The following is a 56,033-nucleotide window of genomic DNA, read 5'->3' on the forward strand; positions in this document are numbered from 1 at the left end:
GGAGAAGCGTCCGTCTGTGATCAGACCGACTTTGGCTCCAAGCCCCATACCTGCGATCTGGGAGGTCGGCGCCAGCATTTCCGGCATGCCCGGTCCGCCCTTAGGCCCTTCATAACGAATGACAACCACGTGACCTTCTTTGACCTTCCCGTTGGCAATACCGCTAAGCGCTTCATCCTGCGAGTTAAAGCAGATGGCAGGCCCTTTATGGTATCCGCCAACCGATGGATCAACGGCACCGACTTTGATGATCGAACCTTCAGGAGCCAGATTGCCGTACAGTACTGCGAGTCCGCCGCGCTCGGAATACGGGGAATCGATCGGATGGATGACGTTCTGATCCTGGATTTCACAGCCCGCTACGTTCTCGGCCAGCGTCTTGCCTGTTACGGTGATGCAATCCCCGTGCAGTGCGCCCGGCTTCTTGAGAAGCTCATGCAGAACCGCGCTCACACCGCCTGCTAAGTGTACGTCTTCAATAAAGTAATCCGAAGCTGGAGCCAGCTTGGAGATGTGAGGAACGCGGTCAGCAACTTCATTGATCCGCTCCAGCGGGTATTCGAGACCGGCTTCTTGAGCGAGAGCCAGCGTATGAAGCACCGTGTTGGTGGAGCCGCCCATCGCCATATCCAGCGCAAACGCGTTGTCGATCGCTTCAACGGTTACGATATCACGCGGCTTGAGGTCCATTTTTACGAGCTCCATCAATTGTTTAGCGGATTGTTTGACGAATTCTTTGCGCTCTTCGGCGATGGCAAGAATGGTACCATTGCCCGGGAGAGCCAGACCGAGCGCCTCGGCGAGACAGTTCATGGAGTTGGCGGTAAACATGCCGGAGCAGGATCCGCAGGTTGGACAACCGAATTGTTCCAATTCCAGGAGCTCATCATCATTGATTTTGCCGACCTGGTGAGCGCCCACGCCTTCAAATACGGAGGTCAGGGACAATTTACGGCCTTTGCTGTCCACGCCGGCTTTCATCGGTCCGCCGCTGACAAACACCGTCGGAATATTAACGCGCAGGGCACCCATCAGCATGCCGGGCGTAATTTTGTCACAGTTCGGGATACATACCATACCGTCGAACCAGTGAGCGGATACGACGGTTTCCAGGGAGTCCGCTATGATCTCGCGGCTTGGCAGCGAGTAGCGCATGCCGATATGTCCCATGGCAATTCCGTCATCCACGCCGATGGTGTTGAATTCGAACGGAACGCCGCCGGCTTCACGGATCGCTTCCTTCACGATTTTACCGAATTCCTGTAGATGCACATGACCCGGAACGATGTCGATGTAAGAGTTACATACGGCGATAAACGGTTTGCCGAAATCCTCTTCCTTAACGCCTGCTGCACGCAGAAGGCTGCGGTGCGGCGCGCGGTCAAAGCCTTTTTTGATCATGTCTGAACGCATTTTTTTGGTTGTCATGATGTCGATTTCCCCCCAGATCTATTATAAAATTGTTACGCTTTAGCGCGGTCTTCCGGCAAAGCAGCCGGGTACCTGTAAACAGCGAATAGGTTTTAAATGAGTCTATCACAAAAAGGCAGGTTTTTCTACATGATATTAATAGGAAGCGATGGAAAGAAGCCTATTGCGATGGCATGTAAAGAGCCTGCTCTCCTAGGGCGGGAACAGGCTTCTTATTGAGTGATGATGCTATTTCTTGCCGCCTTTGCGGCCAATTTCCTGATAGAATTCACGATTATGATTCCGCGAGGTAGCTTCGCCGCCCTTTTGACCGATCTCCTGGTAAAACTCGCGGCTATGGTTCTTGGACGTCGCTTTGCCGCCTTTTTTGCCGATTTCCTGGTAGAATTCTCGGCTATGCTTTTTCGCGGTCGCTTCGCCGCCAAGACGTCCTGCTTCTTCGCGGGTCATCTTTCGATTGCTGCTGTTTGCCATCACAAATCACTCCTTTACCGTCGTATTTGCTATGCGTATATGTTACTTACCACGGCTTATTTGTCATGAATCAAAACATTCGACTAAAGATTGGTAAATTTCCATATCGGATCGAATTCAGAGTCCCAGCGTTAATTCCGTTTAAATCATAGTTTATTTCATGGTTTAATAAGAGTATGATCAAGAAAAGGATAGGGAGGTTTTTTACATTGCCGTTTGTTCAAGTGAAGGGACGAACCGTTCCCTGCAAAGGGATTTTGTTTGATAAAGACGGAACGCTGCTCCATTTCATGGCGCTGTGGGGAGGATGGGCCGATTATGTGCTCAAGTTCATGGAGGAACGGCTGGAATTAATGGGAGCCGGCTTCACGCTGCCGAAAGAACAGGTGCTGGGCACAAAACATGATGCGAGCGGGCGGGTGTCGGGTTACGATGTTCAGGGTCCGCTCGCCATGGGCACCGTGGAGGAGACAAACGGGCTGCTAGCCTGGCAGCTGTACGCTGCGGGAATGCCCTGGAACGAGGCAATTATGCAGGTCCATCAAATTACGAAAAATGCCATGTATGAAGTTCGTCAGCAGAAGCCGGCATTCCCGATGCCGGGGCTGGAAAATTTTCTGAAGAAGTGCAGCTTGGCTTCCGTGAAGATGGCCGTGGTTACTTCGGATGATACTTCAAATGCCGAGGAACAGTTGGAGTGGATGGGGCTTCGCTCTTCCTTTACGGCCATTTTGGGAAGAGATCAGGTTCGAAACGGCAAGCCGCACCCGGAAATGACGGAGACTGCATGCCGACTGCTTGGGATTATGCCCGAGGAAGCGGTGGTGATCGGTGACAGCAACGCGGATATGCAAATGGCGAAGCAAGCAGGCGCCGCTCTGGCTGTGGGTTTAATGACAGATGAAGGGGAACCTGTACATCTGACAGATGCCGATGTCGTCATATCCGATTATAATGAATTAGACGTGCACAGGTAGACGTGTTATTTTAAGGGCTGTACGGAGGTGTAAAAGAGTGGAGAACAGGGAAAAGATCGAGCAGTTGGCAACATGGATCGAAGCGAGCGACTACATTGTTTTTTTCGGGGGAGCCGGTACCTCCACGGAGAGCGGGATTCCTGACTTCCGTTCGGCAGCCGGACTATACCAGAGCGAGCACCAATCTCCGTATCCGCCGGAGGTCATGCTCAGCCACACCTTTTTCATGAAGCATCCGGAAGTGTTCTACGACTTTTATCGAAGCAAGATGCTTCACCCGCATGCACAGCCGAACGGCTGTCACCGGCTATTGTCGAGACTGGAACATGACGGTAAGCTGAAGGCGGTGATTACGCAAAATATCGACGGTTTGCATCAGACCGCAGGATGTTCCGAGGTGTTGGAGCTTCATGGCTCTGTGCATCGCAATTATTGCATGGATTGCTCCAGGCACTACAGCCTGCAGGATATTCTGGACATCAAGGAAACCGTCCCGCGCTGCAAGGATTGCGGAGGGCTGGTGAGGCCGGATGTTGTACTGTATGAAGAGGAATTGGACCAGAACATCATCATGCGCTCGGTTCAGGAAATATCGACGGCGGATTTATTGATTATTGGCGGGACTTCCCTGACGGTACACCCCGCTGCGAGTTTGATATCCTATTTTCATGGAAGCAAGGTAGCTTTGCTGAATGCAGATCCAACCCCTTACGATCACCGGGCAGGCCTCTTGATTGCGGATCGGATCGGTCAGGTCATGACGCAGGTGGATAAGCTGATCAGTACGTAACGGCGACAGCGGCGGCGTGCTGCTGCATCTATGTCTGTAATCGTTTTCTTGTCAAAGGACGTTCAAACACGTTAAGATGGAATTTAGCAATGGACCTATCACTTAGAGAGGCAGGGATTGCAAGTGACCTATGTGGCTAGCGAAGACCGCTATGAAGGAATGAAGTATAACCGCGTGGGGCGGTCCGGATTGAAACTTCCGGCGATCTCCCTTGGATTATGGCATAATTTCGGTGGTGTCGACTCGTATGAAAACGGGCGTAATATGATTACGCGCTCCTTCGATCTGGGCATTACCCACTTCGATCTGGCGAACAATTACGGACCGCCTGCAGGCTCTGCCGAAGAGACGTTCGGTAAAGTTCTCTCAAGAGATCTTAAGGCTTACCGTGATGAAATCGTCATTTCGTCCAAAGCGGGCTATTATATGTGGCCTGGACCCTACGGTGACTTCGGGTCGCGCAAATATCTGGTAGCAAGTCTCGATCAGAGCTTGAAACGAATGGGCCTGGACTACGTCGATATTTTCTATCATCATCGGATGGATCCGGAAACGCCGCTGGAGGAAACCATGGCAGCCCTGGATCATCTTGTTCGTTCAGGCAAGGCGCTTTATGTTGGAGTATCCAATTATTCGCCGGAGAAGACGCGGGAAGCGATATCGATTCTGAAAAGCCTGGGAACTCCGCTGCTTATCCATCAACCAAGCTATTCCATGCTGGATCGCTGGGTGGAGAACGGATTACTCGATTGTCTGGAAGAGAACGGGGTCGGAAGCATCGCATTCACTCCGCTTGCTCAAGGACTCCTCACCAACAAGTATTTGAACGGCGTGCCTGGCGATTCACGCGCCGCAAGCGCATCCGTATTCTTGAACGAAAGCAATATCACGCCCGAGGTGCTGCGCAAGATCAGAGCTTTGAACCAAATCGCCCAAGCGCGGAACCAGAGTCTCGCCCAATTTGCCCTCGCCTGGGTCCTCCGTGGCGGCAGGGTGACATCTGCCTTGATCGGGGCAAGCAAGGTGAGCCAGATTGAAGACAATGTGGCTGCCTTGAACAACCTGGAGTTCTCGAAGGAAGAACTGGATCGCATTGAAGCGATCCTGAAAACGGAAAACGCCTCTTCTGCAGAGGGGTAGATCATGTACCACTAATGATTGGATGCTGAACAGAACATCATAGATACCAACATACATGAATGGAGCGCCTCAGGATGATGACAGACCTGACAGGCGCTCCTTTTTCGTTTAGATCTATCGGGCATACGATATCGTTAAGTATGTGCGGATGATGAGAGGATATCCTTGCGGTACCGTGTCGGGGATCGGCCGACAAGACGCTTGAACTGACGCGAGAAATAGAGTGCATCGGTGAGTCCAACGGATGCGGAAACCTGCTCGATGGACAAATCGGGGCGTTCGCGCAGCAGCCGCTTGGATTGGTCGATTCTCAATTTAAGCAGATACGTAATCGGAGTCATGCCCGTTTCCTGCTTGAAGATGCGCGACAAGTATGCGCGGTTATAGCCTAGGCTAGCACACATTTGTTCAATCGAGACGGGATGAGCGTATTGAGAAGCCATGTAATTGATCATTTGCTTTACCGTGCGCTGAACCTGCGGTTCTGCCAATGTTAAACGGGACGGTCGGTCACTCCGATTCATGATCTCAGCCCAGATTAAATGCAGATAACCGATGGCGGCGACATGGGAGCTTTCTTCCCTGGATTGAAAATGGCTTTGAATAAGGGACACATAGCCGGGAATCGGGTTGTTCTCCATGAGATGGAGGACAGGCTTTTCGGGTGTGAGTCCCGAACGGGATACGCTTTCGCCGGCTTGCTCTCCATCAAAGGCAACCCACCGGTAACGCCAGGGCTGGCTCGCATCGGATACATAACTGACAATCTGACCGGGATGGATCAGGAAACAGTCGCCGGGGCCGAGCTGATACCTGTCGGTTTCGGTTCGAAATACACCATGTCCCGACTCGATGATATGCAATAAGTAATGATCGTATATTTTCGGCCCCAATGCATGCTCCGGCCGGGTCTGGCTCTCACCGGCGAATCGGACGTGGAGCGAACCGCTGCCTTGCTGTGCAGGATTGGAAGCAACAGAATAGGTTGGTTTCATCATTCATTTTCCTTTACAATAAGTTTGGGAAAAAGAGGAACTGCGGTGATATCTTTGATTTTATGAATTCATTGTACCTCCAGAAGTCACATAAATCCATATGTAAAGCACAAGATTTCATTATCGGTTAACGAGATTTCCATTATACTGAAGACAGTAAAACTACCATATGTACAGGATGGAGTGATGGCAGTGACGACACAACAGCTTATGGAAAGATTTATGGACAAGCACGGTGAGAACCAGCATAAGGTTCGAATATTTAACGCGCCCGGTCGTGTGAATCTAATAGGGGAGCATTTGGATTATAACGGAGGTTACGTGCTTCCGGCCGCCTTGGAGTTTGGTACCACCTTGATTATAAGGCCGCGCGACGATAACAAGGTGAGCTTTTCATCCACGAATATCCCCTATGAACTAACGATCAGCCTGGATGATGATTATGGCCACAAAAGCGATCAATGGACGGATTATCCGGTCGGCGTCATAACGGAGCTGAATAAAATCGGCTGCAACCTTAGCAGCGGTTATGACCTGCTCTACCATGGGGATATCCCGAATGGAGCAGGCCTCTCGTCCTCGGCGTCCATTGAAGTGGTCACAGCTTACGCCTTCTTGAAGATGGAAGGCAAGGAAACGGATACGGTGGAGATTGCGAAGCTTTCGCAGCGGGTGGAGAACCTGTTCGTTGGCGTCAACTCCGGCATTATGGATCAATTCGCCGTAGCCAACGGCAAGCAGGATCATGCCATTCTATTAATGTGCGATACGCTGGAGTATGAGCTGGTACCTTTCCGGACCGGAGCATATAAAATCGTGATTTCGAATACCAACAAACGGCGCGGACTCGTCGATTCCAAATACAATGAACGCCGCAGCGAGTGCGACCGCGCTTTGGAAATTTTGCAGAAGGAGCTGCCGGCATTATCGTATCTCGCTCAACTGAATCCGGATCAATTCGCAACCTTGCAGGACAGCATCCGGGATGAAACCGTCCGAAGACGTGCCCAGCATGTCGTTGAGGAAAACCAGCGTGTGCATGATTCCGTGAAGGCTTTGAAGAACGGTGATCTGGAAGCTTTCGGACAATATATGAATCAGTCCCACGACTCTTTGCGTTATCTGTACGAAGTAACGGGCGATGAGCTGGATGCGCTGGTGGAAGAAGCTCAGCGGATTCCAGGCACGCTGGGTTCCAGAATGACGGGAGCCGGCTTTGGAGGCTGTACGGTATCTCTCGTGCACGAGGATGCGGTGGAGCGTTTCATCGCGGAAGTGGGGCAGCAGTATGAAACCAGAATTGGACTGAAGCCGGATTTCTACGTATGCGGTGTAGGTCAAGGTGTGCATGAAGTGAAGGAGGGCGAATAATATGGCTATTTTAGTAACTGGTGGTGCGGGTTATATCGGTTCTCACACCGTAGCGGAGCTCTTGGAGCAGGGGGAAGAGGTTGTTGTGATCGACAGCCTGGAGACGGGGCATCGCCAAGCACTGCTGGGCGGAAAGCTGTATGTTGGCGATTTACGTGACAAGGCGCTGCTGAAGCAGCTGTTTTCGGAAAACGACATTGATGCCGTTATCCATTTTGCCGCGAATTCTCTGGTTGGCGAGAGCATGAAAGATCCGGTGAAATATTACGATAACAACGTATACGGCACGCTGTGCCTGCTGGAAGCCATGAATGAAGCGGGTGTGCGGAAGATCGTCTTCTCGTCAACGGCAGCAACCTACGGCGAGCCTGAGAAGGTGCCGATCGAGGAAACGGACCGGACGCAGCCAACGAACGTGTACGGGGAAACCAAGCTGATGATGGAACGGATGATGTCCTGGTTCGATACCGTGCTTGGCGTGAAGTATGTGTCCCTTCGTTACTTCAACGCAGCCGGATCGCATGCCAGCGGAAAAATCGGCGAGGATCACCGGCCGGAAAGCCATCTGATTCCGCTTGTCCTGCAAACGGCTTTGAAACAGCGCCCAAGCATCTCGGTGTTTGGCGATGATTATGCAACGCCTGATGGCACATGTGTCCGTGACTACATTCATGTCAGCGATCTTGCGAACGCGCATCTGCGCGCGGTTGAGTACCTCCGCCGCGGAGAGTCCAGCAATGTGTTTAACCTCGGCAACGGACTTGGGTTTTCGGTTAAGGAGGTTATCGAGACCTCGAAGCAGGTGACGGGTGCCGATATTCCGGTTGTCATGGAAGCTCGCCGTGCCGGTGACCCTGCGGTATTGGTGGCGTCATCGGACAAAGCGCGAACGGTTCTCGGATGGACACCATCCCGAACGACGCTTGAGGAGATTATCGAGAGCGCATGGAAATGGCACAGCAGCCGTCCGGACGGTTACGGTGACAATTAATCCAAGGGGGACGATGACCATGAATGCAGCAACATCAGGAACTCCCGAATCCAAGCAGGTTCTTCATGCGATTGAAATGCTGGTGCGTTTTGCACTTCATAAAGGCCTGATTCAGGTAGCCGATGCCGATTGCAGCCGCAATTTGCTGCTGGAGGATTTCGGATTCAGCGAACCGTACGACGACGAAGTGAACGACCCGATACCGGATGGGCCTCAGACTATGCTCGACATTATGATCGATTACGGCGCGGCACATGGTATGATCCCCGAGAATACCGATACGTACCGGGATTTGCTGGACGCCAAAATCATGGGCCGTCTCATGGCAAGACCTTCGGAAGTGACCGCTCGGTTCCGGACGGTTGAGCATGAGCAGGGGATCATCGAGGCTACCCGACAATTTTACAATTTGTGCATCGACTCCAACTATATTCGGATGGATCGTGTAGCCAAAAACGAATACTGGCGGCATGCCAGCGCATACGGCGATATTGAGATTACCATCAATCTATCCAAGCCGGAGAAGAGCCCGAAGGAAATCGCCATGGCCAAACTGCTGCCTCCGCCGATCTATCCGAAGTGCCAGCTCTGCCGGGAGAATGTGGGTTATGCAGGCAGGGTCAATCACCCGGCGCGGCAGAACCTGCGCATTATTCCGCTGGAGTTGAACGGTGAACCATGGTTCTTCCAATATTCGCCATATGTTTACTATAACGAGCACTGTATTGTATTCCATCACGACCATGTACCGATGAAGCTGACCAAAGCGACGCTTGCCCGTCTCTTGAGCTTCGTCCATGCCTACCCGCACTATTTTCTCGGCTCGAATGCGGATCTTCCGATTGTCGGGGGCTCGATACTCACGCACGATCATTTTCAAGGGGGACGACATACCTTCCCGATTCAGAAAGCGCCGAAGGTGGCCGGATTTGCGCATGGGGATTATCCGGGCGTATCCGTGGCCATCGTGAAGTGGCCGATGTCAGTCATTAGGCTATCCTCAAAGGACCGGGAATCCCTCCTTGAATGCGCGAACAGTATATACGAGGCATGGAAAATCTACAGTGATCCTTCAGCAGACATTGAAGCGTTCAGCGAAGTGGACGGAGAGCGGGTCCGCCATAATACGGTGACTCCGATTGCCCGCCGAAATGACGAGGGCATCTATGAGATGGACCTGGTTTTGCGGAACAATCGGACGAATGAGCAATATCCGGAAGGGATCTTCCACCCTCACCGGGAGATGTTCCACATCAAGAAAGAAAACATCGGCTTGATCGAAGTGATGGGACTGGCGATCCTGCCGGGCAGACTCAAGGAAGAGCTGGACCAAATCGCCGAGATTCTGGCGGGGGACGAGGCGCTGTATGCGGACAGCCAGGCGGCTGACCATCCGCTCGCCGTCCACGGCGACTGGATCGAGGAGCTGCGAGGACGGGGAATTACCGCATCCGATAAAGCCGGGGCCACCCAGCTGATACGCCGAGAGGTCGGCAGCAAATTCACGACCATTTTGGAGCATGCCGGGGTGTACAAACAGACGGCGGAAGGACAACAGGCATTTCAGCGATTCCTGAGCCATATGGGATACGTTCCTGACAGCAGATAGACATTCATTGATGGATATATGATGTATTGAAGTTAACGATAACTAGGATCATCATTCAAACAGCCGATCTTTCTGGAGAAGGACGGCTGTTTGTTTTGCATAATGGGAATGGTATAGAATGAAAAAGCATGCACGATAGAATATAGATGCAAACAAGATGCCATGGAGGTAATGTACATGAGACCTTTTGTCTTTCATAATCCGACTCAGTTGATTTTTGGCAAGGGCAAGCTGAGTGCTTTAAGTAGTGAAGTGGCCAAATACGGCCGGAACGTATTACTTGTATATGGTGGCGGCAGCATTAAGCGCAGCGGGCTGTACGACCAGGTTATCGCGTTACTGCAGGAAGCAAATGCGGTAGTAACGGAGCTTGCCGGTGTGGAACCGAACCCGCGCCTGTCGACGGTTCATAAGGGTGTGGCATTGTGCCGGGAGCATAACATTGATCTCATTCTGGCCGTTGGCGGCGGAAGCGTCCTTGACTGCTCCAAGGCCATTGCCGTTGGCGCCAAATATGACGGAGATATGTGGGATTTCGTAGAGCGCAAAGCCGTTCCGCAAGCGGGTCTGCCGCTTGGAACGGTTCTTACGATGGCTGCAACGGGATCGGAGATGAACGGCGGCTCCGTCATCACCAATGAAGTAACTCAAGAGAAGATGGGCTGGGGAAGTCCTCATGCGTACCCCGCATTTTCGATTCTGGACCCTGTACATACGTTCTCTCTTCCGCGGGATCAAACGGTGTACGGTATCGTAGATATCATGTCTCACGTGCTGGAGCACTATTTCCACCAAGACACCAACACGCCCGTGCAGGACGGATTCTGCGAAACGATACTTCGTACCGTTATCGATACAGCACCGAAGCTGGTTGAGGATCTGGAGAACTATGAGCACCGCGAGACGATCATGTACTGCGGAACGATGGCGCTCAACGGCATGATCAATATGGGGATGGCCGGCGACTGGGGAACCCATAACATCGAGCACGCGGTATCCGCCGTATACGATATTCCGCATGGCGGCGGACTGGCGATCCTGTTCCCGAATTGGATGAAATATAACCAGAGTGCGGATCCTCAGCGCTTCAAGTCACTTGCCGTGAACGTATTCGGGGTGGACCCGGCAGGAAAAAGCGATGAAGCCATCGGATTGGAAGGAATTGAAGCGCTTCGCAGCTTCTGGACTTCCATCGGTGCGCCTAGCACACTGGGAGCGTACGATATTGACGACAGCCAGATCGAGGCTATGGCCGATAAGGCGATGCGGTTTGGTCCTTTTGGCAACTTCCGCAAGCTGCAGCGTGAAGACGTCGTGGAGATTTATCGAATGTCGTTATAAGGGTTGTCCTGTCGTTATATGACAAGGAATAGAATCATTTCAAAGCCTGCCGGCTCATGCCGTGCAGGCTTTTTAATTGGGACGTGGAATATAGATATGAAGAGATTTTCATACGTTTGAGGGAATTAATTGAAACTTTAGCAAACATTTTGCCGTATTACTTGTTATACACAGTAAGGAATTCTAGAGGGGGCAATCAACATGGAAGCGTTATATTGGGGCTGTCTAATCGGAGGCGTGATATTTGCCATCGTAACCGTGGTGCTTGGCGACATACTTAGCTCGGCGCTTGACGGATTGTTGGACTTTTTGTCAGTGGATTTTTTCAATCCTGTTGTAATCGCTGGGGGAATCACCGTATTTGGCGGTACCGGCATCATGCTGACGAAATACACGGAATTAGCGGCAGGTGCCCATGTAACGCTGTCTGTCTTAGCGGCTATCGTCATTTCGATTCTCGTCTACTTCGGCTACGTTAAACCGATGGAGAACAGCGAGAACTCGACGGGCTTCTCCATAAAGGAGCTGGCGGGCATGATCGGCGTTGTCACCGTACCGCTTCCTGCAGAAGGATTCGGTGAAGTGATGGTCAAGATTGGCGCAGGCAACACAACGCACATCGCGTCTAGCTTTGATCGTCAAAATCTTGCTGCAGGTGTCCGCGTGGTGGTAGTCGACGTTGTTGAGGGTGTCCTTAGAGTGTCCGAACTGGAAGAACGAAAAGGAGAGGATTGATTCAATGCCAGAGTACTTAGTAATTCCGTCGATTGTTGTAGGGGTCATTGTCGTGTTAGGACTTGCGTTCTGGGCTCGTTACAAAACGGTGAGTCCGGATGAAGCGATGATCGTAACCGGTTCTTTTTTGGGAAGCAAAAATTTGTCGGAGGATGAATCCGGCCGCAAAATCAAAATCGTGCGCGGCGGCGGCGCTTTTATACTCCCCGTATTTCAGCGTTCCGAATTTGTATCGCTCTTATCTCATAAACTGGATGTCATGACACCTGAAGTGTACACGGAGCAAGGTGTTCCGGTTATGGCCGATGGGGTAGCCATCATTAAAGTGGGAAGCTCGATCGAAGACGTGGCAACGGCAGCCGAGCAATTCATGGGCAAGCCGATTGAAGCGCTGAAGGGCGAAGCCCAGGAAGTGCTGGAAGGCCATCTTCGTGCCATTCTCGGTTCCATGACGGTAGAGGAAGTATACCGTAACCGTGACAAGTTCGCGCAGGAGGTTCAGGGTGTGGCTGCAAGAGACCTGAAGAAAATGGGACTGCAGATCGTTTCCTTTACCATTAAGGACGTTCGCGACAAGCATGGATATCTGGAAGCGCTGGGTAAACCACGGATCGCTACGGTAAAGCGGGATGCGGAGATTGCCGAAGCCGAAGCGGTGCGTGACGCGCGGATTCAGAAAGCGCGTGCGGAAGAAGAAGGACAGAAGGCCGAGGTTATACGTGATACCAATATCGCGGAAGCCGAGAAGGAACGGGAGCTGAAGGTCGCTTCCTTTAAGAAGGAGCAAGATACGGCGAAGGCCGAAGCGGACCAAGCCTATCATATCCAGGAAGCCCGTGCCAGACAAACGGCGGTTGAGGAGCAGATGAAGGTTGAGCTCGTTCGTAAGGAACGCGAAATCGATCTGCAGGAAAAAGAAATCATGATTCGCGAGAAGCAGTACGACGCAGACGTGAAGAAAAAAGCCGAAGCGGATCGCTATGCCGTTGAGCAGGCGGCCGAAGCGGATAAGGCCCGCAAGATGCGGGAAGCGGATGCCTTGCAGTACTCCATCGAAACGCAGGCCAAAGCGTCTGCCGAACAGAAACGTCTGGATGGTCTGGCCGTTGCAGATGCCGAGCGTGCGAAAGGTACGGCCGAAGCTGAAGTTATTCGTCTGCGCGGTATTGCCGAAGCCGATGCCAAGGAGAAACTCGCCGAAGCGTTCCAGAAGTTCGGAGAAGCTGCGGTGCTCGACATCATCGTAAAAATGCTGCCTGAGCTTGCCGGTAAGATTGCTCAGCCAATCTCATCCATCGACAAGCTGACGGTTGTTGATACAGGTAAAGGCGAAGGAGCGGCTCGCGTGAGCAATTATGTGACCGAGCTGATGTCCACGGCGCCTGAAATGCTGAAGAGTGTGTCAGGGATTGATGTGGAAGAACTGATTAAGGGCCTGACGACAAAGAAAGCTGCTCCAGTCCAAAAGCCGGTAGCCGTTGAGCAGGAGCTTGTCCCGGTACCGGTGGCTGTAGAGACAAGTGCTGCGAAGGAAGAATAGAACGAACGGTTAAGTAGGATTGGAATAGTGGTCACAGGCAGCGGTACAGCGCTTTGGAGACTTTGGCAACCACATATGATTTTGCCGCGCTCTTATATTTCTGATAAGATATCCGAGTATACGCGTATGAATCAAAAAGAGGTGCAAACGTGAGCAGCTTACAAGTGGCTAAAGTGTTGAACAATAATGTAATCATAGCGAAGCATCCGCAACATGGCGAGGTTGTTGTTATAGGCAAGGGAATCGGCTTTAACCGGAAGAATAAAGACCGTATCCTGGCCTCCGCTGCCGAGAAGATGTTCATTTTGACCAAACCGGAGGAGCAGGAGCAGTATAAGCAGCTGGTGCCTCATATCGATGAGAAGCTGATTGAGGCGATGAATGACATTATTCTGAATGCTGCCAAATCCAGCGACGCTCCTCTGAATGAGCATATCCACATTGCGTTGACGGATCATATCGCATTTGCCATTAAACGCCATGCCCAAGGTCTCTATATTCATAATCCCTTTTTATACGAAACCAAAGAGATGTATCCTGAAGAGTACGAGATGGCGGAATATGCCGTCCGTACCATCCGGGAGAAGCTTGGGGTTGACTTGGGCCAAGAGGAGATCGGATTCATTGCCCTTCATTTTCACGGTGCGCTCACAAACCAGCACATTTCGGAGGTCCGCAAACATTCGGAGCTGATCGCCGATCTAGTACACACTGTTGAACAGCAGCTGGATTATGTCATCCCGAGGGATACGCTGGACTATTCCCGCCTGTTGACTCACCTCCGGTTTGCCTTGGAGCGGATTCGGCGGGGAGAAGCGGTGAACGAGACGAGTTCATTGGACGGTCTGCTGAAGCGTGAATATCCCGAGACGTATTCCTTGGCATGGAAACTGACGAAGATGATGGAGCAGCGGCTGAAGAAGCCCGTATATCCCGCCGAGGCCGGTTATTTGACCATTCATCTGGAGCGGCTGGTCCAGCGTAAAGAGCAGGGCGAGCAAATGTGAAGATTTTATTAAGTCCCTCACCATGTGGTTGCAACGAAAAATGAACGGTGTTACAATACGAACAGTTATGAAGCATAAAACTTCAAATCAAACGTGTAACTGATTCGATCAGGCATGAGTATTACAGGAATTTGGTTGTTATTACCCATTTTTGGGTAATCTAATCCATGAGATTAGCCATCCATTTTCCCGTGGTTACTCATGCCTTTTTTTGATTTGGTTGTTTTATGATGCTCTACTTTCAACTTTGTGACCACAATTAGATAGAGGGTGAGAATTTTCATGTTTAAGCGGCTTTTTGGCGTACTGCAAAGGGTCGGTAAAGCTCTGATGCTGCCCGTGGCCATATTGCCGGCGGCCGGACTACTGCTCGGCCTTGGAAATATGCTGGTCAACCCCGATTTCCTGCAGTATGCACCGTGGCTCGATGCGGCTTGGGTTCAAGCAGCTGCCACGGTCATGATGAATGCGGGACAAATCGTGTTCACGAATTTATCCTTGCTGTTTGCAGTGGGGGTTGCCGTCGGCTTGGCCGGAGGCGAAGGTGTGGCCGGGCTTGCTGCGATCATCGGTTACCTCGTCATGAACGTTACCATGGGCAGCGTTATAGGTGTGACGCCATCGATGATTGGCACAAATTACGAATATGCCAGCGTGCTTGGCATTCCGACCTTGGCCACCGGGGTATTCGGCGGGATTATTGTAGGTATATTAGCGGCAAGCATGTACCGAAGATTTTTCAAAATAGAGCTTCCGTCATATCTAGGCTTTTTTGCAGGAAAACGGTTTGTTCCGATTATGACGGCTGCAACGTCCGTTTTGCTTGGTCTGTTAATGGTCTTTATATGGCCTCCGATCCAGTCTGCGCTTAACACTGCATCCCATTTCATGCTGGAACAAAACCTGACGCTGTCCGCTTTTGTGTTCGGCGTTGTGGAACGCGGATTGATCCCGTTCGGTCTGCACCACATTTTCTATTCTCCATTCTGGTTTGAGTTCGGGGAATATTTGAATCAGGCAGGTCAAATGGTGCGCGGTGATCAAAATATATTCATGGCTCAGCTTCGGGATGGCGTCGAGTTTACGGCAGGCACCTTCATGACGGGTAAGTTTCCGTTTATGATGTTTGGTCTTCCTGCCGCTGCGCTTGCTATCTATCATGAAGCGAGACCGGAGAACAAAAAGTTTGTTGCCGGTATTATGGGGTCGGCAGCGCTGACCTCCTTCTTGACGGGGATCACGGAACCGCTTGAGTTCTCCTTCCTGTTCGTCGCGCCGATCTTGTTCGCCGTACATGCGCTGTTCGCAGGTCTATCCTTCATGACCATGCATATTCTGGGTACCAAGATTGGCATGACCTTCTCAGGCGGTCTGATCGATTACATGATATTCGGTGTCATTCCGAACCGGACGCCATGGTGGAATGTACTCATTGTTGGTGCTATCATGGCGGTAATCTATTATTTCGGATTCCGGTTTGTCATTCGGAAATTCAATCTGAAGACGCCGGGCCGGGAGGACGCTTCCGCAACGGAGTCGGAATCAGGTTCCCAGGGAGCAGGCGGTGACAGCAAAAATGAATTGCCGCTTAACATTCTGACTGCGCTTGGCGGCCAGCCTAACATTGCGCATCTGGATGCCTGCATTACCCGGCTTCGGGTAGAGGTGAAAGACAAGGGCAATGTCGACAAGGCTAGGCTGAAACAGCTGGGTGCGTCAGGTGTGCTGGAGGTGGGGAATAATATCCAGGCGATATTCGGCACCCGTTCCGATACGATTAAATCGCAAATCCAGGACATTATGTCGGGTATAACACCGACTACCGCATCTAAAGCAGTGGATGTGGAGACGATGCCGACTGCTAAAGAGGAGCAGCAGGCTGGTCAGGACGGAGAAACGCTTGTCATGGAGGAGATCGTATCCCCAGTCGATGGAGAGCTTATGGATATTTCCCATGTGCCTGATCCTGTGTTTGCAGAACGAATGACGGGGGATGGATTTGCGGTATTACCTCATAACGGAACGATCGCTTCTCCTGTTAACGGAACCGTGTTTAACGTATTCCCGAGCAAGCATGCGGTCGGCATTATGTCGGATGGCGGCAAGGAAGTGCTTGTCCATATCGGCGTTAATACCGTTAAGCTGAAGGGGCAAGGATTTGAAGTTCTTGTACAAGAGGGGGATCTGGTATCCACGGGCCAACCGATCATGCAAGTGGATCTGGATTATGTGAAGGCGAATGCCAAATCGATTATTTCTCCTGTGATCTTCTCGAATTTGCCGGAGGGAGCTTCCGTGAAGCTGAACAAGACCGGTGAAGTAAAAAGCGGTGAAAAAGGGATCATTACGATATCGAAACCTTAACTTCACGGTGATCTCAAGGATTCTAAAAAATTAAAATATACGAAAGTAGGATGATGAACATGCAACAAACATTCAGAATTATTGACGAAGATGGAATTCACGCACGTCCGGCAACAGCATTGGTAAATACGGCTAACAAATTCCAGGACACCAATTCATTTGCCGAAGCTAACGGCAGAAAAGTAACGCTGAAATCGATCCTGGGCGTTCTGTCCCTCGGATTGGAGCAAGGTGATACATTGACACTGATCACGGAAGGCGGCAATGAGAGCGAAGCGCTGACAGCACTGCAAGAAGTGATGGTGAACGAAGGGTTAGGCGAGCTTCATGAATAATCTGAAAGGAATCGCGGCTTCCGCTGGCATCGCGATTGCACGTGCATTTACACTGGAGCATCCGGATTACTCTGTTACGGAAAAGCAAGTGACAGACACGGATGCCGAGCTTGCGAAGCTGGATGCGGCGCTGGCTCAGTCCCAGGCTGAGCTTGAAGCGATCAAAGCCCGCACGCTTCAGGAACTCGGGGAGAAGAAGGCTGAGATTTTCGAATCTCACCTTCTCATCCTGAATGATCCGGAATTGATTGAACCAGTTAAAGCAAAAATCGCTTCCGAGTCGGTTAACGCCGAATACGCCTTAAATGAAACGGCAGCCCAATTCATTCAAATGTTCGAGAACATGAAGAGTGCCTACTTGCAGGAGCGGGCAGCGGATATGCGCGACGTAACCAAACGTATTCTGAAGCATCTGCTCGGCCTGAATTATGTCAGTCCTTCAGAAATCAGCGAAGAAGTCATCGTGGTTGCAGAGGACTTGACTCCTTCGGATACCGCGCAGTTGAACCGTAACTACGTTAAAGGATTCACGACGAATATTGGCGGGCGTACCTCGCATTCTGCCATCATGGCCCGTTCGCTTGAAATTCCGGCTGTCGTCGGAACGAAAAACGTGCTCTCTTCGGTCCAAAACGGGGATTTGATCATCGTTGACGGACTGGAAGGGGATGTCATCATTAATCCTACGGAAGCCATCGTGGCCCAGTACCGTGCGAAGCAGGATGCCTATGCCAAACAGGTCGAGGAATGGAAGAAACTCCGTTCCGAACCGACGGTATCCAAGGACGGGATCCATGTGGAGCTGGCCGCCAATATCGGGACGCCGAACGATGTAACCGGCGTGTTGGAGAATGGCGGAGAAGCGGTAGGACTGTATCGCACGGAATTCCTGTACATGGGCAGGGATAAACTTCCTTCCGAAGAGATCCAGTATGTCGCCTATAAATCGGTACTGGAGAAAATGGAAGGCAAGCCGGTTGTTGTCCGCACGCTCGATATCGGCGGGGACAAGGAGCTGCCTTATCTGGATCTTCCTAAGGAAATGAATCCGTTCCTGGGATTCCGGGCCGTTAGGTTGTGCCTGGACCGTCAGGATATTTTCAGAACACAGCTTCGGGCACTGCTCCGCGCAAGCGTCCACGGCAATCTGCGAATCATGTTTCCCATGATCGCGACGCTCGGTGAGTTCCGCGAAGCCAAAGCGCTTCTGGAGGAAGAGAAATCCAAGCTGGTAAGCGAAGGCATTCCGGTATCTGAGGAGATCCAACTCGGGATCATGGTGGAGATTCCATCCACTGCGGTGCTCGCGGATCAGTTTGCCAAAGAGGTTGATTTCTTCAGTATCGGAACGAATGATCTTATCCAGTATACGATGGCGGCTGACCGCATGAATGAACGGGTTGCATATCTGTATCAACCCTATAATCCGGCGATCCTGCGACTGGTTAAAATGGTCATCGATGCCGCTCACCGCGAAGGCCGCTGGGTTGGTATGTGCGGTGAAATGGCCGGTGACGCCACGGCGATTCCGATTCTCCTCGGTCTGGGGCTGGATGAGTTTAGCATGAGCGCTACATCCATTCTTCCGGCGCGCAGCCAGATCGGGAAGCTGTCCCGCAGTGATATGCAGGCACTTGCTGCCAAAGCGCTTGAAATGGGTACCGCAGAGGAAGTAGTGGCTCTGGTGGAATCCATTGAGGTAACAGGCGAGTAAACGGAAGACGCCTTGAGCGATGTGAGAAATGGAAGAAGCACTTCGTTTGTTCTGGGACTCTACCAATCTTTTTCCACGATAGCAATACATTGACAACATCTGTCCATTTGGGCAGATGTTTTTTTTGTCAAAAGAAAGACACCCGGCATGTTTGCTAGTATAATAGCCTAAATATATAGTTATTTGGCATCAAACCCAAACCAAAACAGGGCTTTTGGCATATCATGATATATGAAAGCGTTCTACATTCATGTGCTAGAGGTCTGTCTTATGATTCAGGCGCCCATACTAGGAAGTAAATCTACTTATAAGTGACGGTGATGATGACTATGGACATGATCAAGAGCTGTACAAGTGTTAAGCTGGGGGCTACCTACCGAAGAGAGGGAACGGCCTTTCAGGTGTGGGCTCCGGATGCGGTTCATGTGAAACTGGCTTTGTATGAAGGTCCGGGAGAGTATAACGAGCAGGGCCTCGTAACGGATCACGAGAGCGGTACTTTATATTCGATGGAACGTAATGGCGACGGCATATGGTCGGCTGTCATAAACAGGGATCTTCACGGAACCTATTATATGTACCAAATCGAGTCAGCGGACGGCGTCGTTTGTTATGCCGTTGACCCCTATGCAACAGCGGTGTCCGCCAATGGATGCCGCGGCGCGGTTGTTGATCTGGCGAAGAGCAATCCGCCGGGGTGGGAGCAGGATGTTAGACCCGCGCTGCTGAAACCTACGGATGCGGTGCTCTATGAGCTTCACGTACGCGATTTCTCGATTCATACCGATTCGGGAATGAAATATAGAGGAAAATACAAGGCATTCACGGAGGGGGGCCTGCGGGATTCCGAAGGGAATACCATTGGACTGGATCATCTTCAAGAATTGGGTGTGACCCATGTGCATCTGCTGCCGGTATTTGATTTTCGAACGGTCAATGAGCTGGATGGCTATGCAACCGGCTGCTTGAGCCACGAGTACAACTGGGGCTATGATCCGCAGAATTACAATGTTCCTGAAGGTTCGTATGCGACAGACCCTATGGATCCGATGGTGCGCATCCGGGAGCTGAAGGAGATGATTCTGGCTCTGCATGCAAGGGGAATCCGTGTCGTCATGGACGTGGTTTACAACCATACGTATACGGTGGATGACGGTCCGTTTGAACGATTGGCGCCTGGGTATTTCTATCGTAAGGATGGATACGGAAATTTATCGAACGGTTCAGGCGTAGGCAACGAGCTCGCTACGGAGAAGCCGATGGTACGCAAATACATCAAGGATTCCCTAAGGTACTGGGCCGAGGAGTATCATATCGACGGATTTCGGTTTGATCTGATGGCTCTGATCGATACAACAACGATGAAAGAGATTGTAAGCGAGCTGCGGCGTGAAGTGGATCACTCTCTTCTGTTTTATGGTGAGCCCTGGACGGGAGGCTTAAGCCCGTTAACGGAGCAGACCGTCAAAGGAAGCCAGAAGGGTCAAGGCTTCGCTGTATTTAATGATCATTTTCGGCAGGCCATCAAAGGTGACAATGACGGGCGCGGCCCTGGGTTTGCTACGGGCGAACCGTGGTGCGAGGGTGCTATCGTTGAAGGGATGATGGGCTCGATCCATGATTTTGCGCTTCATCCGGAAGAGACGGTCAATTACGTCACCGTGCATGATAATTTGAATCTGTGGGACAAAATTTTAGTGGCACACGGGATGGAAGAACAGGCAGGACTGCTCCGTCTAATGGACGGGAGGCTGGTTAACGGCGGCGATGTATGGCAGGCAACCGCCGCATCCAAGCCTTATGTCGATATTCCTGATGAAGCTGTGATGTCGGCAGCGCCTGTGCGCCGCAGCTTGCTGGCTAACGGCATTGTACTGCTCTCTCAGGGGATTCCGCTGCTGCCTGCCGGCGATGAGCTGCTTCGCACGAAATTTGGCGATCATAACAGCTACCGCAGCGGGGATGCCGTTAATGCCATCCGCTGGTCGAACAAGAAACGATTCAAACCTGTGTTTGATTATTACAAAGGCCTTATTGCCCTGCGCAAAGCCCATCCGGCATTTCGTATGGCGGCAAGAGAAGAGATCGAGAAACATATGGAAGTGCTGCGAAGCAGCGATCGGATTATCGCTTACCGGTTAACGCATCATGCCGCACAAGATAGCTGGGGACAAATTGTAGTGATCGTGAACGGGAATGAGCATGAAATGACGGTTGATCTGCCGCCTACCCCTTACCGCTGGAACATCGTGGTGAACGATTGCCAGGCAGGTATAGATACGATCGACACGTTGGACCAAGGAGCTATAGCGGTCCCAGGGCTGTCGCTGATGGTGTTGTACGAGGATCAGACCCGGAAGAAGCAGGGATTGATTACCGTTGAGATCGAATACGAGAGACGTGATCAAGCATATGATGGCTGGAATGTATGGGTGTGGGGAACGGGTGTGCAGGATGGCAGCGTGCCATTCACTAAGGCGGACAGCGGCAAAGCCCGAGCGGTCTTCTATGCAGCTTCCGGAACCAAGCGGGTCGGCTGTATCGTCAGGTTGAATGATTGGGAGGATCGGGAAGGCGAGAAAGACTGGTTTATCGATATTCCGCCAGATGAAACAGAGGTACGGATTTCGCTGCCAAGCGCCAAAGAAGACGGCTCTGCGGGCCAAGAGCAGCGGGATATGGCGAGTTGAGGATTGTATTGTAAAAAAATAAGGAGCCCTCCTTTTGTACTGAAAGGGGGGCTCCCATTATTTATATTTCAAAAGGGGTACCATTCATTTCCCACTGGATTGAAATTTAAAACATCGGAAACTCATGATTAGTTAGCAGGTAAATAGGGTAATAATGAGATAGACTTTGTTTTCGATAAAGGAGGATGTCACTCATGTCAAAAGGAAACACAGTTCAACTCCAAGCAGATGTTCGTGATGAATTTACCCGGGCTTCTCGCCGAGTGCTTCGCGAAAATGGCGGAATCCCTGGCGTAGTATACGGTGCGGGCGAGGAAAGCATCCCCGTTGCTGTTAATTTCAAGGATACGGCCAAGCTGTTCCACACCGGAAGGTCGGAGGTATTCCAGCTTGATATTCCAGGCTCCGGTAAAATTCCGGTTTTGATTAAGGATATTCAAAAGAGACGCGGCACTGTATCCCATGTGGACTTTCTGCGGATCTCCATGAATAAGCCGGTTCGTGTCAGCATTCCGGTGGATTATCAAGGCACTGCTGCCGGAACGAAATCTGGCGGTATTCTGCAAACCCAGGTGACCGAGATTGAAGTAGAGGGATTGCCAGGCGAACTGCCTTCTACCCTCGAAGCGGATGTATCCGCTCTGGAGATTGGTGACAAGCTTACGGTTGCAGATATTAAAGTGCCGGAAGGTATTACATTACACGCTTCGGATGAGGAGGTTCTCGCAACCATCATCGTGCCTCGTGCCGTTGAGGCTCCAGAGACAGAGGATGCAGCGGACGCTGAGGAAGCGAATGCGGGAGAGACAACCGAAGAGTCATAATATGCACATTAAAAAGGCGCTTGCTTTTTGCTGGTATCCAGCGAAGCAAGCGCCTTTTTGTCAGGGATATTGATAACTCTATTTACCCTTTCGATCATGGATGCCTTTATAACTCATTGGGGCGTCTCCAAAGTATTTGTTCCAAATGGTCAAATATGTTCCGTCCTGCTGCATGGTAGCCAGTGCATTGTCAACGGCGGCCACGAGATCCGGATTCCCTTTGACAAAGGCTGCGGAAATCTCGAACACCTGATCGGCGGATTCGGAGGCAGCAACCGGAAGATCAGGGAACTGCTGCTTCAGGTTGGTCACGGATAACTGGTCCGAAATCACGGCATCCAGCTCTCCATTTGCGAGCTTGTGGGCTGCGTCTGATATATATTTGATCGGGACGATGTCCGCTCCATGCTTCTTGGCCATATCCTTATAGATTCCGGTGGGGTTCAGGCCGACACGCTTACCCTTGATATCCGAGAAGGTACGGATCTGATCTTCGCCCGAGGAACGCACAAGCAGAACCGGAGTAGAGGATAGATAAGCGACGGAAAAATCATAAAGGGCCCGCCGGTCCGGCCGGTCTTCAATCTGGTTGAATACGGCGTCGTATTTGCCTTCTGTCAGCCCTGGCAGCAAATTCTCCCACTCGGTTTCAACGAATTCTGCTCTTAGCTCCATATGACGGGCAACCTCTTCAGCGATTTCCACATCGAAACCCGTAAGTCTTCCGCCCGTTCCATGGTAACTGAAGGGGGGATAATCCCGTTCCGTTGCAATTCGCAGGGTTCCGCGTTCCACGGCATTCCGAAGCAGGAAGCCGGTGTTCACCCGGTAAGGGTTTACGCCCATATTGGGGGTTGGCACCCGGTCATTGCTGTTAGGGGTGCATCCGGTAAGGACTATTGAACCGATCAGTGTGAATAAACAGGCAAGACTGATCCAACGTATCGATTTTGTTCCGCGCATGACTCCAGAAACCATCCTTTCTTTATTCACGGTCCTTCGAGGCCCATTTCGTAAAGTTAGGATGTCCCAAAGGATGGTTCGTATATTCGTGAAATGTCGGTACCCGGCAAGAACTTAGGATCTCTAATCAGATGAAAGAGGAAAATGGACGAAAAAGAGGCTGTGCTTCCTCCGCCTGCAGCAGCAGCGGAAAAGCACAGCCTCTTATCGCTAGATTGGGATGAAACTTAGGTTGACATGCTTTTTGATACAGCGCTTTATGACCCTTAACGGGCCATCCATCCGCCATCAACACAAAGTACATGTCCGTTCATATAATCCGAAGCGGCGGAAGCGAGGAATACGGCAGGTCCGCCAATATCCTCGGGTTTACCCCAGCGTCCGGCAGGAATACGATCCGTAATGGAAGTACGTCGTTCCTCATCCTGACGGATGGCTGCCGTATTATCGGTTTCGATATAACCGGGAGCAATTCCGTTCACCTGGATGCCGCTGGCTGCCCATTCATTAGCCAATGCTTTCGTAAGACCGGCAACACCATGCTTGCTTGCCGTATATCCGGGCACGTTGATTCCGCCTTGGTAGGACAGCATCGAGCAGATATTAATGATTTTGCCGCTGCCGCGTTCAATCATATGTCTTCCGGCCAGTTGGGACAGTAAGAATACAGTATTCAGATTCAAGTCAATCACGTCAAGCCAATCCTGTGTAGCATGATCCTTGGCCGGTGTACGGCGGATAATGCCGGCATTGTTAACGAGAATGTCCACATGCCCCGTTAGCTCCAGCGCTTGGTCAAAAGTCTGCTGGAGTTTGCTCTGGTCGCTTAGATCGACCTGAATTTCGGAAGCTTTTCTGCCGAGTGAAGTGATGGCATTTATCGTTTCGGCGCTTGTATTCATGGACACGGCAACGATATCCGCGCCGGCTTCGGCTAGAGCTATCGCGATGCCTTGTCCCAATCCTCTGGCGGAACCGGTGACGATTGCAGTTTTGCCTGATAAATCAAACCTGTTCATGCTCCGTAAATCCCCTCTCACTTGCTCTCTATTAGATTCGTATGAAGCTAGTCCGGTCGTTATGTTTCATGCAGCGGTTACAGCATGGTAACGCCGGCATCATCATATTGTTTGATCGCCTCGGGAGACAGTCCCGCATCGGTAATGATGCCGCTGATCTCCTGCAGGGATGAAAAAGTCCTTAATGCCGTTTGCCCGAATTTATGATGGTCGACAACGGCATAAACCTCCAGCGAGGTTTCGATTAATGCCCGTTTGAAAGGGATCAAGTCCCCGGTATATATGGACAATCCATGATCAAGATGGACGCCCGTCGCGGATATGAAGGCCTTTTGAATGTTCAGCTGGGTTACATACGATACGCCTTCGGGGCCTGCGAGCATGTTCCGGACCCGGTAGCCCCCCGGTACGACCAAACGGATATGATTCTTCGTCGCCAGTTCGCTGATGATATAGACATCGTTCGTAATGACCGTTAAGGGCACGTCTTCCAGCCTGCGGGCGATCTCCAGCGTGGTGCTGCCTCCGTCCAGGGCAATGATGTCGTCGGTATTGATATGCTTCAGTGCTTTCAGCGCGATTTCGGTCTTTTCATTCGGGTGCTTGGCAAGTGGTTCTTTGGACGGCAGGATGCCGAATTGATCGCTGTGCGCAAGCACAGCCCCGCCATGCACACGAACGATTAGACCCTGTTCCTCCAGCTTGGTCAGATCCTCGCGTATCGTTTTTCCGGTCACCTGAAGCTGCTGGCTAAGATCGGCGACAGTCACTTCTTTATGGGTTAGAAGGTACTCCATTATTTTTTCATAGCGTCGTAACGGGTTCATATGAATCTCAACTCTTCCGTGGGTTAATGGATAATCCCCTCTATTTTAAATCTTTTATGGACACTGGGTCCATATCATCATAGCGTTTATTATCTCCGGCCATACCCCAGATGAAGGTATAGTTGCTTGTGCCTACGCCGCTGTGGATCGACCAGCTTGGCGAAATCACGGCCTGTTCATTGCGCATAACGATGTGCCGCGTTTCATTAGGTTCGCCCATCAGATGGATGACCACCGCTTCTTCCGGTAAATCAAAATAGAGATAAGCCTCCATGCGTCTTGGATGAGTATGGGCAGGCATCGTGTTCCACATGTTTCCTTCTTTCAGCAGGGTCATTCCCATGACAAGCTGGGCGCTCTCAATGCCTTTTTGATGGATGAAACGATAGATCACGCGATCATTGGAATTTTTGATATCGCCCAATGCGCTGGAATCGGCTTCCTCCAAAGTGGCTTTGGCTGTCGGGAAAGATTGGTGCGCCGGGGCAGAATTCAAATAGAATTTGGCCGGATTGGTTGGATCCGTGCTTTTAAAAATAACCTCTTCCGTGCCCATGCCAACGTATAAGCATTCTTTGTTGTTCAGCTCATGCTCCGCACCGTCAACGAGTACGGTACCATGTCCGCCAATATTGATAATGCCAAGCTCACGGCGTTCCAGGAAAGAGGAAACACCCAGCTCTTTCAGGTCAGTTTCCAGTTTAACCTGTTCTCGAACGGGGGCTGCGCCACCGATAATCAAACGATCTTCATGCGTCAGGACAAGCTCCAGCTTGTCAGGCGTAAATAGGACAGGGATATGGAATTCCTTGCGGAGTCTTTCTGTGTCAAATTGTTTCACTTCGTTGGGGTGTGAGGCATAACGTCTTTCCATTTTCATTCATCTCCTCATAATTCTATTTTTAATGAATTTATAATGTTCATATAAGTACAAATTACTCCATTTACGTTCGTATTACAAGAGATAAAATAAAAATGAACAATAATTATACCTGGTGAACATCGTGCTGACTTCATTTATATCTGACTGAACTTGGAGCGGAAGGGGAAGAATTAGCATTAGATGGGAATGGGGCAGGCTGTCCCGAAATATCCTCCAGCGAGGTAGCCATGAAGTGAACAAGATACAACTAGGAGATTGATAGCCTAATGAAAAGAATGATGATTATCGCAGCAGCTGTGCTTGCAGTGACCGGTTCTCAAAATACGGCTGACGTTCCGCATTATCCTTTTCATCAAACCAGGGAACAGGAAGTCTGGATGAGGTCCGAGGATGAACGCGATCAGTCCTGGGTCAATATTGCCCACCGGGGGGCATCGGGGTATGCCCCGGAAAATACGATGGCTTCTTTTGGTAAGGCATTCGATATGGGAGCGGATATGCTGGAACTGGATGTCCAATTGAGCAAGGATGGACAGGTCGTTGTGATTCACGATTCCACCGTTGAGCGAACCACTGATGGGCAAGGAGAAGTAGGTGATTTAACCTTCGAGGAGCTGCGTATGCTGGATGCAGGTTCATGGTACGATTCGGCATTTAAAGGAGAAGTCATTCCTGCATTAGCGGAGGTGCTTGAGCATTTCGCAGGACGAATCGGTTTGTTGATCGAATTGAAATCTCCCTCCCTTTACCCGGGCATCGAGCAAAAGGTCGCAGACGATTTGAATAGGTATAACATCGGCGCTGATGGTGGCGAGAGGTATAAGGACCTGATCATCGTGCAGTCAGCAGATACGGACTCGCTGCTTCGGTTCCGCAAGCTGATGCCCGATATCCCGCTGGGCGTTATTATCACCAGTGCGGGCGACTTATCCAAGCAGCGGCTGGAAGATATGAAGGCCTATGCGGAGTATGTGAATGTATCGATGAGGCTGGTATCCAAAGGACTGGTTCAAAAGATACATCAATCCGGGATGAAAACGATGGTCTGGACCATTCGGGATATGCTGCAAATTCCTTATGTGCTTCAAATTAACGTGGATGGGATTATTACGGATTATCCGGACCGGGTGCCGATATCGATTTCGAACAGGAAAATGATCAGATAAATAGCGCAGCGGTGTTGACAACCTTTTGAAGATCAAGGGTTGTCTTTTTAATGTTATTAAATATAACAACTTGCCCCGGATTTAAAGTAGTATGAGGGTTTTTTTTATATTCATGTTAGTTAATATTACTCGAAAGACGAATTTTCACGACGTTTTTATAAATAATAAATAAAATTATGTTAGAATTATTGACACAAGAAATAAAAGGCAACTATAATGTGGAATAACGAACAGAGAAGTTAGGTTGCAGAAGAAATGTTCGGAAACAGAAAAAAGGGAGTTGGGAGCGAATGAAGAAACAAAGCGTGATCGTTAAAGGATGGGCCTCATTTGTTTTATGTGCAATTTTGATGTCAGGCTGCGTGACGGAAAAGGAAGCCGCCCCAACCGCCGGAGCGGATAACGGCAGCCCGCCGGTAGAAACCGCAGGCGATTCGATTAAGGTCGGTATTCTTCACTCCCTCAGCGGAACGATGGCCATCAGCGAGGTATCGGTCAAGGATGCGGAGATGCTTGCCATCGAAGAAATCAATGCGGAAGGCGGCGTGCTCGGCAAGCAGATCGAACCCGTGATTGAGGACGGTGCCTCGGATTGGCCGACTTTCGCGGAGAAGGCGGGCAAACTGCTGCAGCAGGATAAGGTTGCCGCCGTATTCGGAGGGTGGACCTCCGCCAGCCGGAAAGCCATGCTCCCTGTTTTCGAACAGAATAACGGCCTTTTATTTTATCCGGTCCAATATGAGGGGTTGGAATCCTCCCCTAACATTTTCTATACGGGCGCAACAACCAATCAGCAGATCGTGCCTTCGGTGTCTTGGCTGCTGGAGAACCGCGGCAAAAAAATGTTCCTCCTCGGCTCCGATTATGTGTTTCCGAGAACGGCCAACAAGATCATCAAGGCCCAGCTGACGGCCGAGGGCGGCGAGCTGGCTGGCGAGGAATACACGCCGCTGGGCCATACCGATTTCAGCACGATTATAGCCAAGATCAAAGAGGCGAAGCCCGATATCGTCTATAACACGCTGAACGGCGACAGCAATGTGGCCTTCTTCAAGCAGCTGAAGGATGCGGGCATTACTTCCAAAGATATGACCACGCTGTCCGTCAGCGTTGCGGAGGAGGAAATCCGCGGCATCGGCGCCGATATACTGGAGGGTCATCTGGCAGCCTGGAACTATTACCAGTCTACCGACACGCCGGAGAACAAGGCTTTTGTTGACAAATACAAAGCAAAATACGGCGCTGACCGCGTGACGGCCGACCCGATCGAAGCGGGATATACCGCGGTGTACTTATGGAAGGCCGCGGTGGAGAAGGCAGGAACAACAGAGGTGGCCAAGGTGAAGGAAGCGGCAAAAGGCATTGAGTTCGCCGCTCCGGAAGGAAAAGTAACCATTGATGGCGAGAATCAGCATATTCATAAAACGGTTCGCATCGGCGAGGTGCAGTCTGATGGACAATTTAAGGAGCTCTGGAACTCGGGAGAACCCGTTAAACCGGACCCCTATCTGAAAACTTATGATTGGGCGAAGGGATTAAGCGGAGAATAAAGTTTCATCTCATGCATGGAAGGCCCTCGGGCTATTTCGTGAAAGGAGGTTCACCCTGGATGGAAATGACGATCCTGCAAGTGTTTAACGGACTCAGCGTCAGCTCGGTATTATTATTGATTGCTCTTGGCTTGGCGGTGACGTTCGGTTTGATGAATGTCATTAATATGGCCCATGGCGAGCTGATCATGATCGGTGCTTACTCCACGTACGTCACCCAAGGCTTGTTCACCGCGTATATGCCGAAATCCTGGTTTGACACCTATTTCATCGCAGCTTTGCTTGTATCTTTCTTGGTTGCAGCCGTCGTCGGGCGGCTGCTTGAAATGGTTCTCATACGCCATCTGTACGGCAGGCCGCTGGACAGTTTGCTCGCCACTTGGGGCGTCGGGATGATGCTGCAGCAAATCGCAAGGTTCATCTTCGGCGCACCCAACGTGGCCGTAACCAGTCCCTCTTGGCTGAACGGCGGGCTTTCGATCACCCCAAGCATCGTCCTTCCTTACAAGCGGCTGTTCATTATCCTATTGGTGGCCGCCGTGCTGACGGCCATGTATTGCTATATTTACAGAACGGTTCAAGGCCGAAGAATGCGAGCGGTCATGCAGAACCGCAGCATGGCCGGGTGTCTTGGCATTTCAACCCGGCGCGTGGACGGACTCACGTTTGCGATCGGCTCGGGCATTGCCGGTATTGCCGGCTGCGCGTTGACGCTGCTCGGCCCGATCGGTCCTTCGATCGGCACCTACTATATCGTCGATGCTTTCATGGTGGTGGTGCTTGGCGGCGTTGGAAAGTTGATCGGCACGGTTGCCGGGGCGCTGGGCATCGGCGTGTTCAACACGCTGTTTGAGACCTACACTTCGGCATCTATCGGCAAAGTGCTGGTATTCGCCTGCATCGTGGCTTTCCTGCAGTGGAAGCCACGCGGGCTTGTTGCGCTACGAACACGCAGCCTGGATTAGAGAGGAGGGGATGATATGGTGCTGAAATGGTTGACAGGAACCCCCGGTAGCCGATCGAAACGGATTTTGTGGAGCGTTGTGCTGCTCCTGATGTGTATGGCGCCTTTGTTCACGACCCCTTTTCGCCTCGGATTGTTGACCAAATTTCTGGCTTTGGCGATCCTGGCGGTCGGGCTGGATCTGATCTGGGGCTATGGCGGCATTCTAAGCCTGGGGCACGGCGTGTTCTTTGGATTAGGCGCTTATGCCATGGCCATGTATATGAAGCTGGACGCCAGCGGCTCGTCCCTGCCTGATTTTATGGGATGGAGCGGGGTAACGTCTCTCCCCTGGTTCTGGGAGCCTTTCCGATCGTTCCCCGCGGCCTTGATACTCGGGATGCTGCTTCCGGCCTTGCTCGCGTTGATACTCGGATTTTTTACGTTCCGCAACCGGATTGTTGGCGTGTATTTTACGATCCTGACGCAGGCCCTGGTCATGATCGTGGTTACGCTGTTTGTAGGCAAGCAGGAGTGGACGGGAGGCACGAACGGGCTTACGGGTTACAACTCTATTTTGGGTTTTAATCTGAACGCGCCGTCAACGAAAATCGGATTGTATTTTATGACGCTGGCCGCTCTGGTAGGAGCCTATATTCTGTGCAGAAGAATTGTGAACAGCAGGGTGGGCCAGGTGCTGGAAGCGTCCAGGGATGGAGAGAACCGGGTGCGGTTTCTGGGATTTGACCCTTCCCGTTACAAGACCTTTGCCTTTGCCGTAACGGGCGGTTTGGCCGGCATTGCAGGCATGCTGTTTGTCCTTCAGGTCGGCATTATTTCACCGTCAATGATGGGCATCGTCCCGTCCATTGAAATGGTGCTTTGGGTTGCTCTCGGCGGCAGGGGAACGCTGATCGGCGCAATTATTGGCGCCGTGCTGCTGAACGCGGCCAAGACCGGGATCAGCGAGGCTTATCCGGAAGGATGGCTGCTCGTATTGGGCGCTTTGTTTGTCATCGTTGTTGTGTTGATGCCAAAAGGCTTGATCGGATTGTGGAGCAAGGTGGTTTCGTCATTATCCAAAAGAGGAGGGACTGTCCATGCAGCCGTACGCAAAGAGAGTTGATATGCCGCTCACCGTCCATGGAGAAGTTAGAGACATCGGTATTTCCCCTATCGTGCTGTCCGCGGAGAACATGACGGTCACGTTTGGCGGGTTTGTGGCGGTAAACGGCATGAATCTGGTGCTGCGCCAGCATGAGCTGCATTTTCTGATCGGCCCGAACGGCGCGGGAAAAACCACGATGCTGGACGTGATCTGCGGGAAGACAAAGCCTGCTGCAGGAAGGGTGCTGCTTGGGGACGGCCTGGAGATCACGAGAAAGCGGGAGTATGAAATCGCGCGTCTCGGCGTGGGCCGAAAATTTCAAGCGCCGTCGATATTTCCTAATTTGAGCGTCAAAGAAAACCTGGAACTGACGGTTGATCCCGATCGAAGCGTGTTCCGGGCGCTGAAGGCCAGGAGAAATCGGTGCACCACGTTCGAGATGAAGAAGGTTCTGGAGTTGATCGGGCTGCCCGATCGGCTTCACGTTCGGGCAGGCTCTCTGTCGCATGGGGAGAAGCAATGGCTGGAGATCGGCATGCTGCTTCTTCAGAAGCCGCGGCTTCTGCTTCTCGATGAGCCGGTAGCCGGGATGACGGATGAGGAGACGATGAAGACCGGTGAACTCCTCCAGCGTATCGCCAAGGAATGCTCGGTAGTTGTGGTCGAGCACGACATGGAGTTTGTGCGCTCTTTTGCCGCCAAGGTTACCGTGATGCATGAAGGGAAACTGCTGAAGGAAGGCTCCATGCAGGAGATTCAGCGCGATCCGCTGGTAGCCGAGGTTTATCTGGGAAGAAGGAGGGAGGCAAATGCTCAAGCTGCAGGGCATTGAATCGGGCTACGGGGAGAGTCCCGTCCTGCGCGGCGTATCCATGGTTGTCGACCCGGCGAAGGTCGTGTGTCTGGTAGGGCGCAATGGCGTCGGGAAAACCACACTCATGCGGACCTTAACCGGACAGCTGAAAATCCGGCAGGGCCGTATGACTCTTGGCCAGCAGGAGGTTACCGGCTGGGATTCCGTAAAAAGGGCGAGAGGCGGCATCGGGTATGTCCCGCAAGGGCGCGAGATTTTTCCTCAGCTTACAGTGAAGGAGAATCTGCTGCTCGGACTTGAGCCATGCGTGCCGAGGAGGAAGGCATTTCCGGAGGATGTGTTAGCCCTGTTTCCAGTGCTGCCGCAAATGTACCACCGTCAGGGCGGCGATTTAAGCGGCGGACAGCAGCAGCAGCTCGCCTTCGCGAGGGCGCTTGCTTCCCGGCCCAAGGTGCTGCTGCTCGACGAGCCGACCGAAGGAATCCAGCCTTCCATCGTAGAGGAAATTCAAGACGTCATCCGGGGCATCAAAGCCAAAGGGGAAACGTCGGTCATTCTGGTGGAGCAGAGCATCGAGTTCGTCCGGAGCGTGGCCGACTATATCTATGTTATGGATAAAGGCACGATTGTCGCCGAAGGGGTCCAAGATGCCATCGATATGGAGCAATTCGAGCATTATTTGACGGTATGAAGTTTATTTATACGGGCAAATATCGTGTATTAGAGAACGAAGCAACATATGAAGCGCTGATGATAGAGGGTTGTCTCTGAATGGGTTCGTTTTTTCACCTGCAGAGACAGCTCTTTTTTTTATTTTGATCTTGCTATTTTGGAGGCGCGGGGTTAGAATGTGAGTGATTCAACTTGTACGTACATGTATTTATAAATCGCTTGTTTTATTATATAGGTATGTACAAGTTAGTGAACAAGCATTCATACAGGAGGCGTTATTATTATGAATTTGAAACCGCATTCTTTTTGGTTCGTTACCGGAAGCCAGCACTTGTATGGCCCCGAAACGCTGGAGCAGGTCGCTGAGCATTCCCGCATCGTGGCAACGGAGTTTGATAAAGATCCTGTATTTTCGTATCCCATTGTGTTCAAGCCAATCGTAACCACACCCGATGAAATATACAACCTGATTCTTGAGGCCAACAACGATGAGTCCTGCGCAGGCATTATGACCTGGATGCACACCTTCTCCCCAGCCAAAATGTGGATCGCGGGCCTATCCCAATTGCAGAAGCCGCTTCTTCATTTCCATACCCAATTCAACCGGGATATCCCTTGGGAAACGATTGATATGGACTTTATGAACTTGAACCAGTCCGCGCACGGTGACCGCGAGTATGGTCATATCGGCGCCCGTCTCGGTATTGCCCGCAAGGTCGTCGTGGGCCATTGGGAAGACGGGGAGGTTCGCGACAGCATAGCAGGCTGGATGCGGACTGCCGCGGCCTATGCCGAAAGCCGCAGGCTGAAGGTGGCTCGCTTCGGTGATAATATGCGCCAGGTGGCGGTAACCGAAGGGGATAAAGTGGAGGCGCAAATCAAGCTTGGCTGGTCCGTCAACGGTTATGGCATCGGCGATCTTGTGCAGTCCATGAATGAAGTCGGCGATGAGGAGGTAAAAGCGCTCCTGAACGAATATGCCGAGTTATATTCGATAACCAAGGAAGGGCTTAGCGACGGTTCTGTGCGCGATTCGATTGCGTATCAAGCCCGGATCGAGATTGCGCTGCGTCGTTTTCTGGAGGAAGGCGGCTTCGGCGCATTCACGACGACGTTCGAGGATCTGCATGGAATGAAGCAGCTTCCGGGACTCGCCGTACAGCGTCTGATGGAGTCCGGCTACGGTTTCGGCGGGGAAGGGGACTGGAAAACCGCTGCCCTGACACGCGTATTGAAGGTGCTTGCGGGGAATAAAAGTACTTCTTTCATGGAGGACTACACCTATCATTTCGAGCCGGGGAATCATATGATTCTTGGATCGCACATGCTGGAGGTATGTCCGACCATCGCACTGGATAAACCGACGCTAGAGGTACATCCGCTCGGCATTGGAGGCAAGGGGGATCCGGCACGACTCGTGTTTAACGGCCAGGACGGCCCGGCCGTCAATGCTTCCCTGGTTGATCTGGGCCACCGCTTCAGACTGCTGGTGAATGTGGTGGATGGCGTCAAGGTCGAGCAGCCGATGCCGAAGCTGCCGGTAGCCCGCGTGCTGTGGAAACCGCAGCCATCGCTCCGCGAATCTGCGGAAGCGTGGATTTTGGCCGGCGGAGCGCACCACACCGTTCTCTCTTATGCCATGACGGCTGAGCATTTGAGCGATTGGGCGGAGATGGTTGGCATTGAAGCGGTCGTTATCGATAAGGATACAACGATACCGCGCTTCAAGAACGAGCTCCGCTGGAGCGAAGCCGCGTACCGTCTGCGGTAACTGGTTCTGTCGGCATTCCCCTGGCCTGTGTTACAATAGCGAGATAACTTAGGATTGCAAGGGATCCTAACATAATGAGTGCGTGAGGCTAGAGGTGAATGATGAATAATAGACGGATACCCAAATATATTGTATTAAAAAACGAACTGCTCTCCTGGTTTGAATCCGGCCGGCTTCAAGCGGGCAAACAGATTCCTTCGGAGCATGAAATCGCCGACCAGTTCGGCGTAAGCCGCCAGACGGTCCGCCAAACCTTCGGCGAACTGGAGAAGGAAGGCTGGCTGGAACGGATTCAGGGCAAAGGGACGTTCGCTAGAAATCCCGAGCGGCGGGAGAGCGAGCAGGTTAAGACGATCGGCATCATGACAACGTACATCTCGGATTATATCTTCCCGCATATCGTTCGGGGAGCGGAGGCGGAGCTGCGCAGCAAGGGATACCGCCTGCTGCTCTCCAGTACCGATAACAACAAGGAGAAGGAGATGGAGAGTCTTCAGCTCATGACCAGCCAGCCGCTCAGCGGGCTGATTATCGAGCCGACCAAGAGTGCGGAGGGCAACCCGAATCTGACGTACTTCCTGTCCCTGCAGGAGAAGGGAATTCCGTTTTTGATGATTAATGAGAAGTATCGGGAGCTGGAATGTCCTTGTCTGAAGCTTGACGATGAGCTTGGCGGCTACAAGGCCACACGTCATTTGATCGAGAGCGGGCACATGGCGATAGCCGGATTTTTCAAACGGGACGATCTTCAGGGCGTGAACCGGCTGAAAGGCTTCCTGCGTGCGCATCGCGAGGCGGGAATTCCCGTTTCGCCGGAGCGGGTGGTTACGTATACCACGGAACAGAAGGGAAGTTTTCCGTATGATCAGGCCGTCCAATTGCTGAAGCAGCCGGATGAGCAGCGACCGACGGGGTTTGTATGTTATAACGACGAGCTGGCTGTGTTTTTGGCGGAGGCTGCCGGGCAATGCGGGCTGCAAATTCCGCAGGATGTGTCCATGGTCGGCTTTGATGATTCGACGCTAGCCGTAGCTTCAGGCGTGAAGCTGACAACGATGACCCACCCGAAGACAGAGATGGGAATCATGGCGGCCAGACAATTGATCAGCATGATTGAACATCATATCGTTATAGAGGATACGGTGTTTCAACCGGAGCTGGTGGAGAGAGAATCGGTGAAGAAACGGTAGAGAATAAGGGAGCTGAAGGTCCGAAAGATCGGACCCTTGCTTGCCAACTTGTACGTACAACTATATTTTTCAAATATAGAGAGGAGCGGTTGTTCATGTTGGAGGATTTAAAGGAGCAGGTGCTGGAGGCGAATCTGGACCTTCCGAAGCACGGACTCGTTACCTTTACATGGGGAAATGTAAGCGGCATCGACCGTGAACGGGGACTGTTTGTCATTAAGCCAAGCGGCGTGCCTTACGAGGATTTAAAAGCGGACGACATGGTCGTGCTGGATTTGAACGGAAATATTGTTGAAGGGGATTTGCGACCATCCTCCGATACCCCGACTCATCTGGTGCTGTATCAGAACTTTAAAGAGATCGGCGGGATTGTGCATACCCACTCTCCATGGGGAACGAGCTGGGCTCAAGCCGGACGCGCGCTTCCTGCCTACGGAACGACGCACGCCGACTATTTTTACGGAGAGATTCCGATTACGCGGCCCATGACTCGCGATGAAATCGAGGGAGCCTACGAGCTGGAGACGGGCAACGTCATTGTCGAGCGATTTGCTGACCTGGATCCGAACATGGTGCCCGGGGTGCTTGTCCATTCGCATGCGCCATTCGTATGGGGCAAGGATGCGCATAACGCGGTTCATAATGCGGTCGTATTGGAGGAGTGCGCCAAGATTGCAGCCCGGATGCAGCAGATTAATCCGGAAACCGAACCGATGGACCAGGCGCTGCTGGATCGCCATTTTTTGCGGAAGCATGGAGTTAATGCCTATTACGGTCAAAAGTAACGCTTGTATTCATCATTCATGATTTCATCTGTAGGAGGAAATGAGATGGGGAATAAATACACCATTGGTGTCGATTACGGAACACAGTCCGGGCGTGCGGTGTTGGTTAATCTGGCTGACGGGCAGGAAGTAGCGGATCATGTTACGCCTTACCGGCATCATGTCATCGACGAGTTTTTGCCGGGTACCGGGAAGAAGCTGGAGCACGACTGGGCGCTTCAGCATCCGGGAGATTATCTGGAGGTTCTGAAGGCATCCGTGCCTGCCGTCATCCAACAATCCGGGATTGACCCGGCGGATGTGATTGGCATCGGCATTGACTTTACGGCTTGCACCATGCTGCCCGTTGACGAGCTTGGGGAGCCGCTCTGCTTCCATCCGGAGCTGGCCGACCAGCCGCACAGCTGGGTGAAGCTGTGGAAGCATCATGCCGCCCAGCCGGAAGCAGACAAGATCAACGCGATTGCCGCCGAGCGCGGAGAAGCCTTTTTGCCCCGTTATGGCGGAAAGATTTCATCGGAATGGATGATCGCAAAGGTCTGGCAGATTCTTGACGAGGCACCGGCGATCTATGAACGTGCGGACAGGTTCCTGGAAGCTACCGATTGGGTCATTTCCCAAATGACCGGCCAGATTGTCCGCAACAGCTGCACGGCTGGTTACAAGGCAATATGGCATAAACAAGACGGATATCCAAGCAGGGAATATTTTAAAGCGCTGGATCCCCGGTTGGAGGATCTGGCCGATACGAAGCTGCGCGGAGAGGTCCGTCCCCTCGGGAGCAGCGCAGGCGGTCTGACGGAAAAGATGGCGGAGATGATGGGCTTAACGCCAGGGATTGCCGTGGCCGTCGGCAACGTTGACGCTCATGCTGCGGTGCCTGCGGTTGGTGTCGTCACACCGGGCAAGCTGGTTATGGCGATGGGCACATCGATCTGCCATATGCTGCTCGGTACGGAAGAGAAGCAGGTTGAAGGGATGTGCGGTGTCGTCGAGGACGGGATCATTCCCGGATTATACGGTTATGAAGCAGGGCAATCGGCAGTAGGCGATATTTTTGAATGGTACGTCGAGGAAGCGCTTCCCGCGTATGTAAAAGAAGCTGCGTCCGAGGAAGGAATCGGGGTACACCAATGGCTTGAACGGGAAGCGGCTGCGTACAAGCCGGGTCAAACCGGTCTGCTTGCGCTGGATTGGTGGAACGGCAACCGTTCCGTGTTGGTGGATACGGATCTGACCGGGCTGGTGTTAGGGATGACCCTGTTGACAAAGCCGCAGGAAATTTACCGCACCTTGCTTGAGGCGACCGCATTCGGCACGCGCAAAATCGTGGACGCCTTTCACGAGAACGGCGTGGCTGTGGATGTCCTCTATGCATGCGGCGGACTGCCGCAGAAGAACCGTCTCTTGATGCAGATTTATGCGGATGTTACCAATCGTGAAATTGTGGTGGCTGATTCCAAACAGACGCCGGCGCTTGGCGCCGCGATGTTCGCCGCGGTTGCAGCGGGTCAGGCGCAAGGCGGGTATGATTCGATTATCGATGCGGCCGAGAAGATGGCGCGGGTGAAGGAAGAGACCTTCAAGCCAATTCCGGAGCATGTGGAAGTATATGAGCAGCTGTATCAGGAGTACAGCAAGCTGCATGACTATTTTGGCCGGGGCGAAAACGACGTGATGAAGCGGCTGAAGCGGATTAAACAAACGGCAGAATAGCCCCTGGTACTAGAAGCTTGAATAAACACGGCAGGATGGGATGAAGGGGAGGAACAGCATGACGGATTACTTGAACGATGCAAAAGGTTTAATGAGCCGGATAAGGGAAGTCCAGCCCGGGTTCCGCGGACTTGAAACCATGGTGCTTCAGCCTGGCGCTATGCTTGACGTGCCTCCGTATCTTAAACGGCAAGGCCTTGGTTCACCAATCGTTGTTGCGGATGCGAATACGTATGAAGCAGCGGGTCAAAAGCTGGTGGAGATCCTGGAAACCGATGGTCAGAAGCCCCGGCTGTGCCTGATTCAGCCTGATGAGCAAGGCGATGTTGTGGCGGATGAACGCTCATTGATGCAGCTGTTTATCGAAGTGGAGCCTGAAGGGACAGGATGCTTAATCGCTGTGGGGTCCGGGACCATTCATGACATTACCCGCTTTGTGAGTCATCGGAGCGGCAAGCCGTTCATCTCGGTCCCTACGGCACCTTCGGTCGACGGCTTTACTTCGGCGGGCGCGCCGATCGTGGTCCGTGGAGTCAAGCAAACCTTTGCGGCTACGGCTCCGATCGCGATATTCGCCGATCCGGACATTCTTGTGAAGGCACCGCAGCCGCTGGTAGCGGCAGGTTTTGGCGATATGCTCGGCAAATATACCTCGCTGCTGGATTGGAAATTCTCTTCGACCACGGCCGGCGAGCCCTATGATGATCAAGTGGCGGCCATTACGGAGAAGGCGCTTCAAGCTTGCATTGAGCATGCGGAGGCGATCGGCCAGCGCACGGAGGAAGGGATTCGCATTCTGATGACGGCTTTGATTGAGTCGGGTATCGCGATGCTGCTGTTCGGACAGTCCCACCCCGCCTCCGGGGCGGAACATCATCTGTCGCATTACTGGGAGATGGAGTACTTGCGCCGCGGCAACCGGGCGCTGCTGCATGGTGCCAAAGTGGGGGTAGCCTGCAGCGAAATATCGAGTCTTTATCACGATGCGGCCGATAAGGGAGTGTATCCTAATGCAGAGCCTATACATTGGGAGACATATAGAGAGCAGGTTCGAGAATGGCTGCGCGAGGTCCCTTCGAAGGAGAAGATTGCCGAGCTGCTGCGGCAAGCCGGAGGTCCGTCCACCCTGCAGGAGCTTGGCATTGATGACGAGCTGTTCCGGGAGAGCCTGCGGGAGGCGCACACGCTGCGCGATCGCCATACCATCTTGAGGGCTCTGAACGAGGGGAAGGTTGGGTAGAAAAGACGGAACGGTGCATGGTAGTGGATAAATCATAAACGAAATCGTCCAAGAAAACAGTGGAATTGTCATTTTTGTTTTTTTAATAAGGCATATCGTTGTATCCAAGCAAAAGGGACTCTTTATGATCGAATGATCATGGAGAGCCCCTTTTTGTTGAATTCCTATGTGTCCCGTGTGTCTCAAAGTAATCAAACAGACGAACCAAAGTAGATCAATTCTTGTTGGCGTGAGGCTTGTAATCCAGCGATACCCGCCATATCAAGAATTTCCTCTTATCCTTCCTTCACATCATACAGCACGCGAGCTAACAGGTCCTGGCTGTAGTTGCCGAAATGTTTGCCGTAAATGGTTAAGCCCCGTTTATTAACAGATCGCTCGTTAACGGCGATCCTGAAGGTGAGCTCGCTCTTGTAATCAAGCTGAATCTGGTCCAGACCGACATCCGAGATGCGGCATCCATCGATAAAGCTGCCTTCCTTATTAATTCGGATAAGCTTCAGCATGCCGTACTGGTTCAAGTGGGGCGGCCACCATTCGGGGTTGAAGGTACCGCGTTTGTCCCCGAAATCCCCCGGACTTGTCCAGCTGCCAATCTCGATCCCGTTTACGTAAAAGAAAATGTCCGATGGGTAATTGTCGCAATGTCCCGGCGCTTCAGAGCCAAGCTCTAAGGAGAATTGAATCTCGCGGAACGATTGATTGGATTTCAAATAATTCGGGATCCGGTATTCCAGGAATCCTTCGGTAAGCCAGATGATCTCCGAGTTGATCCGTTCCGGATCGGCGAAATAGCGCGGATCGTCAAAATCTCCGATGATGCTGTCCTTGGTTGCAAGCCCGCAGGTCGGGATCACTTGGTAATCGCTGTAATGGCCAACCTGAATTTCCACCTCGTACAAATTATCAATATCCTTGCTGCGAAGATCAACCATCAAGGTATCTTTGTTCAGGTAGCAGATCTTCTGAATGCCATGCTTCCCGCCCGTGGTATTGATTTCGATCAGGCCGCTATCTTCCAGTTTCTTGATATGCATAGTGATAGCGCCATTGCTGAGGTTCAGTCTGTTGGCGAGGTCGTTCAGGTTCAGACTTTGATTCTTGGCCAGCAGCTCCAGAATTTGAATGCGAATTTCCGAGCTGAGCGCTTTAAAGATATCAAGCCCGCTCATTAAATCTTTAATGTAGATCATCTTATCTCGAACCTTCTTCCGATTAAAGGATTTATATAACGATGGTAATAGGTAAAGAGGTTTATTTTAAATAATTATAAATCAATATGGGCGCTAAATAAAGATGTCATCTAACTCATCGAAAAATTCACTGAAAAAATAAGAATTTGAATACTGAAAATCATTTTATTTGAAATTATTATGAAAATAATAACTCAGAAAACAGAAGAAAATTGTTTTTAGACCAGAATTAAGTGCATTTTCAGTTGTAAAATTAATTCATTTCTAATTTATATAAATCATTTTATATTTCTATATTTACAGAGTGTGCTTCATATGATATTTTATATTTGAAAACGAATTCATTCAATATTATTTGAATTGTTTTATAATTATATCAACGGAAGGTGAAGGACTTGGCAGCTGAGAAATTGAAAGCACGAATGATCGTGGATAAGTCGTTTCGGATCGCGCAAGTTGATAACCGTATTTATGGCTCGTTCATTGAACATCTAGGCCGCGCTGTATATGGCGGGATTTACGAGCCCGGCCATGAAACTGCGGATGCAGGTGGTTTTCGTAACGACGTGAAGGAATTGATCAAGGAACTGGATGTCCCGATTATAAGATATCCCGGCGGGAATTTTGTATCTGGCTATAACTGGGAAGATGGCGTAGGTCCTGTAGCCGAACGGCCGAAACGGCTGGAACTGGCCTGGAGGACGCTGGAGCCGAACGATGTTGGCACAAATGAGTTTATTTCCTGGGCTAAGGAAGTGGGCTCTGACGTTATGATGGCCGTAAACCTCGGTACTCGGGGGATCGACGCTGCCAGAAATCTGCTGGAATACACGAATCATCCTGGAGGTACATACTGGAGCGATCTAAGACGCAGTCATGGCTATGAACAGCCGCACAAGATCAAGACTTGGTGCCTTGGTAACGAGATGGACGGACCTTGGCAGATCGGACACAAGACCTCGACTGAATACGGCCGGCTTGCGCTGGAGACGGCAAAAGCCATGCGGCTTGTCGACCCGACCATCGAACTGGTTTCTTGCGGAAGCTCGAGCACGGGGATGCCGACATTCCCTGAATGGGAAGCCGTGACGCTGGATCATACGTACGAGGCGGTTGATTACATATCGCTGCATCAATATTACGGTAACCGTGATAACGATACCGCCAACTATCTGGCCCTTTCCCTGGATATGGATCACTTTATTCATACGGTCAAATCCACTTGTGATTACATCAAGGCCAAGAAGCGCAGCAAAAAGACAATGTATCTCAGCTTCGACGAGTGGAATGTCTGGTATCATTCCAATGACGCCGACAGACAGATTGATCCATGGAGCATCGCTCCGCCTCAGCTGGAGGATGTGTATAATTTCGAGGATGCGATTCTTGTCGGCAGCATGCTGATTACCTTCCTGCGCCACGCAGACCGGGTGAAGATGGCTTGCCTGGCACAGCTCGTAAACGTCATTGCGCCGATTATGACCGAGAACGGCGGTCGTTCATGGAAGCAGACCATCTTTTATCCGTATCTTCACGCTTCGAAATTTGGCCGTGGCGTATCGCTGCTGCCGATTGTCGAGTCACCGAAGTATGATTCCAAGGATTTTACCGATGTTCCGTATCTGGACAGCGCGGTCGTTCATAACGAAGAGGATGAAGAAATTACGATTTTTGCCGTGAACCGTCATCTGGAGGAAGCATTGGAGCTGGAATGCGATGTGCGCAGCTTTGAAGGTTACCGGCTGCTGGAGCATATCGTGATGGAGCACGAGGATCTGAAAGCGGCGAATACCGCATCCGAGGAAAGAGTGAAACCTCATCATCAGGGCGGGGCTAAACTCGATAACGGTATGGTTACCGCAAGGCTGGCCAAGGCATCGTGGAACGTTATTCGCTTGAAAAAAGCTTAAGGAAATGCAGGGGGCAGTTCTCACCATGGACTGCCCCATCTCCCAAACTCATATCAAATTACACCTAATATGAAAGCGCTTTATTTCTGGTGATAGCAGAAGTACCGATTTTTGAAGTGTAGGTTTGTATGAACGAAAATTAAGGGAGGTCCAGTAGGATGATGAAAAAATGGATGGTCGTATTCATGGTGTTATGTATGACGTTGTTTCTGTGGGGGTGCGGTAAATCGAATAATGCCGGGGGCGAAACCTCGGTTCTGGATGGAGGGGCAGGGGAAAGCGCTACGGAGCTGTCTTATTGGACGTTTGTTGAGCTGCATGGACAGCATTTCGAGAAAATGCTGGGCAAGTGGAATGCCGAGAATCCCGAACGCCAGATTAAGCTGAATGTGACGGTCATGCCGTATGACGACATGCATAATAAATTATCCATTGCGGTTCAATCGGGGACGGGGGCACCCGACATTGCTGATATCGAGCTTGGGAAGTTTCCGGACTTCTTGTCCGGCACGCCGCAGCTGGAACCGCTCAATGACGTCATTGATCCATTCCGAGACACCATCGTTAAATCCCGAATTGACCTATACAGCAAGGAAGATGTGAATTACGGCATCCCGACCCATGTGGGAGCATCCGTTGCCTTCTATAATACCGAGATTTTGGAGGAGGCCGGCATTAACTATCAGGATATCGTGACTTGGGAGGATTTCAAGCAGGCGGGTATCCAGGTGTATGAAAAAACAGGCAAGTACATGGGAACAGCCGATACAAGCGCAGCCTGGCAAGCCTCGATGCTATTGGCGCAGCAAGGCGCCGATTTGACGGATGATTCCGGCAATCCGATCGTGAATTCGGAAGAGATGGTGAAGGCCATGACGCTGCTCAAGGACTTGCACGATAACAATGTCATATCAACCATTGCCGGCGGCCAGCCTGATACCGAAGAAGCCTATGGAGAGTTTAATGCAGGAAATTACGCTACGGCCTTCATGCCGCTGTGGCAAATGTCCAGATACACCAACTACATGTCCGACTTATCCGGGAAAATAGCCATTGCGCCGATTCCGGTCATTGAAGAAGGAATGCCAAGATCGGTTGGCGGCGGCGGCACCGGCACGGTGGTTACCAAGACCGCAAAAGACGTACAGCTGGCGAAAGACTTTCTGGCATTTGCCAAACTGTCCCTGGATGCCAATAAAGAGATCTGGAACACGCTTGGATTCGATCCGGTCAATATGGACGTTTGGGATATGAAGGATGTTACGCACAATGCCGAGAATCAGTTCGTCAAGTATTTTGTCAATAACCCGTTTGATGTCTTGAATGAGATCCGGGATGAAATCCGCTTAATCAAATCGACCTCCGCATCACCTACCATCAACAACGTTCTGTGCACAACGACCTTCAACGAGATTTTTGAGGATGGCAAGGACATTACCGAAGCTTTGAACGATGCCCAGAAACAAATCGAACAGGAATTAAAATGACACTCGCTCATAGGGTACCAAAACAAAGAGCTGCTCATGGACCGTTAATGAGCGGCTCTCATTAAAGGAGTAGAATCATGATTAAAAAATTTCTGTACTCGCAAAAGGTTGCTCCTTACGTGTTTGTCCTGCCGTTTATTCTGGTGTTCCTTATATTCTGGGTATTACCGCTGGGCAACTCGTTTGGCATGAGCTTTCAGAAGACGCAGCTGGGGCAGGAAGCGGATTGGATCGGTTTAGCTAATTACGGAAAGCTGATGGGGGACGGCGTCTTTCTGAAGGCGGTAACGAACAGCGCGATTTACATGATCCTGACGCTCCTGATCCTGATTCCGTTTCCGATGCTGTTCGCGGTCCTGATCAACAATAAGTTCATGTGGGGAAGAGAGTTTTTTAAATCGTCCTTTTTCTTCCCGGCACTGACGTCGGTTGTTGTCGCAGGCACCATATTTCGGCTGATGTTCGGCGAGATGGAAGGTTCCCTCATTAACAGTCTACTAGGATGGTTCGGGATCGACCCCGTGAAGTTTCTGAAGGGACAGGTTACCGGTTTTATTGCTTTGGTGGCTCTTGCCACATGGCGGTGGACGGGAGTCAATATGCTCTATTTTTTATCGGGGCTCAAAAACATCCCGGGCGAATATTATGAAGCGGCATCCATCGACGGGGCTTCGGCCTTTCAGAAATTCACCAAAATCACGATGCCTTTGTTGAAGCCAACCACGATTTACGTGTTAACGATCAGCATTTATGCGGGGCTTGCCATGTTTATTGAGAGCATGATGCTCTGGAACGGCAACAACTCCCCGAAAAATATCGGCCTCACCATTGTCGGTTATTTGTACCGTCAAGGCATTGAGAAGAACAATCTGGGTTATGCGGCCGCTGTAGGGATCGTGCTGCTGGCGATTACCATGATCATTAATCTAACACAGCTGACACTCTCCGGCATGTTCAAGAAGGAGGATTGAGAATGAGAAGAGAAACGCTGATCAAAATCATCCTCTTCATTTTATTCTCCATACTTTGCTTTCTGATCCTGGTACCTTTTTATGCCGTCACCATCGCTTCCTTTAAACCCGGGGAGGATTTGATCCGGTATGGGCTGAATTTGAAATTTGACCTATCGGTGATGAGCCTGGACAATTTCACATACCTGTTTACGGGCGATCATTCTTACTTTATGTGGTTTTTTAACTCTTTGCTCCTCACGGTGGTTCAGGTTACGTTAACCCTGCTGGTCAGCGCAACCGTTGCCTATGGGTTTGCAGCCTATGATTTCATCGGCAAGAACTTCTTGTTTATCTGCGTGCTTCTGATTATGATGGTTCCTTTTGAAATTCTTCTTCTTCCGTTATACTCCCTGACGTACAACCTTGGCCTTATGAATTCATACTCGGCGATTGTGCTGCCGGGAATCGCAAGCGCAGCTACGATCTTTTTCTTCAGGCAGTATTTAAGAGGGATTCCAAAAGAAATGATTGCGGCAGGGCGGGTGGACGGCGCGACGGAATATGGAATTTATGTGCGGCTGATCTTGCCTGTGATGAAGCCATCCTTCGCTGCCATGGCGATCCTGAACGGCATGAACAGCTGGAACAATTTTCTGTGGCCGTTCATGGTGCTCAGCGACGATAGCAAGTATACACTTCCGATCGGATTAAAGACGCTCTTGACCCCTTACGGGAACAACTATGATTTATTGATTGTCGGCTCCTTCTTCTCGATCATTCCGATCTTTATTTTGTTCATGGCTTTCCAGAAGTATTTTATCGACGGGATGACAGCGGGGGCGGTGAAAGGATGACCGCTTGATCGATAGGAAGGTCCTGACCTTGCAGGCGGTACCACAAATCCATTATGATACAAAGAAACCTGCGTGTTTTCATGTTTGATATGATGAATGAGGTGACCGTATCGTGCATCCTGTAACTCGGGCTCTATTATGGATTGGCGGCGCTCTGATCGTGATCGGGCTGCTCTGGCCTGTCATTGGACGATTTGTCGGCCGGCTGCCGGGTGACATCGTGGTGGATAAACCCCATGTCAAAATTTACTTCCCGATCGTAACCTGCCTCGTCATCAGCGTGGTGGGCTCGTTGATTCTGTTTCTGATTCAGCAGTTTCGTAAATAGCAGGGATTTCATAAGAAAAACGTCTATCGACGTACTTTCTCAGAAGACAGACCGCGGTTAGGGGATGTTTTTCGTGCGATATCAGGAAGGCCTAAGCTTCGGAGTTTATACTTTCTGATATCTTAAAAAAAACAGGCCGGCTAGGGCAAACCCTTAGCCGGCCTGTTTACATGGAAGAGAGAAGCTTACTTCTGAATGATGGTAATCTCGGCATTCGGATCCAGGCTTCTCACGATGGACTTGAACCTGGGCATCTCCAGAATGTGAACCCGATAGACCAGCTGCGTCGAACCGATGGTGTCACCGTCATGCGTAGAATCATCTTTAGCGTTAGCAGTTTGGGATTCATACCCCATGATGGTTTTCATGCTGTGCCTGATTTCCGCTTCGCTCACGCTGCGAATCCGGACCTCTCGTTTAAGCGGGAGGCTTGAAGTCGTAATTCGCCCGGTCTCCAGCGCCATCAGACATGCGATCGCGGAGTACATCGCTCGTTCCCAGCCGAGAAGCAGCCCTGCCAATGTCAGTACGAATGTATTGACCATGATATGGATGTACGGCAGCTTTAGGCGGGTTAGCAGATGCGATAGCTGCTGCGGAATCTTAGGCATTTGCAGTGTGTCCAGGACAACGCCGTAACGAAGGCCGATACCGATGCCCAGCCCAAGGAAAATGCCGCCGATGCCTGCGCTCCCGATATTGCTGTCGATGAGAGCGGGAACCGGAAAGAACAGGATTGAGCATACGGAAAACGTAAGCAGCCCGACGGTGGCAATGACGGCTTTTTCCCGGTTGGTCCTACGGTAGACCAGCAGGAGCAGAGGCAGGTTTAATGCAAACAGAAACATGCCCGTATGAAGCCCCGTCAGATGCGAAGCGAGCGCAGAGATTCCCGTTACGCCGCCCGCGATGATGCCGCTAGGAACTAGAAATAAATCTAAACCGAACGCCGCGATCAGGCCTCCGATGGCAGCCATGCTCATTCTTCTTCGTGTACTTGCCTTGCTTACGGCCTCTTGCGGACCGTTCGTTACCCGAACCGGGGCTTGAACCATAGGCAATGTACCCTCCTTTATCCGCTGGCACTTTCATCCTTTAGCTTCGGTTTAACCGGTTTCTTCTCCTTATGATCTTTAAATCTAATTATTTTGTTTAAGAAGTTATAGACGTGCTTGGACTCCTTGGTCAGCAGCGGTCCGAGTATAGCCAGTATCAGCACATACAAGGCTGCAAACGGCTGGATGAAGGTTGCAAGTCCGCCCGCTTTACCCATATTAGCGAGAATAATGGAGAATTCCCCGCGGGATACGATGGTCAGACCGATATTGGAGGATGCCTTGGAGGACAATCCTGCACTGCGTCCTGCAAGCATACCTGCAATAAAGTTACCAAGGAGCGTGATGACAACGGCGATCAGCGATAACCACACAGCTCCGCCAAGCTCGGAAGGTACAATCGTTAAACCGAAGCTAAAGAAGAATATGGCTCCAAAGAAATCACGGAATGGTAAAATCAAATGCTCAATGCGTTCACGATGCTCCGTCTCAGCCAGGACGAGCCCGACGAGCAGAGCGCCGATGGCCTCGGCAACATGAATCGTTTCGGCGAATCCTGCGAGCAGGAACAACGCGCCAAAAACAACCAAGGCAAACAATTCGTTAGACCGTATATTTAATACCTTATTCAGAAGCGGAACGGCTTTACGGCCAATAATAAGGACTAGCAGCATAAATCCGAGGGCGATCACCGCAGATATCAGTACTCCGCCGAGCGATGATGATCCGCTCAATACGAGGCCGGAAAGAATAGAGATATATACAGCCAGGAATACATCCTCGAACATGATAATACCGAGAATCATTTCAGTTTCGGGATTCGCCGTTCTTTTCAGGTCAACCAGCACCTTGGCTACGATAGCGCTTGAGGAGATGGTGGTTATTCCCGCAACAATGAGTGTTTCCGCCACGGGGAATCCGGAAAAGATCCCGATCATCAGCCCAAGCGTAAAGTTAATGGCAATATAGATGCTGCCACCAACAACGATGGACTTCCCTGATTTGATTAACCGGCCGACCGAGAATTCGAGGCCAAGATAGAACAGAAGGAACAGTACGCCGATTCGACCCATAAAGTCGATGAACGGAGCACTTTCTATAAAACGAAAATCGAATGATCCAAAATGAAAAGCATGAGGCCCTACCGCCATCCCTATCAGAATATAGAAAGGGACGACGGAAAACCGGAGTTTAGCCGATAGCAACCCCGCCAGGGCGATCAGAGCAATCGCCAGTCCAACTTCTAAAACCAAATGATCCATTCATCAACCACGTCCGTTCATCAAGATTTGTTTAAATAGCCGCTGTTGTTGACGCTCACCGACAACGACGAGTGTCGAGTCCGGTGTAATGATAACGTCAGGTCCGGGATTGATTTGTTTACTGTTTTTATCAACTGTCGCAATGATGGTTGCGCCTGAGGCTTGGCGTACGCCCAAATCACCAATCGATTTACCTGCCCCGTAATAGTGGGGCTCGATGCGGTACCATTCGATAATCAATTCGTCCAGCGCCATGTCGATTGTTTCCAGCGCCTTAGGTTTATAAGTGAGACCGCCAACGATGGCAGCAATTTGGCGGGCCTCATCATCATCCAGGGAAATCATGGAGATGCTTTCGTCCGGATCGTCATGTTCATAATGGTACATTTCACGGCGGCCGTCGTCATGAATGATAATGACCAGTTTATCGCCACCGCGGGTATCGATTACGAACTTCTTACCAATTCCGGGCAAATCTGTTTCGCGAACATGCATAGGTTAAAATCCTCCTAAAAATACACTTTTAGTTTTTTGCAGACCGATCACACGGATATCAAAAATATACGAAGCCAAATAAAACAATCCATTCAGGATGAAATTGCACAGTTTTTAATAAACCTATGTGCATACGTCAATCATCACAGGTTGAGGGTAGGGTTGCATGAAAGATGAAAAATTGGCGAATTTAAGAAACCGCAGTCAGTTTGAATGCGAAAAAGGGGAGGATACTATACGAACTTCGATGTGTATTTAATGGGGAATAGTAATAAAAGCCGGAGCCGAAGCGGAATGATCGGCCGATACGGCAGACGTGTTTTGGGAGCCTGCAGCATAAGAACGGCCGACATCAATAAGAACAGCGGCAAGGTATTGCCGGCTGCCTTAAGTTTGGAGAGAATTTGAGAGTGTTTCAGAACAGCCGCTTTCAGATGATGGTCGTGCTTGTATACATACCGCTCATCATGGGTTTCGCTGCTGTAGTACTCCTGGACGGGAATGTAAAGGGCAAATGCCGTAACCAGAACAAGTACCAGCATCCAAAGAATTTTTGCTGTTTTTAAGAAACGGTTCACGGTTACTCCCCCTTCGTCCCAAGCTTCTATGTTAATCATAACATAAAAATAATCGTTCTCAAAATGAGAACGATAAATTATTTTTGAACACTTTTACAGATCAATTTCATTTTTTACATTATATTGAAGCGAGACTTGTCTTACCTTTTGCGAAGTTTATCGTAATTTTCCGTATCGGGATTGATATCAACTTTCGATTCATCTTTATCTTCCAAAATGCCAAGGACCAGATCGTCGAGTTTATCGGTTGCGGCTTGATTCGGACGGTCGGGCTCGGGAATAGGGTCTACGCCGGGGAACTGTCCGTCATATTCAGGTTTCTTTTTGCTCATTAGGGTCTCATTCCTTTCTGGCAATATTTTGGCACAAAAGGTTTCGTTATATGTAACGAATAAACGCGGGGGGTGAAAATGAAACAAGGCAAGCGATCATCAACGTGGTAACCGTCTTCCTTCTATATTAGGTAGCTCCTATATATCCATCTGCTATATAAGAAATATGCTAGAATGTAGTGGAGGAATATTATACCAGGGGGTAATGTTAGATATGAAGAAAAAAATGCTGTGCTGCACCATCGCTTTATTGCTTGTGTCCGGTTCGGTTGTTTCTGCTCATCCGGGAAGAACAGATGCCAATGGAGGGCATACCTGCCGTACCAATTGCGAACGCTGGGGTCTGTCCTATGGCGAGTACCATTATCATAACGGCGGAGGAAGCTCTTCAGGCAGCAAGTCATCTTCATCCACGCCTAAAGCCAAATCATCGAAGAATAGTACAACAAAATCCACTGTGCCGAAGCCGGCAGTTCCGGCCTATGCCAAGTCCGGACTTAAAGTTTACGTTAACGGCAGCGTGGTGAAGTTTGACAGTGAGCCGTTGGTGTATAACAACATCAATTTGGTTCCGCTGCGGGAAATCGCCGAAGGAATGGGAGCTGAGGTTACCTGGAATCGCGAAGCTGCCACCATTGGCGTGCAAAGAGACAATCATAAAATAACACTCACGATTGGCAGCAAAACCGTCTTTTACAACGGCAAATCGGAAAACGTTACGGTCGCTCCAAAAGTGATCAACGGCGTGACTTATGTTCCGATTCAGGTGTTTGCAAGGGGCCTTGGTGCTGGCGTGAACTATACCGATCATGATAAAATTCTGAGAATCTCTTTATAGGAATAAAATAAATACTGCTTCAAACGGGTGAACAGAGAGGGGAGAGCATACTTGAGTTTTTTTGATAAATTTAAGGCAGGTGTGTCCGACGCCGGAAACAAAGCCAAAACACTGGTGGAGATCAATCGGTTAAAGCTGCAAAACAACGGTAAAAAAAGCGACATCGATGAGCAACTTCTGGAAATCGGCAAGGTTGTATTTGCTTCAACCGAAGCTGGGAAGTGGCCGCCTGATCAGGAGAGTATTCAGAGCTACGTGGCCAAGATTCATCAATTGAATTTTGAAATCGAACAAAATCTGCTTCATATCGCCAATCTTACGGATGAGAAGGTATGCAGAGGCTGTGGGAACAGCTCCGCTATGAATGCTAAGTTCTGTGCCCACTGTGGCCGTACGTTCGAGGTGATTCAAGTGCAATCGGAAGAGGAGCGCAAAGAGGTTCCGCTGCTGGAGGATGGCGGCGACCAAGAGGAACCGAAGTAGTGTTGTTCTAATTGACCTGATGTTAGGATGAATGTTTTTGCTAAAGATAGAGCCGCCCCTGGTTTGGGAATGACCGGGGGCGGCTCTTTTTCTTTTTGTCCCGGGTGAAGGAAGCCGCAAATCATTACAGAATGATTTATAAAGGTGATCTTACTCACCATAAATCGTTATATAGTAATATTAGCTTACTAGCTGAGGGAGTGAGGACATATGCCGATGAACAAGGCCTGTAATGATGAGTTTTTTCAACATGGGAATCAAAGGGTGTCAAGGCTGCTTAAAGGTAACGTTCTATTGCTTCCCGTCTGTGTATTTCTGATGCTCCTTGCTGCTGGGTGTAACAGTACAGGCCCTAAGGATGACCATCCGCTGGAGAATCAACCGAAAAGCGCGTCCATCAGCATCGTCATTTCCAGTCTCGGGATGACGTTCCCTGCCGGGATGGACGAGAATGACAATCCGTATCTGGATTACATTGAAGAGCGCACGGGGCTCGAGATCGGAGTTAATCTTCCGCCGCCTGAGGTATACAACGAGAAGCTGGATGTCATTATGTCCTCGGGCAACTTGCCGGATATGCTCCATACGTATGAACCGGTGTGGTTCGACAATTATGTCAAGCAAAAGGCATTTATGCCGCTGGATGAGTTAATCGACAAGTATGGTCCCCATCTAAAGGAGAAGATTCCGCCGGAGGTCTGGGATCGGGTTCGATATGGCGGCAAAATCTATGCGGTTCCGAGCTTGAATGAGGTGACTGGGGCAGAGCTGATGTATGTCCGAAAGGATTGGCTTGATCGGCTTGGCCTCGAGCCGCCCGAAACACTGGACGAATATTACGAAGTCATCCGTGCCTTTACGCTCGATGATCCGGACGGCAACGGCGTGCAGGATACGATCGGCCTTACCCTGACATCGAAATTAGGCAGGTCTTCCCCGTTCTTCGGCGCCTTCGGCACGCAGCGGAATACGTGGTTTGAACGGGACGGGCAGCTGGTGAACGGAAGCATTCTGCCTGAAACGAAGGAAACCCTCGCGTTTTTTGCCAAGCTGTATCAGGAGAAGCTGCTCGATCGGGAGTTTCCTCTTAACCTGCAAAATAATCTGTTCGAGAAGATAGAAAATGGCACGGTGGGCCTCTTCTCCGCAGCATGGTACGACACGCGGGGACCGATTGCGGCCAATATGAGCAAAGACCCGGAGGCTGTATGGATGCCGCTTCCGTATCCCACGGGACCGGACGGATTTAAAGGGGTAGAAGGCAAGGATATTATCCGCGGCTACAATGTCATTCCCGCCGAATCGGAGAAAGCAGCCGAAGTGATTAAGTTTCTGGATTTTATCGCCAGTGATTATAAGACGCTGAAGCTCGGCTTCGAGAACGAAATCTGGCGTTGGGAGGACGGGGCGATTGTTACGGATTTTGCGCTTCACGACAAGCATTTGTACCGTGGCATTTACCAGTCGCTTGTTGATGTGCCCGACCAACTGCTGTTTAAGGAGCGGCTTGACTCCCTAGGCGATTTCAATCTATACAACAACTTGCAAATGATTAATCAGCATATCGTTCCTAACGCGTTCTACGGAGTTCCCACGCCTGCCATGACGAAATACAGCAATAAGCTAAAAAATCTGGAGGATGTCTTTACGAAGATCATTATGGGGCTGGAACCGCTGGATGCCTTCGATGACTATGTGAAGAGGTGGAAGGAAGAAGGAGGAGATGAAATCACGAAGGAAGTGAATGAATGGTACTCCAAACAATGATGTCGGCCGCCAAGAGAGGGGGGAGTCGATTGATGGCGTTGATTCGCTGGGTACGGGATCGGTTTTCGCAAAATATTCAAACCCGCTTGACCGGTTATTTTCTGCTGATTCTGCTGCCGCTGGTCATCATCAGCCTGTTTGCGGTGGAACGGTCCCGGGATATTCTCTATGAACAGGCGGTCGAGCGGACGGAGATGGCGCTTTCGTCGGCGATGAATCATTTTGATCTGGCGCTGCAAAATGTAGAGGAGATATCCACCTTGATTGCAAGCGACCCTGGAATGAATGAGCTGCTGAACAAAAACAGCACCAATTTCTCTCCTCAATCGATCGTGGATTTTTCGGATATATTGGAACAGTTATTGAATTCCGTTTCGGTGAACCGGTTTGTATCCCAAATTTCGGTGTATCATCAGGCGTCCAATTGGTTTATCTCTACCCATTACGGCGGCAAAGAGCTGACGGGCGAGACGCAGCAGGAATGGCTTGTCGAAGCTGCCCGGAAGAACGGAACGGGGATTTCCTACGTGATGTCGGAAGCTCCTGTAGCGGAGGACATCACGTTTGGCCAGATGACGAATACGGACAGCGTCTCCTTGATTCGGGCCATGGACCTGTACAACAGCGAGCGGCAGTCGAACCTGCTGGTGGTGTCTTTTAACAAGAGCAAGCTGTTAAATATCATCAAGACGCTGCTTCCCTCCGAGAACAGCCGTATTGCCCTGTTGAACGAAAAGGGAGAAGTGGTAGTGGAGACTGGCAGAGTGCATGAGGATAACATTTCTGACAAGGATATGACCGTAACGATTGACTCGGATTACTCCGCATGGCGCCTCGCGCTGGTACAGCCGAAAAGCGAGCTCTATAAAGAGACCGATCAGCTGCGCCTGTTCACGGTTGCGATCATCGGGCTGAGCATCCTGCTGGCCATCATTATTTCATGGGTGGTTTACAGCGGAATTGCCTCACCTGTGTTGAAATTGTCGCGCGGGATGAAGCGGCTCAGCAGCGGGGAACTGAATATTCACGTTGATACCAAGCGGAAGGACGAGTTCGGTTTTCTCATCCAGTCGTTTAACAAGATGGCCGTCGTGCAGAAGCATCTGATCGAGGATCATTATGAGCAGCAGCTGCGATTAACGACGACGGAGCTGAAATTTCTGCAATCCCAGATCAATCCGCATTTTCTATATAATACACTCGATTCGATATACTGGACGGCCAAAAACTACGATGCGGATGAGATCAGCGAGATGGTGATGAATCTGTCGAAGTTTTTCCGATTGAGCCTGAACAAGGGCAGGCAGGTGTTCACGATTGAGGAGAGCATCACCCATCTGCACTACTATTTACGAATTCAGCAGCTTCGTTTCATGGACAATTTCACCGTGGATTATCACATATCGGAAGAGAGCAAGGACGTTCCGCTCCTCAAGCTCCTGCTCCAGCCTTTGGTGGAGAATGCGATCATTCATGGCATGGAGGGTAAATCTTCAGGAGGGAGCCTGGTCATATCCAGCCGGATCGAGAAAGGACAAACCGTGGTCATCAGCGTACAGGATAACGGGCCGGGGATTGGGGAAGAACGGCTGCGTTATATCCAGCATGAGCTGGAGATGATGGGTTCCCGCAGCGTGCCGGCGTCTTCACAGGATGAGGACCATGTAAAGGATCTGTTCGGCCTTCGGAACGTGCTGAGCCGAATGAAGCTGTATTATGGCAGGGAAGCCCAACTCACGGTTCACAGTGTCTCAGGCGAAGGCACAACCGTCACGATTTCCATTCCGCTGGATCGCTGCAAGGAAGTTAACCTGAAGTAGGTATTCATATATAGATCGCTCAAAAGGGGAGGACATAAATGAATCTCATGATTGTGGAAGACGAACCCCGGCTGCGTAATGCACTGGCTTACAATATCCCGTGGGACAAGCATGGCATTGAAGTGGTCGGTATGGCGTCCAATGGCGTTGAAGCCCTTGAGCTTGTAAGCCGGAAGAAACCGGATATTATGCTGATCGATGTGCAGATGCCTGAAATGGATGGACTGACGCTCCTCGGCGAGCTGCGAAGCCGGCAGGACATCAGTCGATTGACGAAAATGATCATCCTGAGCGGGCATGATAATTTCGAGTTCGCGCAGCTGGCTCTGGAATACGGGGTGTCCAAATATTTATTGAAGCCTGCCGGCGAGGAGGATATTCTCGAAGCGGTGCTTGAAGCGAGGCAGCAACTGCGGGAGGATTTGGAGCAGTGGCAGCGCAAGGCGGCGTTGGAACAGAAATGGGAGGACAATCTTCCGCACCTGCAAAATCTCTTTTTTATCCAATGGGTGAGCGGCAAATATACAAAACAGGACGTTCTTAGCAAAAGCAAGGAACTATATATTCCGTTGAAGGAGGACGACCGTATTGCGGTGGCCGTGGTGGACCTGGACCCGCTGCCGGAGCATGAGACCCGGTTTCAACGGGGGGATGTCGAGTTGCTGCAGTTTACGATGCAGTGCCTGGCCAAGGAGCTATTGTCCCATCCTTCCCGCTGGATCACGTCGGATTCAGGCAATATGCTGCTGATGGTGTTGATCGTGGAGGAAAACCAAGACGCCAAGGAGGCCATGCTGCGACTGAATGCGGATGTATCCAAGCTGCTCTCCCAGACGAAGGAAGTGCTGAAGTTAACGGCAAGTGCCGGCATCTGTGCTTCGATCGGCGCGATTGAAGATATGAGCCTGCTGTATGCGCAAGCCTGCCGGGCGCTTCAAGACCGCGTCGTGTACGGACACGATCTTGCGATTCCTTACCGTGAACAGCTGAGGCGGGATATCCAGGGCGTGATCGTGCAGCAGAATCTGGAGAAGACGCTGGAGATTGCGCTGGAAACGGCGGATGAAACGAAAGCCCTAGAGGCGCTGAAGGGGTTGTGGGAAGAAGCCTTCTCCAGATCCGAATCCTCGGATGAATTTCATGAGGCGGTTTTATACATGAACAGCTTCTTTACCCGGATGATCCAGAAGCAGGGTTGGACAGTAAAAAGAGTCGTCGGTGAGGATATCGAATATTTTCATAACGTCAAGCTGCTGAGCACCAAAATGCAAACCTGGTCGCTCTTGGAGCGAACGGTGAAGCATATCGTCTCCTTTATGAGCGAGCAGCGGAAAACGACGAGCAATCAGGTGGTGAAGGATATTCTGAACCTGCTCGAGGAGGAGATGGACCAGGAAATTACGCTGCATACTGTGGCGGACCGGCTCTATGTCAATTCTTCCTACCTCAGCCGGTTGTTCAAGCAGGAAATGGGGGTTGTCTTCTCGACCTATGTGCTGGAACGCAAAATGGAGCGCGCCAAGTCGCTGCTGCAGGAGGGACTCAAGGTGTACGATGCCGCCCGGCTGGTCGGGTACCGCGATGTCAGTTATTTCACCAAGGTGTTCCGCAAGTATTGGGGTGTGAATCCGGGGGAATTCAAAGGGTGAGCGATGGTGTAGGCTTGGGTTGTAAGGCCGTGTAAAACCCTTCGCTCTATGCCG

48 protein-coding genes and 1 pseudogene (1 of these 49 only partly in view) are annotated in these 56,033 nt (G+C 51.0%); 36 read left to right on the plus strand and 13 right to left on the minus strand.

Features of this window, described 5'->3' with window-relative positions:
• Positions 1-1,428 carry the 5' portion of a dihydroxy-acid dehydratase gene (gene ilvD / locus PLA01S_RS26230; RefSeq protein WP_127594707.1) on the minus strand. 261 nt of this gene lie to the left of the window's left edge, so 1,428 of the gene's 1,689 nt are visible here — the first part of the coding sequence; it begins with the start codon at positions 1,426-1,428; its stop codon lies beyond the left edge, outside the window.
• Between the two features lie 237 nt (positions 1,429-1,665).
• Positions 1,666-1,905: pseudogene (locus PLA01S_RS26235) on the minus strand (KGG domain-containing protein); the annotation flags it as partial.
• 209 nt (positions 1,906-2,114) lie between these two features.
• On the opposite strand from PLA01S_RS26235, the gene PLA01S_RS26240 reads away from it, so the two are divergent.
• The 3 genes from PLA01S_RS26240 to mgrA all read left to right on the plus strand — a co-directional run bounded on the left by PLA01S_RS26240 (position 2,115) and on the right by mgrA (position 4,812).
• On the plus strand, positions 2,115-2,882 hold the full coding sequence (locus PLA01S_RS26240; RefSeq protein ID WP_127594708.1) for an HAD family hydrolase: 768 nt from the start codon (positions 2,115-2,117) through the stop codon (positions 2,880-2,882).
• A gap of 37 nt (positions 2,883-2,919) precedes the next feature.
• Positions 2,920-3,672, plus strand: coding sequence for an NAD-dependent protein deacylase (locus tag PLA01S_RS26245; protein WP_127594709.1), 753 nt, complete (start codon positions 2,920-2,922; stop codon positions 3,670-3,672).
• A 123-nt stretch (positions 3,673-3,795) separates the two neighbouring features.
• On the plus strand, positions 3,796-4,812 hold the full coding sequence (gene mgrA / locus PLA01S_RS26250) for an L-glyceraldehyde 3-phosphate reductase (RefSeq protein ID WP_100539274.1): 1,017 nt from the start codon (positions 3,796-3,798) through the stop codon (positions 4,810-4,812).
• A gap of 134 nt (positions 4,813-4,946) precedes the next feature.
• On the opposite strand, the gene PLA01S_RS26255 is transcribed toward mgrA, so the two are convergent.
• Positions 4,947-5,810, minus strand: a complete 864-nt coding sequence (locus PLA01S_RS26255) for an AraC family transcriptional regulator (protein ID WP_127594710.1) — start codon at positions 5,808-5,810, stop codon at positions 4,947-4,949.
• A gap of 189 nt (positions 5,811-5,999) precedes the next feature.
• Here PLA01S_RS26255 and PLA01S_RS26260 point away from each other — a divergent pair, with 189 nt between their 5' ends.
• From PLA01S_RS26260 to PLA01S_RS26315, 12 genes are all read left to right on the plus strand, one after another.
• Positions 6,000-7,178, plus strand: coding sequence for a galactokinase (locus tag PLA01S_RS26260; RefSeq protein WP_127594749.1), 1,179 nt, complete (start codon positions 6,000-6,002; stop codon positions 7,176-7,178).
• 1 nt (position 7,179) lies between these two features.
• Positions 7,180-8,169: a UDP-glucose 4-epimerase GalE gene (gene galE, locus PLA01S_RS26265; protein ID WP_127594711.1), complete on the plus strand. Its 990-nt coding sequence runs from the start codon at positions 7,180-7,182 to the stop codon at positions 8,167-8,169.
• A 19-nt stretch (positions 8,170-8,188) separates the two neighbouring features.
• Positions 8,189-9,778 carry a UDP-glucose--hexose-1-phosphate uridylyltransferase gene (locus PLA01S_RS26270; RefSeq protein WP_127594712.1) on the plus strand — a complete coding sequence of 530 codons (1,590 nt, stop codon included), beginning with the start codon at positions 8,189-8,191 and terminating at the stop codon, positions 9,776-9,778.
• Between the two features lie 177 nt (positions 9,779-9,955).
• Positions 9,956-11,119 carry an iron-containing alcohol dehydrogenase gene (locus PLA01S_RS26275; protein WP_127594713.1) on the plus strand — a complete coding sequence of 388 codons (1,164 nt, stop codon included), beginning with the start codon at positions 9,956-9,958 and terminating at the stop codon, positions 11,117-11,119.
• A 201-nt stretch (positions 11,120-11,320) separates the two neighbouring features.
• Positions 11,321-11,854 (plus strand): NfeD family membrane protein, encoded by a 534-nt coding sequence (locus PLA01S_RS26280; RefSeq protein ID WP_127594714.1) that lies wholly within the window; start codon positions 11,321-11,323, stop codon positions 11,852-11,854.
• 4 nt (positions 11,855-11,858) lie between these two features.
• Complete coding sequence (gene floT / locus PLA01S_RS26285; RefSeq protein ID WP_127594715.1) at positions 11,859-13,394, plus strand: flotillin lipid rafts scaffold protein FloT; 1,536 nt, start codon at positions 11,859-11,861, stop codon at positions 13,392-13,394.
• A 149-nt stretch (positions 13,395-13,543) separates the two neighbouring features.
• Positions 13,544-14,401, plus strand: coding sequence for a glucose PTS transporter transcription antiterminator GlcT (glcT, locus tag PLA01S_RS26290; RefSeq protein ID WP_100535802.1), 858 nt, complete (start codon positions 13,544-13,546; stop codon positions 14,399-14,401).
• 282 nt (positions 14,402-14,683) lie between these two features.
• A complete protein-coding gene (gene ptsG, locus PLA01S_RS26295) occupies positions 14,684-16,765 on the plus strand; it encodes a glucose-specific PTS transporter subunit IIBC (protein WP_127594716.1) in 2,082 nt (693 codons plus the stop codon).
• Positions 16,766-16,824: 59 nt separating this feature from the next.
• Positions 16,825-17,100, plus strand: coding sequence for an HPr family phosphocarrier protein (locus PLA01S_RS26300; protein ID WP_100535804.1), 276 nt, complete (start codon positions 16,825-16,827; stop codon positions 17,098-17,100).
• A complete protein-coding gene (gene ptsP / locus PLA01S_RS26305) occupies positions 17,093-18,814 on the plus strand; it encodes a phosphoenolpyruvate--protein phosphotransferase (RefSeq protein WP_127594717.1) in 1,722 nt (573 codons plus the stop codon). The genes PLA01S_RS26300 and ptsP overlap by 8 nt, the downstream gene beginning before the upstream one ends.
• Positions 18,815-19,143: 329 nt before the next feature.
• Entirely contained in the window at positions 19,144-21,504 is a 2,361-nt protein-coding gene (gene pulA / locus PLA01S_RS26310; RefSeq protein WP_371860460.1) for a type I pullulanase, read from the plus strand.
• A gap of 194 nt (positions 21,505-21,698) precedes the next feature.
• On the plus strand, positions 21,699-22,328 hold the full coding sequence (locus PLA01S_RS26315; protein ID WP_127594718.1) for a 50S ribosomal protein L25: 630 nt from the start codon (positions 21,699-21,701) through the stop codon (positions 22,326-22,328).
• 78 nt (positions 22,329-22,406) lie between these two features.
• Here the strand turns inward: PLA01S_RS26315 and PLA01S_RS26320 are convergent, their stop codons facing one another.
• The 4 genes from PLA01S_RS26320 to kduI form a co-directional block, all read right to left on the minus strand.
• A complete protein-coding gene (locus PLA01S_RS26320) occupies positions 22,407-23,291 on the minus strand; it encodes a transporter substrate-binding domain-containing protein (protein WP_127594719.1) in 885 nt (294 codons plus the stop codon).
• Positions 23,292-23,557: 266 nt separating this feature from the next.
• Entirely contained in the window at positions 23,558-24,310 is a 753-nt protein-coding gene (gene kduD / locus PLA01S_RS26325; RefSeq protein ID WP_127594720.1) for a 2-dehydro-3-deoxy-D-gluconate 5-dehydrogenase KduD, read from the minus strand.
• A 77-nt stretch (positions 24,311-24,387) separates the two neighbouring features.
• Positions 24,388-25,137 carry a DeoR/GlpR family DNA-binding transcription regulator gene (locus tag PLA01S_RS26330; RefSeq protein ID WP_127594721.1) on the minus strand — a complete coding sequence of 250 codons (750 nt, stop codon included), beginning with the start codon at positions 25,135-25,137 and terminating at the stop codon, positions 24,388-24,390.
• Between the two features lie 40 nt (positions 25,138-25,177).
• Positions 25,178-26,011 (minus strand): 5-dehydro-4-deoxy-D-glucuronate isomerase, encoded by an 834-nt coding sequence (gene kduI, locus PLA01S_RS26335; protein ID WP_127594722.1) that lies wholly within the window; start codon positions 26,009-26,011, stop codon positions 25,178-25,180.
• A 275-nt stretch (positions 26,012-26,286) separates the two neighbouring features.
• Here kduI and PLA01S_RS26340 point away from each other — a divergent pair, with 275 nt between their 5' ends.
• From PLA01S_RS26340 to PLA01S_RS26390, 11 genes are all read left to right on the plus strand, one after another.
• The gene (locus PLA01S_RS26340; RefSeq protein ID WP_127594723.1) at positions 26,287-27,186 is read left to right on the plus strand and encodes a glycerophosphodiester phosphodiesterase; all 900 of its coding nucleotides are present in this window, start codon (positions 26,287-26,289) and stop codon (positions 27,184-27,186) included.
• A gap of 290 nt (positions 27,187-27,476) precedes the next feature.
• Entirely contained in the window at positions 27,477-28,736 is a 1,260-nt protein-coding gene (urtA, locus tag PLA01S_RS26345; RefSeq protein ID WP_127594724.1) for an urea ABC transporter substrate-binding protein, read from the plus strand.
• Between the two features lie 59 nt (positions 28,737-28,795).
• A complete protein-coding gene (gene urtB, locus PLA01S_RS26350) occupies positions 28,796-29,701 on the plus strand; it encodes an urea ABC transporter permease subunit UrtB (protein WP_127594725.1) in 906 nt (301 codons plus the stop codon).
• Between the two features lie 15 nt (positions 29,702-29,716).
• Positions 29,717-30,805, plus strand: coding sequence for an urea ABC transporter permease subunit UrtC (gene urtC, locus PLA01S_RS26355; protein ID WP_127594726.1), 1,089 nt, complete (start codon positions 29,717-29,719; stop codon positions 30,803-30,805).
• Positions 30,780-31,619, plus strand: coding sequence for an urea ABC transporter ATP-binding protein UrtD (gene urtD / locus PLA01S_RS26360; protein ID WP_127594727.1), 840 nt, complete (start codon positions 30,780-30,782; stop codon positions 31,617-31,619). Before urtC ends, urtD begins: the two co-directional genes overlap by 26 nt.
• Entirely contained in the window at positions 31,597-32,292 is a 696-nt protein-coding gene (urtE, locus tag PLA01S_RS26365; protein WP_127594728.1) for an urea ABC transporter ATP-binding subunit UrtE, read from the plus strand. The genes urtD and urtE overlap by 23 nt, the downstream gene beginning before the upstream one ends.
• 264 nt (positions 32,293-32,556) lie before the next feature.
• Positions 32,557-34,044: an L-arabinose isomerase gene (gene araA, locus PLA01S_RS26370; RefSeq protein ID WP_127594729.1), complete on the plus strand. Its 1,488-nt coding sequence runs from the start codon at positions 32,557-32,559 to the stop codon at positions 34,042-34,044.
• Positions 34,045-34,145: 101 nt separating this feature from the next.
• Complete coding sequence (locus PLA01S_RS26375) at positions 34,146-35,234, plus strand: GntR family transcriptional regulator (RefSeq protein ID WP_174819257.1); 1,089 nt, start codon at positions 34,146-34,148, stop codon at positions 35,232-35,234.
• Between the two features lie 95 nt (positions 35,235-35,329).
• Complete coding sequence (gene araD, locus PLA01S_RS26380) at positions 35,330-36,019, plus strand: L-ribulose-5-phosphate 4-epimerase (protein ID WP_127594731.1); 690 nt, start codon at positions 35,330-35,332, stop codon at positions 36,017-36,019.
• 45 nt (positions 36,020-36,064) lie between these two features.
• Positions 36,065-37,735 (plus strand): ribulokinase, encoded by a 1,671-nt coding sequence (locus tag PLA01S_RS26385; protein WP_127594732.1) that lies wholly within the window; start codon positions 36,065-36,067, stop codon positions 37,733-37,735.
• A 58-nt stretch (positions 37,736-37,793) separates the two neighbouring features.
• The gene (locus tag PLA01S_RS26390) at positions 37,794-38,975 is read left to right on the plus strand and encodes a sn-glycerol-1-phosphate dehydrogenase (protein WP_127594733.1); all 1,182 of its coding nucleotides are present in this window, start codon (positions 37,794-37,796) and stop codon (positions 38,973-38,975) included.
• Between the two features lie 275 nt (positions 38,976-39,250).
• Here PLA01S_RS26390 and PLA01S_RS26395 read toward each other — a convergent pair whose 3' ends face one another.
• Positions 39,251-40,168, minus strand: coding sequence for an ArsR/SmtB family transcription factor (locus PLA01S_RS26395; RefSeq protein ID WP_127594734.1), 918 nt, complete (start codon positions 40,166-40,168; stop codon positions 39,251-39,253).
• A 422-nt stretch (positions 40,169-40,590) separates the two neighbouring features.
• On the opposite strand from PLA01S_RS26395, the gene arfA reads away from it, so the two are divergent.
• The 5 genes from arfA to PLA01S_RS26420 all read left to right on the plus strand — a co-directional run bounded on the left by arfA (position 40,591) and on the right by PLA01S_RS26420 (position 45,700).
• On the plus strand, positions 40,591-42,078 hold the full coding sequence (arfA, locus tag PLA01S_RS26400) for an arabinosylfuranosidase ArfA (RefSeq protein ID WP_174819259.1): 1,488 nt from the start codon (positions 40,591-40,593) through the stop codon (positions 42,076-42,078).
• 158 nt (positions 42,079-42,236) lie between these two features.
• On the plus strand, positions 42,237-43,565 hold the full coding sequence (locus PLA01S_RS26405; protein WP_127594736.1) for an ABC transporter substrate-binding protein: 1,329 nt from the start codon (positions 42,237-42,239) through the stop codon (positions 43,563-43,565).
• A 77-nt stretch (positions 43,566-43,642) separates the two neighbouring features.
• Entirely contained in the window at positions 43,643-44,536 is an 894-nt protein-coding gene (locus PLA01S_RS26410) for a carbohydrate ABC transporter permease (RefSeq protein ID WP_127594737.1), read from the plus strand.
• A gap of 2 nt (positions 44,537-44,538) precedes the next feature.
• The gene (locus tag PLA01S_RS26415) at positions 44,539-45,372 is read left to right on the plus strand and encodes a carbohydrate ABC transporter permease (RefSeq protein WP_127594738.1); all 834 of its coding nucleotides are present in this window, start codon (positions 44,539-44,541) and stop codon (positions 45,370-45,372) included.
• A gap of 112 nt (positions 45,373-45,484) precedes the next feature.
• The gene (locus PLA01S_RS26420) at positions 45,485-45,700 is read left to right on the plus strand and encodes a DUF2905 domain-containing protein (RefSeq protein ID WP_071223055.1); all 216 of its coding nucleotides are present in this window, start codon (positions 45,485-45,487) and stop codon (positions 45,698-45,700) included.
• A gap of 185 nt (positions 45,701-45,885) precedes the next feature.
• Here PLA01S_RS26420 and PLA01S_RS26425 read toward each other — a convergent pair whose 3' ends face one another.
• The 5 genes from PLA01S_RS26425 to PLA01S_RS26445 form a co-directional block, all read right to left on the minus strand.
• A complete protein-coding gene (locus PLA01S_RS26425; RefSeq protein ID WP_127594739.1) occupies positions 45,886-46,755 on the minus strand; it encodes a YitT family protein in 870 nt (289 codons plus the stop codon).
• Positions 46,756-46,772: 17 nt separating this feature from the next.
• Positions 46,773-48,017: a cation:proton antiporter gene (locus PLA01S_RS26430; RefSeq protein ID WP_127594740.1), complete on the minus strand. Its 1,245-nt coding sequence runs from the start codon at positions 48,015-48,017 to the stop codon at positions 46,773-46,775.
• 3 nt (positions 48,018-48,020) lie between these two features.
• Entirely contained in the window at positions 48,021-48,512 is a 492-nt protein-coding gene (locus tag PLA01S_RS26435; protein ID WP_100535828.1) for a cation:proton antiporter regulatory subunit, read from the minus strand.
• Positions 48,513-48,745: 233 nt separating this feature from the next.
• Positions 48,746-49,129, minus strand: a complete 384-nt coding sequence (locus PLA01S_RS26440) for a hypothetical protein (RefSeq protein WP_246059864.1) — start codon at positions 49,127-49,129, stop codon at positions 48,746-48,748.
• A 101-nt stretch (positions 49,130-49,230) separates the two neighbouring features.
• Entirely contained in the window at positions 49,231-49,422 is a 192-nt protein-coding gene (locus PLA01S_RS26445) for a hypothetical protein (RefSeq protein WP_127594742.1), read from the minus strand.
• Positions 49,423-49,636: 214 nt separating this feature from the next.
• Between PLA01S_RS26445 and PLA01S_RS26450 the strand changes: the two genes are divergently transcribed.
• From PLA01S_RS26450 to PLA01S_RS26470, 5 genes are all read left to right on the plus strand, one after another.
• Positions 49,637-50,260, plus strand: coding sequence for a copper amine oxidase N-terminal domain-containing protein (locus PLA01S_RS26450; RefSeq protein ID WP_127594743.1), 624 nt, complete (start codon positions 49,637-49,639; stop codon positions 50,258-50,260).
• A gap of 51 nt (positions 50,261-50,311) precedes the next feature.
• Positions 50,312-50,743 (plus strand): zinc ribbon domain-containing protein, encoded by a 432-nt coding sequence (locus PLA01S_RS26455; protein ID WP_127594744.1) that lies wholly within the window; start codon positions 50,312-50,314, stop codon positions 50,741-50,743.
• A gap of 210 nt (positions 50,744-50,953) precedes the next feature.
• The gene (locus PLA01S_RS26460) at positions 50,954-52,510 is read left to right on the plus strand and encodes an extracellular solute-binding protein (protein WP_127594745.1); all 1,557 of its coding nucleotides are present in this window, start codon (positions 50,954-50,956) and stop codon (positions 52,508-52,510) included.
• On the plus strand, positions 52,492-54,330 hold the full coding sequence (locus PLA01S_RS26465; protein ID WP_174819258.1) for a sensor histidine kinase: 1,839 nt from the start codon (positions 52,492-52,494) through the stop codon (positions 54,328-54,330). Before PLA01S_RS26460 ends, PLA01S_RS26465 begins: the two co-directional genes overlap by 19 nt.
• A gap of 38 nt (positions 54,331-54,368) precedes the next feature.
• A complete protein-coding gene (locus tag PLA01S_RS26470) occupies positions 54,369-55,979 on the plus strand; it encodes a response regulator (protein WP_127594746.1) in 1,611 nt (536 codons plus the stop codon).
• The last annotated feature ends 54 nt before the right edge of the window (positions 55,980-56,033 follow it).

Source organism: Paenibacillus lautus NBRC 15380, assembly GCF_004000945.1.
GTDB classification, from domain to species: domain Bacteria; phylum Bacillota; class Bacilli; order Paenibacillales; family Paenibacillaceae; genus Paenibacillus_AQ; species Paenibacillus_AQ lautus.

Excerpts from the sequence above, each read along its gene's own strand:
- ptsP (WP_127594717.1), top strand. The coding sequence starts at position 17,093 with ATGAATAATCTGAAAGGAATCGCGGCTTCCGCTGGCATCGCGATTGCA.
- araA (WP_127594729.1), top strand. The coding sequence starts at position 32,557 with ATGAATTTGAAACCGCATTCTTTTTGGTTCGTTACCGGAAGCCAGCAC.
- urtB (WP_127594725.1), top strand. The coding sequence starts at position 28,796 with ATGGAAATGACGATCCTGCAAGTGTTTAACGGACTCAGCGTCAGCTCG.
- urtD (WP_127594727.1), top strand. The coding sequence starts at position 30,780 with ATGCAGCCGTACGCAAAGAGAGTTGATATGCCGCTCACCGTCCATGGA.
- PLA01S_RS26275 (WP_127594713.1), top strand. The coding sequence starts at position 9,956 with ATGAGACCTTTTGTCTTTCATAATCCGACTCAGTTGATTTTTGGCAAG.
- PLA01S_RS26315 (WP_127594718.1), top strand. The coding sequence starts at position 21,699 with ATGTCAAAAGGAAACACAGTTCAACTCCAAGCAGATGTTCGTGATGAA.
- urtA (WP_127594724.1), top strand. The coding sequence starts at position 27,477 with ATGAAGAAACAAAGCGTGATCGTTAAAGGATGGGCCTCATTTGTTTTA.
- PLA01S_RS26445 (WP_127594742.1), bottom strand. The coding sequence starts at position 49,422 with ATGAGCAAAAAGAAACCTGAATATGACGGACAGTTCCCCGGCGTAGAC.
- urtC (WP_127594726.1), top strand. The coding sequence starts at position 29,717 with ATGGTGCTGAAATGGTTGACAGGAACCCCCGGTAGCCGATCGAAACGG.
- arfA (WP_174819259.1), top strand. The coding sequence starts at position 40,591 with ATGATCGTGGATAAGTCGTTTCGGATCGCGCAAGTTGATAACCGTATT.
- galE (WP_127594711.1), top strand. The coding sequence starts at position 7,180 with ATGGCTATTTTAGTAACTGGTGGTGCGGGTTATATCGGTTCTCACACC.
- PLA01S_RS26465 (WP_174819258.1), top strand. The coding sequence starts at position 52,492 with ATGGTACTCCAAACAATGATGTCGGCCGCCAAGAGAGGGGGGAGTCGA.
- PLA01S_RS26470 (WP_127594746.1), top strand. The coding sequence starts at position 54,369 with ATGAATCTCATGATTGTGGAAGACGAACCCCGGCTGCGTAATGCACTG.
- floT (WP_127594715.1), top strand. The coding sequence starts at position 11,859 with ATGCCAGAGTACTTAGTAATTCCGTCGATTGTTGTAGGGGTCATTGTC.
- PLA01S_RS26395 (WP_127594734.1), bottom strand. The coding sequence starts at position 40,168 with ATGATCTACATTAAAGATTTAATGAGCGGGCTTGATATCTTTAAAGCG.
- pulA (WP_371860460.1), top strand. The coding sequence starts at position 19,144 with ATGGACATGATCAAGAGCTGTACAAGTGTTAAGCTGGGGGCTACCTAC.
- PLA01S_RS26405 (WP_127594736.1), top strand. The coding sequence starts at position 42,237 with ATGATGAAAAAATGGATGGTCGTATTCATGGTGTTATGTATGACGTTG.
- PLA01S_RS26390 (WP_127594733.1), top strand. The coding sequence starts at position 37,794 with ATGACGGATTACTTGAACGATGCAAAAGGTTTAATGAGCCGGATAAGG.
- PLA01S_RS26255 (WP_127594710.1), bottom strand. The coding sequence starts at position 5,810 with ATGATGAAACCAACCTATTCTGTTGCTTCCAATCCTGCACAGCAAGGC.
- araD (WP_127594731.1), top strand. The coding sequence starts at position 35,330 with ATGTTGGAGGATTTAAAGGAGCAGGTGCTGGAGGCGAATCTGGACCTT.
- PLA01S_RS26425 (WP_127594739.1), bottom strand. The coding sequence starts at position 46,755 with ATGGTTCAAGCCCCGGTTCGGGTAACGAACGGTCCGCAAGAGGCCGTA.
- PLA01S_RS26270 (WP_127594712.1), top strand. The coding sequence starts at position 8,189 with ATGAATGCAGCAACATCAGGAACTCCCGAATCCAAGCAGGTTCTTCAT.
- PLA01S_RS26410 (WP_127594737.1), top strand. The coding sequence starts at position 43,643 with ATGATTAAAAAATTTCTGTACTCGCAAAAGGTTGCTCCTTACGTGTTT.
- PLA01S_RS26435 (WP_100535828.1), bottom strand. The coding sequence starts at position 48,512 with ATGCATGTTCGCGAAACAGATTTGCCCGGAATTGGTAAGAAGTTCGTA.
- PLA01S_RS26340 (WP_127594723.1), top strand. The coding sequence starts at position 26,287 with ATGAAAAGAATGATGATTATCGCAGCAGCTGTGCTTGCAGTGACCGGT.
- PLA01S_RS26320 (WP_127594719.1), bottom strand. The coding sequence starts at position 23,291 with ATGCGCGGAACAAAATCGATACGTTGGATCAGTCTTGCCTGTTTATTC.
- PLA01S_RS26450 (WP_127594743.1), top strand. The coding sequence starts at position 49,637 with ATGAAGAAAAAAATGCTGTGCTGCACCATCGCTTTATTGCTTGTGTCC.
- ptsG (WP_127594716.1), top strand. The coding sequence starts at position 14,684 with ATGTTTAAGCGGCTTTTTGGCGTACTGCAAAGGGTCGGTAAAGCTCTG.
- PLA01S_RS26460 (WP_127594745.1), top strand. The coding sequence starts at position 50,954 with ATGCCGATGAACAAGGCCTGTAATGATGAGTTTTTTCAACATGGGAAT.
- kduI (WP_127594722.1), bottom strand. The coding sequence starts at position 26,011 with ATGGAAAGACGTTATGCCTCACACCCCAACGAAGTGAAACAATTTGAC.
- PLA01S_RS26415 (WP_127594738.1), top strand. The coding sequence starts at position 44,539 with ATGAGAAGAGAAACGCTGATCAAAATCATCCTCTTCATTTTATTCTCC.
- kduD (WP_127594720.1), bottom strand. The coding sequence starts at position 24,310 with ATGAACAGGTTTGATTTATCAGGCAAAACTGCAATCGTCACCGGTTCC.
- PLA01S_RS26430 (WP_127594740.1), bottom strand. The coding sequence starts at position 48,017 with ATGGATCATTTGGTTTTAGAAGTTGGACTGGCGATTGCTCTGATCGCC.
- PLA01S_RS26300 (WP_100535804.1), top strand. The coding sequence starts at position 16,825 with ATGCAACAAACATTCAGAATTATTGACGAAGATGGAATTCACGCACGT.
- PLA01S_RS26280 (WP_127594714.1), top strand. The coding sequence starts at position 11,321 with ATGGAAGCGTTATATTGGGGCTGTCTAATCGGAGGCGTGATATTTGCC.
- PLA01S_RS26385 (WP_127594732.1), top strand. The coding sequence starts at position 36,065 with ATGGGGAATAAATACACCATTGGTGTCGATTACGGAACACAGTCCGGG.
- PLA01S_RS26330 (WP_127594721.1), bottom strand. The coding sequence starts at position 25,137 with ATGAACCCGTTACGACGCTATGAAAAAATAATGGAGTACCTTCTAACC.
- urtE (WP_127594728.1), top strand. The coding sequence starts at position 31,597 with ATGCTCAAGCTGCAGGGCATTGAATCGGGCTACGGGGAGAGTCCCGTC.
- PLA01S_RS26440 (WP_246059864.1), bottom strand. The coding sequence starts at position 49,129 with ATGATTAACATAGAAGCTTGGGACGAAGGGGGAGTAACCGTGAACCGT.
- PLA01S_RS26375 (WP_174819257.1), top strand. The coding sequence starts at position 34,146 with ATGAATAATAGACGGATACCCAAATATATTGTATTAAAAAACGAACTG.